The 57,671-nt window shown below is 46.0% G+C and carries 54 protein-coding genes and 1 tRNA gene (2 of these 55 cut by a window edge); 16 read left to right on the top strand and 39 right to left on the bottom strand.

Features of this window, described 5'->3' with window-relative positions; translation table 11 throughout:
- Both IRJ16_RS20360 and IRJ16_RS20355 read left to right on the top strand, forming a co-directional pair.
- On the top strand, positions 1-112 hold the final stretch of the coding sequence (locus IRJ16_RS20360) for a response regulator transcription factor (RefSeq protein WP_194113489.1). Its footprint begins 566 nt before the window's first position; the window shows 112 of its 678 coding nt (coding positions 567-678); its start codon lies off the left edge, out of view; it ends in the stop codon at positions 110-112.
- Positions 113-124: 12 nt separating this feature from the next.
- Entirely contained in the window at positions 125-1,477 is a 1,353-nt protein-coding gene (locus tag IRJ16_RS20355) for a sensor histidine kinase (RefSeq protein WP_194113488.1), read from the top strand.
- Positions 1,478-1,655: 178 nt separating this feature from the next.
- On the opposite strand, the gene uvrA is transcribed toward IRJ16_RS20355, so the two are convergent.
- Both uvrA and IRJ16_RS20345 read right to left on the bottom strand, forming a co-directional pair.
- On the bottom strand, positions 1,656-4,550 hold the full coding sequence (gene uvrA / locus IRJ16_RS20350) for an excinuclease ABC subunit UvrA (RefSeq protein ID WP_194113487.1): 2,895 nt from the start codon (positions 4,548-4,550) through the stop codon (positions 1,656-1,658).
- A 253-nt stretch (positions 4,551-4,803) separates the two neighbouring features.
- Entirely contained in the window at positions 4,804-5,970 is a 1,167-nt protein-coding gene (locus IRJ16_RS20345; RefSeq protein WP_194113486.1) for a carboxypeptidase-like regulatory domain-containing protein, read from the bottom strand.
- A gap of 388 nt (positions 5,971-6,358) precedes the next feature.
- Between IRJ16_RS20345 and IRJ16_RS20340 the strand changes: the two genes are divergently transcribed.
- The 3 genes from IRJ16_RS20340 to nth all read left to right on the top strand — a co-directional run bounded on the left by IRJ16_RS20340 (position 6,359) and on the right by nth (position 8,330).
- Positions 6,359-6,943 (top strand): RNA polymerase sigma factor, encoded by a 585-nt coding sequence (locus tag IRJ16_RS20340; RefSeq protein ID WP_194113485.1) that lies wholly within the window; start codon positions 6,359-6,361, stop codon positions 6,941-6,943.
- Positions 6,944-7,282: 339 nt separating this feature from the next.
- Positions 7,283-7,480, top strand: coding sequence for a hypothetical protein (locus IRJ16_RS20335; RefSeq protein WP_194113484.1), 198 nt, complete (start codon positions 7,283-7,285; stop codon positions 7,478-7,480).
- 157 nt (positions 7,481-7,637) lie between these two features.
- Complete coding sequence (nth, locus tag IRJ16_RS20330; protein ID WP_194113483.1) at positions 7,638-8,330, top strand: endonuclease III; 693 nt, start codon at positions 7,638-7,640, stop codon at positions 8,328-8,330.
- Positions 8,331-8,388: 58 nt separating this feature from the next.
- Here the strand turns inward: nth and IRJ16_RS20325 are convergent, their stop codons facing one another.
- From IRJ16_RS20325 to IRJ16_RS23155, 3 genes are all read right to left on the bottom strand, one after another.
- Positions 8,389-9,075: a response regulator transcription factor gene (locus tag IRJ16_RS20325; protein WP_194113482.1), complete on the bottom strand. Its 687-nt coding sequence runs from the start codon at positions 9,073-9,075 to the stop codon at positions 8,389-8,391.
- Positions 9,076-9,181: 106 nt separating this feature from the next.
- Positions 9,182-10,822, bottom strand: a complete 1,641-nt coding sequence (locus tag IRJ16_RS20320; protein WP_194113481.1) for a sensor histidine kinase — start codon at positions 10,820-10,822, stop codon at positions 9,182-9,184.
- A gap of 11 nt (positions 10,823-10,833) precedes the next feature.
- A complete protein-coding gene (locus tag IRJ16_RS23155) occupies positions 10,834-12,774 on the bottom strand; it encodes an alpha/beta hydrolase family protein (RefSeq protein WP_194113480.1) in 1,941 nt (646 codons plus the stop codon).
- Positions 12,775-12,920: 146 nt separating this feature from the next.
- On the opposite strand from IRJ16_RS23155, the gene IRJ16_RS20310 reads away from it, so the two are divergent.
- Positions 12,921-14,735 carry a tetratricopeptide repeat protein gene (locus IRJ16_RS20310; RefSeq protein ID WP_194113479.1) on the top strand — a complete coding sequence of 605 codons (1,815 nt, stop codon included), beginning with the start codon at positions 12,921-12,923 and terminating at the stop codon, positions 14,733-14,735.
- A gap of 23 nt (positions 14,736-14,758) precedes the next feature.
- A complete protein-coding gene (locus tag IRJ16_RS20305) occupies positions 14,759-15,058 on the top strand; it encodes a DUF4286 family protein (RefSeq protein ID WP_194113478.1) in 300 nt (99 codons plus the stop codon).
- 170 nt (positions 15,059-15,228) lie between these two features.
- Here the strand turns inward: IRJ16_RS20305 and IRJ16_RS20300 are convergent, their stop codons facing one another.
- The 9 genes from IRJ16_RS20300 to IRJ16_RS20260 form a co-directional block, all read right to left on the bottom strand.
- The gene (locus tag IRJ16_RS20300; protein WP_194113477.1) at positions 15,229-16,728 is read right to left on the bottom strand and encodes an NADH-quinone oxidoreductase subunit N; all 1,500 of its coding nucleotides are present in this window, start codon (positions 16,726-16,728) and stop codon (positions 15,229-15,231) included.
- A gap of 3 nt (positions 16,729-16,731) precedes the next feature.
- Positions 16,732-18,345, bottom strand: a complete 1,614-nt coding sequence (locus IRJ16_RS20295; protein WP_194113476.1) for a complex I subunit 4 family protein — start codon at positions 18,343-18,345, stop codon at positions 16,732-16,734.
- A gap of 5 nt (positions 18,346-18,350) precedes the next feature.
- Entirely contained in the window at positions 18,351-20,417 is a 2,067-nt protein-coding gene (gene nuoL, locus IRJ16_RS20290) for an NADH-quinone oxidoreductase subunit L (RefSeq protein ID WP_228080362.1), read from the bottom strand.
- Between the two features lies 1 nt (position 20,418).
- Positions 20,419-20,880, bottom strand: coding sequence for a hypothetical protein (locus tag IRJ16_RS20285; RefSeq protein ID WP_194113475.1), 462 nt, complete (start codon positions 20,878-20,880; stop codon positions 20,419-20,421).
- A gap of 1 nt (position 20,881) precedes the next feature.
- Positions 20,882-21,187 carry an NADH-quinone oxidoreductase subunit NuoK gene (gene nuoK / locus IRJ16_RS20280; RefSeq protein WP_228080360.1) on the bottom strand — a complete coding sequence of 102 codons (306 nt, stop codon included), beginning with the start codon at positions 21,185-21,187 and terminating at the stop codon, positions 20,882-20,884.
- The gene (locus IRJ16_RS20275; RefSeq protein ID WP_194113474.1) at positions 21,184-21,732 is read right to left on the bottom strand and encodes an NADH-quinone oxidoreductase subunit J family protein; all 549 of its coding nucleotides are present in this window, start codon (positions 21,730-21,732) and stop codon (positions 21,184-21,186) included. The genes nuoK and IRJ16_RS20275 overlap by 4 nt, the downstream gene beginning before the upstream one ends.
- The gene (locus IRJ16_RS20270) at positions 21,729-22,319 is read right to left on the bottom strand and encodes a NuoI/complex I 23 kDa subunit family protein (RefSeq protein ID WP_290246140.1); all 591 of its coding nucleotides are present in this window, start codon (positions 22,317-22,319) and stop codon (positions 21,729-21,731) included. The genes IRJ16_RS20275 and IRJ16_RS20270 overlap by 4 nt, the downstream gene beginning before the upstream one ends.
- 347 nt (positions 22,320-22,666) lie before the next feature.
- Complete coding sequence (nuoH, locus tag IRJ16_RS20265) at positions 22,667-23,737, bottom strand: NADH-quinone oxidoreductase subunit NuoH (protein ID WP_194113473.1); 1,071 nt, start codon at positions 23,735-23,737, stop codon at positions 22,667-22,669.
- A 100-nt stretch (positions 23,738-23,837) separates the two neighbouring features.
- Positions 23,838-25,079: a DUF3472 domain-containing protein gene (locus IRJ16_RS20260; protein WP_194113472.1), complete on the bottom strand. Its 1,242-nt coding sequence runs from the start codon at positions 25,077-25,079 to the stop codon at positions 23,838-23,840.
- Positions 25,080-25,189: 110 nt separating this feature from the next.
- On the opposite strand from IRJ16_RS20260, the gene IRJ16_RS20255 reads away from it, so the two are divergent.
- Positions 25,190-26,218 carry a phosphotransferase enzyme family protein gene (locus IRJ16_RS20255; RefSeq protein WP_194113471.1) on the top strand — a complete coding sequence of 343 codons (1,029 nt, stop codon included), beginning with the start codon at positions 25,190-25,192 and terminating at the stop codon, positions 26,216-26,218.
- Positions 26,219-26,337: 119 nt separating this feature from the next.
- Here the strand turns inward: IRJ16_RS20255 and IRJ16_RS20250 are convergent, their stop codons facing one another.
- The 6 genes from IRJ16_RS20250 to IRJ16_RS20230 all read right to left on the bottom strand — a co-directional run bounded on the left by IRJ16_RS20250 (position 26,338) and on the right by IRJ16_RS20230 (position 31,692).
- Entirely contained in the window at positions 26,338-26,943 is a 606-nt protein-coding gene (locus IRJ16_RS20250; protein WP_194113470.1) for a trimeric intracellular cation channel family protein, read from the bottom strand.
- 41 nt (positions 26,944-26,984) lie between these two features.
- Complete coding sequence (locus IRJ16_RS20245; protein WP_194113469.1) at positions 26,985-28,652, bottom strand: FAD-dependent oxidoreductase; 1,668 nt, start codon at positions 28,650-28,652, stop codon at positions 26,985-26,987.
- A 30-nt stretch (positions 28,653-28,682) separates the two neighbouring features.
- Positions 28,683-30,083, bottom strand: a complete 1,401-nt coding sequence (locus tag IRJ16_RS20240; RefSeq protein ID WP_194113468.1) for a sensor histidine kinase — start codon at positions 30,081-30,083, stop codon at positions 28,683-28,685.
- A gap of 224 nt (positions 30,084-30,307) precedes the next feature.
- Positions 30,308-30,619 (bottom strand): hypothetical protein, encoded by a 312-nt coding sequence (locus tag IRJ16_RS22995; RefSeq protein ID WP_228080358.1) that lies wholly within the window; start codon positions 30,617-30,619, stop codon positions 30,308-30,310.
- Entirely contained in the window at positions 30,616-31,035 is a 420-nt protein-coding gene (locus tag IRJ16_RS22990; protein WP_228080356.1) for an alpha/beta hydrolase-fold protein, read from the bottom strand. Before IRJ16_RS22990 ends, IRJ16_RS22995 begins: the two co-directional genes overlap by 4 nt.
- 66 nt (positions 31,036-31,101) lie before the next feature.
- The gene (locus IRJ16_RS20230) at positions 31,102-31,692 is read right to left on the bottom strand and encodes a GDSL-type esterase/lipase family protein (protein WP_194113467.1); all 591 of its coding nucleotides are present in this window, start codon (positions 31,690-31,692) and stop codon (positions 31,102-31,104) included.
- A gap of 24 nt (positions 31,693-31,716) precedes the next feature.
- On the opposite strand from IRJ16_RS20230, the gene IRJ16_RS20225 reads away from it, so the two are divergent.
- Positions 31,717-31,854 (top strand): hypothetical protein, encoded by a 138-nt coding sequence (locus IRJ16_RS20225; RefSeq protein ID WP_194113466.1) that lies wholly within the window; start codon positions 31,717-31,719, stop codon positions 31,852-31,854.
- Between the two features lie 84 nt (positions 31,855-31,938).
- Here the strand turns inward: IRJ16_RS20225 and IRJ16_RS20220 are convergent, their stop codons facing one another.
- Positions 31,939-33,210, bottom strand: a complete 1,272-nt coding sequence (locus IRJ16_RS20220; RefSeq protein ID WP_194113465.1) for a PQQ-dependent sugar dehydrogenase — start codon at positions 33,208-33,210, stop codon at positions 31,939-31,941.
- Positions 33,211-33,371: 161 nt separating this feature from the next.
- On the opposite strand from IRJ16_RS20220, the gene IRJ16_RS20215 reads away from it, so the two are divergent.
- Entirely contained in the window at positions 33,372-34,952 is a 1,581-nt protein-coding gene (locus tag IRJ16_RS20215) for an ADP-ribosylglycohydrolase family protein (protein WP_228080354.1), read from the top strand.
- Between the two features lie 295 nt (positions 34,953-35,247).
- Positions 35,248-35,979, top strand: a complete 732-nt coding sequence (locus IRJ16_RS20210; protein ID WP_194113464.1) for a DUF3667 domain-containing protein — start codon at positions 35,248-35,250, stop codon at positions 35,977-35,979.
- Positions 35,980-36,368: 389 nt separating this feature from the next.
- On the opposite strand, the gene IRJ16_RS20205 is transcribed toward IRJ16_RS20210, so the two are convergent.
- Both IRJ16_RS20205 and IRJ16_RS20200 read right to left on the bottom strand, forming a co-directional pair.
- Positions 36,369-36,947, bottom strand: coding sequence for a TetR/AcrR family transcriptional regulator (locus IRJ16_RS20205; protein ID WP_194113463.1), 579 nt, complete (start codon positions 36,945-36,947; stop codon positions 36,369-36,371).
- Between the two features lie 52 nt (positions 36,948-36,999).
- A complete protein-coding gene (locus tag IRJ16_RS20200) occupies positions 37,000-37,749 on the bottom strand; it encodes an SDR family NAD(P)-dependent oxidoreductase (protein WP_194113462.1) in 750 nt (249 codons plus the stop codon).
- A 269-nt stretch (positions 37,750-38,018) separates the two neighbouring features.
- Here IRJ16_RS20200 and IRJ16_RS20195 point away from each other — a divergent pair, with 269 nt between their 5' ends.
- Positions 38,019-39,335: a right-handed parallel beta-helix repeat-containing protein gene (locus IRJ16_RS20195; RefSeq protein ID WP_194113461.1), complete on the top strand. Its 1,317-nt coding sequence runs from the start codon at positions 38,019-38,021 to the stop codon at positions 39,333-39,335.
- A 331-nt stretch (positions 39,336-39,666) separates the two neighbouring features.
- On the opposite strand, the gene IRJ16_RS20190 is transcribed toward IRJ16_RS20195, so the two are convergent.
- From IRJ16_RS20190 to IRJ16_RS20160, 7 genes are all read right to left on the bottom strand, one after another.
- The gene (locus tag IRJ16_RS20190; protein ID WP_290246139.1) at positions 39,667-41,481 is read right to left on the bottom strand and encodes a glycoside hydrolase family 2 protein; all 1,815 of its coding nucleotides are present in this window, start codon (positions 41,479-41,481) and stop codon (positions 39,667-39,669) included.
- 336 nt (positions 41,482-41,817) lie between these two features.
- Positions 41,818-41,970: a hypothetical protein gene (locus IRJ16_RS20185; protein ID WP_194113460.1), complete on the bottom strand. Its 153-nt coding sequence runs from the start codon at positions 41,968-41,970 to the stop codon at positions 41,818-41,820.
- 42 nt (positions 41,971-42,012) lie between these two features.
- Positions 42,013-42,174, bottom strand: a complete 162-nt coding sequence (locus IRJ16_RS20180) for a hypothetical protein (RefSeq protein WP_194113458.1) — start codon at positions 42,172-42,174, stop codon at positions 42,013-42,015.
- Positions 42,175-42,210: 36 nt separating this feature from the next.
- Positions 42,211-42,396, bottom strand: coding sequence for a hypothetical protein (locus IRJ16_RS20175; protein WP_194113457.1), 186 nt, complete (start codon positions 42,394-42,396; stop codon positions 42,211-42,213).
- A 189-nt stretch (positions 42,397-42,585) separates the two neighbouring features.
- Positions 42,586-43,785 carry an MFS transporter gene (locus tag IRJ16_RS20170; RefSeq protein ID WP_228080352.1) on the bottom strand — a complete coding sequence of 400 codons (1,200 nt, stop codon included), beginning with the start codon at positions 43,783-43,785 and terminating at the stop codon, positions 42,586-42,588.
- 578 nt (positions 43,786-44,363) lie between these two features.
- Positions 44,364-44,792 carry a tail fiber domain-containing protein gene (locus tag IRJ16_RS20165; protein WP_194113454.1) on the bottom strand — a complete coding sequence of 143 codons (429 nt, stop codon included), beginning with the start codon at positions 44,790-44,792 and terminating at the stop codon, positions 44,364-44,366.
- Positions 44,793-44,882: 90 nt separating this feature from the next.
- Entirely contained in the window at positions 44,883-45,206 is a 324-nt protein-coding gene (locus tag IRJ16_RS20160; RefSeq protein ID WP_194113453.1) for a hypothetical protein, read from the bottom strand.
- 194 nt (positions 45,207-45,400) lie between these two features.
- On the opposite strand from IRJ16_RS20160, the gene IRJ16_RS20155 reads away from it, so the two are divergent.
- Positions 45,401-45,474 (top strand) — tRNA-Ala (locus IRJ16_RS20155).
- Positions 45,475-45,553: 79 nt separating this feature from the next.
- Here the strand turns inward: IRJ16_RS20155 and lpxB are convergent.
- Both lpxB and IRJ16_RS20145 read right to left on the bottom strand, forming a co-directional pair.
- Positions 45,554-46,663, bottom strand: a complete 1,110-nt coding sequence (gene lpxB, locus IRJ16_RS20150; RefSeq protein WP_194113452.1) for a lipid-A-disaccharide synthase — start codon at positions 46,661-46,663, stop codon at positions 45,554-45,556.
- 3 nt (positions 46,664-46,666) lie between these two features.
- A complete protein-coding gene (locus IRJ16_RS20145) occupies positions 46,667-46,924 on the bottom strand; it encodes a hypothetical protein (RefSeq protein ID WP_194113451.1) in 258 nt (85 codons plus the stop codon).
- 814 nt (positions 46,925-47,738) lie between these two features.
- On the opposite strand from IRJ16_RS20145, the gene IRJ16_RS20140 reads away from it, so the two are divergent.
- Together IRJ16_RS20140 and IRJ16_RS20135 are read left to right on the top strand one after the other, a co-directional pair.
- A complete protein-coding gene (locus tag IRJ16_RS20140; protein WP_194113450.1) occupies positions 47,739-47,996 on the top strand; it encodes a hypothetical protein in 258 nt (85 codons plus the stop codon).
- 49 nt (positions 47,997-48,045) lie between these two features.
- Positions 48,046-48,288 (top strand): hypothetical protein, encoded by a 243-nt coding sequence (locus IRJ16_RS20135; RefSeq protein ID WP_194113449.1) that lies wholly within the window; start codon positions 48,046-48,048, stop codon positions 48,286-48,288.
- Here IRJ16_RS20135 and IRJ16_RS20130 read toward each other — a convergent pair.
- Complete coding sequence (locus tag IRJ16_RS20130; RefSeq protein WP_194113448.1) at positions 48,285-48,812, bottom strand: adenine phosphoribosyltransferase; 528 nt, start codon at positions 48,810-48,812, stop codon at positions 48,285-48,287. The two genes, IRJ16_RS20135 and IRJ16_RS20130, sit on opposite strands and share 4 nt — an antisense overlap.
- The gene (locus IRJ16_RS20125) at positions 48,809-49,642 is read right to left on the bottom strand and encodes a helix-hairpin-helix domain-containing protein (protein WP_194113447.1); all 834 of its coding nucleotides are present in this window, start codon (positions 49,640-49,642) and stop codon (positions 48,809-48,811) included. Before IRJ16_RS20125 ends, IRJ16_RS20130 begins: the two co-directional genes overlap by 4 nt.
- A gap of 82 nt (positions 49,643-49,724) precedes the next feature.
- Between IRJ16_RS20125 and IRJ16_RS20120 the strand changes: the two genes are divergently transcribed.
- Positions 49,725-51,482: a lysophospholipid acyltransferase family protein gene (locus tag IRJ16_RS20120; protein ID WP_194113446.1), complete on the top strand. Its 1,758-nt coding sequence runs from the start codon at positions 49,725-49,727 to the stop codon at positions 51,480-51,482.
- Positions 51,483-51,735: 253 nt separating this feature from the next.
- On the opposite strand, the gene IRJ16_RS20115 is transcribed toward IRJ16_RS20120, so the two are convergent.
- From IRJ16_RS20115 to IRJ16_RS20095, 5 genes are all read right to left on the bottom strand, one after another.
- Entirely contained in the window at positions 51,736-53,256 is a 1,521-nt protein-coding gene (locus IRJ16_RS20115) for a hypothetical protein (RefSeq protein WP_194113445.1), read from the bottom strand.
- A 51-nt stretch (positions 53,257-53,307) separates the two neighbouring features.
- On the bottom strand, positions 53,308-55,989 hold the full coding sequence (locus tag IRJ16_RS20110; protein WP_290246138.1) for a TonB-dependent receptor: 2,682 nt from the start codon (positions 55,987-55,989) through the stop codon (positions 53,308-53,310).
- A gap of 228 nt (positions 55,990-56,217) precedes the next feature.
- Positions 56,218-56,721 (bottom strand): hypothetical protein, encoded by a 504-nt coding sequence (locus IRJ16_RS20105; RefSeq protein WP_194113443.1) that lies wholly within the window; start codon positions 56,719-56,721, stop codon positions 56,218-56,220.
- A gap of 6 nt (positions 56,722-56,727) precedes the next feature.
- A complete protein-coding gene (locus tag IRJ16_RS20100; protein WP_228080350.1) occupies positions 56,728-57,243 on the bottom strand; it encodes an Mpo1 family 2-hydroxy fatty acid dioxygenase in 516 nt (171 codons plus the stop codon).
- A 58-nt stretch (positions 57,244-57,301) separates the two neighbouring features.
- A protein-coding gene (locus IRJ16_RS20095; protein WP_194113442.1) for a hypothetical protein crosses the window boundary here: on the bottom strand, positions 57,302-57,671 show its 3' portion. 2 nt of this gene lie beyond the right edge of the window; 370 of the gene's 372 nt are visible here — the last part of the coding sequence; only part of the start codon is in view: it crosses the right edge, with 1 base visible at position 57,671; its stop codon occupies positions 57,302-57,304.

Raw genomic sequence — 57,671 nt, 5'->3', positions numbered from 1 at the left:
CTCGAACTTTGTGGATGTACACGTAAAGAACCTGCGTAAAAAACTATCAGTATGCGCGCCCATAGAATGGTTCGAGACGGTGCGGAGCATTGGTTATCGCATTAATATTTAAGCTCGCCCAACTATGAAACTGCGGTTTAAACTGGCCCTATATAATACCCTCACCAAGATCGCGATCATTCTTTTTACAGGTTTGATCACACTTTTTTTTATCGAGAAAATATCGGTCAACCACATTGAGGCCCGTTTAGAGAAAAGTAAAGTACGTCTGTTGAACGACCTTAGCACCGGCGAACTGAACGAATTTTTGGAATCGCAAACCCAAACACGATCTACCTACCGCGATTTTAACATTCTTAATCAGGAATATGTAACGGCCAAGCAGGTGGCATATCAACCCCACATCTCATCAGAGATAAAGTACCGCACCGACCGGCGCATTGTTGATAATGTGCCCGAGGTGTACCGTGTATTAAGCACCTATTTTGATTTTGATAATAAGACCTATCTGCTGGAGATAGGTGAAAGCATTGAATCTGTAGAGGATCTAAAAGATATCGTTAAAAAATTCACTTTGGTGATGCTGGCCGTGGCTTTAGTATTAACGCTGGTGAGCGATATGGTGTTCACCAAATACCTCCTTCAACCTTTCTACAAAATCATCGAGAAAAAACTGGTGAATGTTAACGATCCGCTCAACTTTGACCATGAACCGATCAGTACCACCACGTACGATTTTAAAATGTTGGATGATAGCATCAGTACGTTGATGAAGAAAATATCGACGCTCTTTCAGTTAGAGAAACAATTCATCGCCAACGTATCGCACGAACTGCTGACACCGATATCTATCATCAGTACTCGGTTAGAGAACCTGATGGTTAAGGAAGAGTTAAGCGAGAGTGCCGAAAATAAGATCTTTGCGTCGTTAAAAACGCTGAACAGGCTTAGATCCATCATTAATAGCCTTTTACTGATATCTAAAGTAGAGAACAACCAGTTTGCCAAAACGGATAAAATAGATATGCCCGAGCTGATGGCCGAAATTACTGAAGAGTTGGAAGATCGTTTAGAGGCCAAAAACATTACTTTTTACAACCGCATAACTTATCAATTCAGCATGACGGGTAACCGCCCGCTGCTGCATAACATGCTGTTCAATATCATTAATAACGCGATCAAATACAATCATGACAGCGGCAGTATCGTAATTACGGACGATATCAACGACGAATATTACACCCTTCAAATAGCCGACACAGGCATAGGCATGGAAGATCCCCAAATTGAAAAAGCCTTTAACCGATTTGAAAAACTACAAAGCGACGAGGCAGAAAGTTACGGGTTGGGCCTGGCCATTGTGAAGAGTATTGCCACCTTCCATCAGGTAGATGTTGGTATTAAGTCGCACAAGGGACAGGGCACTACGTTCACCCTCATTTTCAATAAAAGACAAAACTTCACTAAAACTTCATAATTGCGGGCGTACATTGCCAAGGTTTTAGTTTCGAGTTACCCCTATTAAGGGCTGTCCTTGTAAAAAAGGGCAGCCTTTTTTGTTGGGACGGTTTATTCTTGACTTAGTTATAATTGAATAAAAAGGCGATGATGCATGTACGCCACCCTCATTATCCAATGCCATCATCTCCTCGTATCTAATTGCCAAACCTTTCTTTTAAGAACTTACCTGTATAGCTATTTTCTACTTTGGCCAGATCTTCGGGCAATCCTTCAAACGTTACCGTGCCGCCTTTATCGCCGCCTTCCGGGCCGATATCGATCACCCAATCCGCACTTTTGATCACGTCCATATTATGTTCTATCACAATGATTGTATTGCCGTTATCCAGCAAGGCATCAAAAGACTTTAGCAGTTTTTTGATATCAGCAAAGTGCAAACCTGTAGTCGGTTCATCAAAAATAAATAGTGTTTTGTGGGTATTGTTACCCTTCACCAGGAACGATGCCAGTTTGATACGCTGCGCCTCGCCGCCTGATAACGTGTTTGACGATTGCCCTAATTGTACATAACCCAAGCCTACATCAACCAAAGGTTTGATCTTGTTCAGGATCTTAGGCTCCTTGCGGAAGAACTCTAAACCTTCATCGATCGTCATACTCAATACATCCGATACATTCTTTTCCATGTATTGGATATCCAAAATATGCTGCTTAAAGCGTTTACCATTGCACGATTCGCACGGCAAAAATATATCTGCCATAAACTGCATCTCTATCTTCACCTCGCCTTCGCCCTGGCAAACATCACAACGGCCGCCTTCTACATTAAAGGAAAACGCCGATGGCTTCAGTCCTGCCGCCTTGGCAGCCGGTTGGGCGGCGTACAGGTTACGTATCTCGTCCCAAGCTTTTACATAGGTGACCGGATTAGAGCGCGATGAACGGCCGATCGGGTTCTGATCAACCATTTCTACCTGTTCTATTTTATTGTAGTCGCCTTCCAGGCTATCGTAGCTACCGGTCTGCTCGCCGTTGTAGTTACCCATTATTTTTTGCAGGGCCGGAGCAAATATGCGTTTCACCAAGCTGGTCTTACCTGAGCCTGACACGCCGGTCACTACGGTCAAAACACCCAACGGGAACTTCACGTTCACGTTCTTCAAGTTATTCTCACGTGCGCCTTTCAGTTCTATAAAATCGTACCATTGGCGGCGCTGGGCCGGTATAGCGATTTGTTCTTTACCGCTAAGGTATTTACCTGTTAAACTATTATCGTCGATCAACATCTGCTCGAAAGTACCCGAAAAGCATAACTCGCCACCGTGCGTACCTGCGGCCGGGCCAATATCGATCAAGTGATCGGCAGATTGCATGATCTCTTCCTCGTGTTCCACAACCAACACCGTATTACCCACATCGCGCAGCGACTTTAATACGGTGATCAATCGCTGGGTATCGCGAGGGTGTAGACCGATGCTCGGCTCATCCAGCACGTATATCGAACCTACCAAACTACTACCCAAAGATGTAGCCAGGTTGATCCTTTGTGATTCACCGCCTGAAAGTGTGTTCGACAGACGGTTCAGCGTCAGGTAACTCAAACCTACATCGTTAAGGAACATCAAGCGGCTATCAACCTCCTGCAACAAACGTTTACCAATGGTAGCGTCATGCTCGTTCAGTTGCAGATCTCTAAAAAAGTTGAATGCGGTATCCAAAGGCATCAGCACAATGTCGGTGATACTTTTGCCGGCGATCTTCACATACGACGCATCGCCACGCAAACGGCTGCCCTTACACTCGGGACAGGTAGTTTTACCGCGATAGCGCGATAGCATAACACGATATTGTATCTTGTAGGTTTGCTCTTCCAGTTCCTTAAAAAAATCGTTAAGGCCAACAAAGTATTGGTTACCGCTCCAGATCAGTTGTTGCTGCTCCGGGGTAAGTTGATTGTATTGGCGATGGATCGGAAAATCGAATTTCAGGGCGTTCTTTACCAACTTATCGTTCCACTCGCGCATTTTTTCGCCACGCCATGGGGCTATCGCACCGTCGTAAACGCTTTTACTTTTATCGGGGATCACCAAGTCCTCATCAATACCGATCACCTTACCGTAACCTTCGCATTTCTTACAAGCCCCATAAGGGTTATTAAAGCTGAAAAAGTTTGATGATGGTTCTTCAAAACGGATGCCATCCAATTCAAATCTATCGCAAAAGAATATCTCGCTTTCGCTCTCACTATCAGGTTGCTGGTAGCGAACATAGCAATCACCTTTACCTTCAAAAAAGGCAGTCTGCGCCGAATCTGCCGCGCGGCTTAGGGTTTCCTCTTCACCATTCTTAACGATACGGTCTACAACGATACGTATCGTTGGTGCAGCCGCTTCAACCTTTTGCTTAGTAGTTTTGGCTTTGGTCTTTTTAACCTCAGTATTTGCCGCTTCAGGCTCCGCGCCCATCAGTACGTTAGCTATGCTCTCGTCTTCCAAAATGGTCTCGATACGGGCAAGCGTCCCGTTATACTCTACACGGATAAAACCCTTTTGCAACAATACCGCAAGCTCTTCTTTCAGGCTGCGGTTATTGTGCGGGTGCAGTGGACAAAGGATGGTGACCTGCGTATCGTCGGGTTGCTCGGCCACAAAGTTAACCACATCGGTAACGGTATCTTTCTTAACTATTTTGCCTGATACGGGCGATATCGTTTTACCTATCCGCGAGAAAAGCAGCTTCAAATAATCATATATCTCTGTCGAAGTACCTACGGTAGACCTTGGGTTAGATGTGATCACCTTTTGCTCGATAGCGATAGCCGGGGCAATGCCCTTGATATAATCCACATCAGGCTTATTCATACGGCCCAAAAACTGGCGCGCATAGCTGGATAAGCTCTCTACATAACGGCGCTGACCTTCGGCATAAAGCGTATCAAAAGCCAGCGAGGACTTGCCTGATCCAGACATGCCGGTGATCACCACCAGCTTGTTTTTGGGTATGGCAACATCCAGGTTTTTAAGGTTATGCACCCTTGCGCCTTTAATGATGATATGTTTTTGCGGATCTTTTTCTGCTTCTGTGCTCATTTGTCTTAGTTCATGGTTCATAGACCATAGTTGATAGCCCTTGGGAAGTTCATGGTTATTGGATCATAAATCATAGTAACAGCGTACTACACCTTATGGTTCTCTTTAAAAACCATGAACTATGAACCATCAACCATGAACTTTTTCTCCCGATCGCAAAAATCCTAAAAAATTTAGCAGTTTCCAATAGGAGCAAGCGAATTAATTATCAGCTTTTTGTAAAGGAATTGAATTGCCGGACAAGATCTATACCTTATTTCAAACTTCTGGGTAATTCGTAGTCGGCAGGCAGCTGGTCGGCAAAGCGTAATTCGCTCCAGTAGCGCTCAAATTTATTGTCCCTCATGGATAAGATGATGCCGTTACTATCAAAATAGGTTTCCTGATCGCCAAAGATGATCAGTGTAGAATTGGCATTCGCATTGGCATTGTTGTTCTTGTAGTTCACCATTAAAATATTAGGGTGATACAAGGCGAAGAAGCTCTTTTGATCGGTAGCTTTGATATATTCCTTTGCGTCCAGCTTCACTTTAGGCACGCTATAGGCAAACCTTGGCTCCTGGAACATGGTACTCCAATAGATCGCCGAATCACGCTCCTTAACATCGGTAAAATACCTGATCTTGCGTAGGATCACACTGTCGGGCGCACGGTCGGGGTTGGGTGTACGCTGCAGTTTAAAAACAGTAAAATCATTTTGCCCGACAGCATTTTCGGTACAGGCCCTCAAAAAATGCATAGCCGACCCAAGATAGGTTTTCACCCGTTTATTTTGCCATTCTGTTTGCTGCTCCGGCGTGCCTTTTATCTGCTCAAAAGCCGAGGCACCGGTGTACTGCAGTATATTATTAAGTGGGTCTTTTACAAATGAAGTAAGCAGATACTTAGTGCGGTAGCCAAGTGCCTTATTCTCAATGATCAAGAAATCCTGCGTACTGGCCGTGAGTTTCTGCTGCTCTTCATCATAATCCAGATACAATATCTCGGGGTTCAGGATCTTAGTTTGCGATGCGTTAGCAGTATTGCCTAAAAATTCCTGCATGAACATCCGTAACAGCCGTGCCCGCCTGCTATCAACCCGGGTGTTCTTTTTACCGATCTTTACCTCCCGTAACTCGGTCACTTTGGGCATTAGCTGGATATCCGGAACTTGTACTTTGTTATCCTGCACTACAACGCCCTGACTAACGGCTTCAAAACCTACGCAGCTTACAATAAGATCGTATTTGCCATTCTTTACATTACTTAGCGTAAATGTTCCGGCTGCGTCGGTCTTGGTACCTATGGATGTATTATTTAAAAACACGCTGGCATCGGCCACCGGCTTTTGGTTTACCAAACTTAACACTTTACCGCTCATGGTAGTTTGTGCCGCCAAGTTTAGCGGATAAACAAAAAGGAGTAGGAATAGGTAGCGCATAACTCAAATTTAATAAAAAGAGTAAATATTTACTTTGCCGACTTTAAAGCAAAGACAACTAAACTTCAAGATACAACGTATATCCTTAAACCAATGTGTCATCCATCTGTCGAACTAACAGAATAGTTTGTTGCAGACAAGCAGTTTTCAAAATATTGTTTTTATATTTATGGCACTATTGAAATATGATACTTTGCATTGGCAACAAAGCCATATAAAGCATCAAAAACGTAAATGTTAATTGTTTAAAATAATTTGCATTTATAATGTTTAATTATTTTATTTGGTAGTAGAAACATAAAACAAAGGAGCCCCTATAGAATAGAACTTTACTTTTTAAGAGATTTTTATTTTTCTGTTTGAAACTTAATAAAGTATTTAAAGTTCTATGGATCTTCAATTGAAAAGTGATCAGGATCTGATCCATCTTTATGTTGCCGGTGATGAGGCGGGGCTTGTGGAGCTGATAAGGCGATATCAAACCAAAATTTACACATCCATTTATCTGTTGGTGAAGGACGAAGCCCTGGCCGAAGATATCTTTCAGGACACCTTTATCAAGGTGATCAATACCCTTAAAGCTAAAAAATACAACGAGGAAGGCAAGTTTTTACCTTGGGTGAGCCGTATTGCGCATAACCTGGTGATAGACCACTTCCGTCGCGAAAAACGTACGCCGCTGGTTAGTGGAGGCGATGATTTCGACATTTTTGAGGTGTTGGGTAATTACGATGAAAGTGCCGAAGATAAACTGGTACGCGAGCAGACCCACAAAGATCTGAAAGCGCTGATACACCTGTTGCCCGAAGAGCAAAAGGAAGTGTTGATCATGCGCCACTACGGCGACCTGAGTTTTAAAGAGATAGCCGACATTACCGAGGTGAGCATTAACACCGCGCTGGGGCGTATGCGTTATGCGCTTAATAACTTGCGCAAGATGATGCAGAACAAAGAATTGAGCCTCAAAAATTAGGTTCTCCCATACGGTCACTTACTCCAAAAGAGCGACTGTTGAATTAGTACGTTATGTTTTAATGCCCCTGTATGCAGGGGCATTTTTTATTTTACAGCATTTAACTAACTGTACATCAAACAATAACACCTTAACACAGGTTAATATCACCAAATTATTACTGTAAAAAATACACTTAGCTGCAATTTTAAATTGCAGCCCCCGTTCTTAATTTCAAATAACGAACAATGGTTAACTTTAAGGAACAACAAAATTTCATTTAATTTTCATTTAACAAAATATTTAGTCGTACCTTTCGTTTAAACCATATACCGACCAATAAAAAATTATGAGCAGCTTATGGATGAAACCTCTACACAAACAATTAATGTAACCACTAACCCAAGTACCGTGAAAGAGTCAGATGTTTTAGAGTTACTGGACGCCGATGAATTGGTATTTTACCATGCGATCCGTACCGATCTGGACACCCTGCAAAGAGTGCCTCAACAGCAAACTATCGACAACATCCTGAATTTTTCTAAAGGCTTGCGTTAAGCGGTCCACCTCACAAAAACGCCTTAAGTCAGCAGCCACATTGCCCGTATCCCCTCCGTTACACGAGCCGATACTTTTGACTTAAGGTGTTTTCTTTTTTAAAATGTTCAGCGCGACTTAAGACTTGAGACTTCCTACTTAAGACTTATCTTTGCCCATGCTCAAGTCCGAACGTTACCGTTTATTTGTCGAATATTTTCAGCAACACCAGCCGAATCCCGAGACCGAACTGCACTACACCAACCCTTACGAATTATTGGTGGCGGTCATCCTGTCGGCACAATGTACCGATAAGCGGGTCAACCAGGTAACCCCAGCGCTGTTCGAGCGTTTTCCAAGTCCGGAGAGTTTGGCCTTGTCTACGCCCGAAGAAGTTTTTACTTACATCCGCAGCGTCAGTTATCCTAACAATAAGGCAAAGCACCTGGTAGGCATGGCCCAAATGCTGATCGGTGAGTTTAAAGGCGAGGTACCATCGGATATTAACCAACTTCAAAAAATGCCGGGCGTGGGCCGCAAAACCGCCAATGTGATCGCGTCTGTTGTCTATGATGCACCCGCGATGGCTGTGGATACGCACGTGTTCCGCGTAGCCAACCGTATCGGACTCACGACCAATACCGCTACCACTCCATTAGCGGTCGAGAGACAATTAGTAAAATATCTGCCCAAATATACCATCGCGGTAGCGCACCACTGGTTGATCCTGCACGGCCGGTACATCTGCGTAGCGCGAAGCCCGAAGTGTGACATTTGCCCACTGACCTATTTCTGCAAATATTACGAGAAACTTAAAACGGAAGAATTGAAGAAAGCTGAAAAGAATACTCAGCTAAACATTATAAACTAAAAATGCGGGATGATAGATCACTACCATCCCGTAAAAATCTTTCGGACTTACTTGCTTCCTACAAAGCAAACTTATACCCTATCCCCCTTACAGTTTGCAGGTACTTAGGCGAGTCAGGGTTATCCTCTATCTTTTTACGCAGGCGCACAATGTGCATATCCAGCGTGCGGGTATTCACGTCGGCATTGTAACCCCATACTTCCATCATCAGTTCTTCGCGGTTGATCACCTTGTTCTTGTTCTTTAGGAAGTAAAGTAAGATCCGGTTCTCTAAAATGGTCAGCTCTACCTTTTTGCCATCCTTGATCAAGATGTGCGTATTAGGTTGATGCTCCATATTAGCGAATTTGTACGACTCGGTCTTATCGCTGTTCAACGAGAATTTAATCTTATTATCGATCAGCGCTACCACTACGTCCATATTGTATGGCTTGGTGATATAATCGGAAACGCCAAAATTATAAGCCTCTATCTTGTCAATATCCTGAGCTTTAGCTGTTGTCATAATCACCAGCTTATCAAAACCCTGGGCGCGGATATTCTCGCAAACCTCGGCCCCAGACTTGCCCGGCAGCATCCAGTCCAGCAACACAATGTCGGGCTGTTCGGCTATGATCATTTGTTCGGCTTCGTCGCCATTGGCGGCTTCTAAAACCTTGTAACCTTCGGTTTGCAGGCGCTCGGCCACTAAAAACCTTAAGTTCTCGTCATCCTCTACCAGGGCGATCTTTATTTCTTTGTTCATTGTTTGGTTAAATATGAGACGTGAGATGTGAGATATGAGATAAAAAACAGTATTGCGTTATCGCTTCTGTCTCACATCTCACATCTCACGTCTCACATCTAAAAAATCAATTCTCATACGGCAGCGACACCACAAATTCCGAACCTTCGCTCACTTTGCTTTTTACGGTGATCTGCCCGTTCATAAAGTTAACCAGTTCTTTCACAAAAGCCAAACCAAGGCCCACGCTGCCGTTCTGATTATACTTATTCTCTATACGGTAAAACTTTTTAAATACGTTGGCTATCTCGCTTTTAGGGATGCCTATCCCTTTATCAGCGAATGAAAATACAATATTTCGCTTCTCTAACAAAATAGTTATCAAAAGTTCCTTACGGTCCGGATTAGAATACTTGTAGGCATTCTCTATCAGGTTCTGAAAAATACTCCCCAATAACACCGGGTCGGTAAAAAATGTGTTAACACCCTTGCCAGTAGTATGTTTCAGGTCAAGGTCGGGATATTTGATCTTGAAGGTATTGATATACCTGGTAACAAATTCTTCTACGTCTATTTCCTCTACCTTGATCTTGATCGATCGGTTCTCTATTTGCGTGAACGACAATAGCTTGTTCATCAGATCGTTCAGCTTATCGGCCTCTTCGTCCAATATCTTACCGTAATGTTTGCGTTGGCGTTCGGTCAGTTCGGCCTCACCGCGAATGTTGGATCCTGCTATCTTGATCACACTCACCGGCGTTTTAAACTCGTGTGTAAAGTTGTTAATGAAATCATACTGCAACTTAAACATCTTCATGTTCACAGCCAGGTTACGAAAGATCAGCCATCCTATCAGCACCAAAAAGGTGTAAATGAGTGCCACCCCGCCGGCTATCGGCATAAACTGCCGCCAAACCTCTTTTTGCAGATCGCTTTTATTGGCCCTGAAAACCAATTTATAGTCAGACAATGCACCCGGAAAAGGCGCATCGGTAAATTTTTTATCGCCGCTGTTATCCAACGGATCGTAAACCAATTGCTTTACCGCAACCTCTTTGTAAAGTTCGGGGTGGTTATTCTTTACCTGCATTTGGGTAGGATCCAAAAAAAAGGTCATCATATTTTGCGGATAGATGATGGACGCATTACCACTTTTCTGCACCTCGCGATAAGCCTTGATCTCGGCCGGGCGGGGGATATTCAGGTAGCTGATCTTGTTAGGCTTAATGTCGTAAAAGGTCTTAAACTGTTCGGTGTCGTTCGGTCCGCGGGTAGTATCAGCATTGGCCACATAGTGCTTCAGTTTATCCATCATCGGTTCCAGATCCAGGTGTTTGGCATGGTCGGGCAGCATGGTCGTGATCAGCACGTCCTCGTCCAGCGTGAACTGGTAAATACCTTCTTCCACAATACCAAGGTCACCTTTGGGGCGTGCGCTCTGGTTACCAATGCCGATCTTGTAGAACACAATGCGGGTAACGAACGGAAAATCATTAAAAACAGTGGCCGCATAACCTGCTGCCGAGGCCGAATCCATGTAACCGTTATATGATGTGATCTTAGGTATCCGCTCGTTAAACAGATCCGAATAATTGATGGTGGTTTTTTCGAGTATCTCGTTCTTTCGCGAGTAAAAATCGTTATCAACGTTAATGGATGTCGACCGATAGCCCAACACCAGCGCCACTATCAGCGTCACCGAAATGGTGAACAGGAAAACGCTGATCAGCCAAAAGTTTTTACGATAAACACTATCGGTGTTATGCATACCAAACAAACCTACGGTTTAACCCGCATATTATTGTTCAGGAATATCTCTATCTCGGCATACATATCCATCTTGGTCTCCTCGCTAAAAGTTCGCTCATTCTCTTTCAGCACAAAACTCACCTGCGTTTTTTGGCGCATCAGCAGACCGACGAATTGCCTAAGATCGGATATATTGGCTCGCGGATCGCGCCCGCCCTGAAAGATGATGAGCGGGGTTTTGATCTTTTCGGGATAAAAAGCAGGCGAGATAGCCGTGAACATGGCCGCATCTTTAACCGGATCGCCCACCATCTCATACATCATGGCTAAGCGGTTGGTCCACCAAGGCTGTACATCCTTAATATAAGTAAAATAATTGATCAGGCCCGATTGCACCACCGCACAGTTATACAGATCCGGATGCTTTGCGATGCCATTTAAGGCCGAAAAACCGCCAAAACCGCTGCCCATAATGGCTATCTTTTTAGGGTTGGCTATCTTTTTGTTGATCAGCCATTTCACCCCGTCGGTAATATCCTGCTGTATCAGCCCACCCATTTGTTTAAACCCGGCATGATAAAAGGCTTTGCCATAACCACCGCTCCCTCTAAAGTTAACCTGGAAAACGGCGTAACCACGGTTAGCCAAAAACTGCACCTCGGCGCTATAGCCCCAGCGGTTGCTATTCCCGAATGGGCCACCGTGCGGCAAAACCACAACAGGCAAATTATTGGGCGTTTTATCCTGCGGGGTGGTCAGGTAACCGTAAATAGTGGTTCCATCAGTGGCCTTGAATGATACCGGCTTCATCTCGCACAACTCCTCCGACTTAACGGCCGGGTTAGATTCACCTATTTTGGTCAGCTTTTTAGTATCCAATTCGTACAGATAGTAAGATCCCGGGTCGCGGTCGGCATAGGTCATAATGATGAACCTGCGTTCCAAACTATCCCTGTCAATAATACGGGCCTTGCTGCCTTTAAATTGCTCGTTAAGCTCGTTATAAATGGCAGCGATATCTCCGTCCAGATATTGGGTTTGTTGTTTAGATGCCTCCCACGATACCGACTCTACCTGATGCTTGCGCTTGGAGTAGCCAAAATCCATAATGTCGGCATTCTCGCTGGCAAACATTACGTTCACCTCTTTACCGTTATCGGCATTTATCTCTACCAGCGCACTTTTATCCCTGTCTACGTTAGATAATGCGTAAAAGTAGTTCTTGGTCCCCGAAAAAGCGATCGGGTCTACCCTGTTCTTAAAGTTATTTTTGATGATGGTCTTCCAGGGCAGTTCTTCCTTTCCACGGAAAAGGATGTACTCGTCAACCCCATCTGATGCCTTGGCCAATCGGATCACCCCATCCTGATCGGCGAACCAACTGTTCACCTTACCCGGATTGATAATATAGGGCTTCAGTTCACCGGTACGGATATTAAGCCTGAACACGTCAGAATTCAGCGAGTCGCGCTTGTTTGATGTGATCGTGATGATCTCTGGATAGCTGCGGTTCTTGGTCTGCACGGTCTTCACCATCGCATTATCCTGGATCAGCAGGGTGCGAACCTTCATCATAGCCACATTAAGCATATAGATCCGGATCTGATCTTGCAGTGGCTTGCCACCATCACCAGACTTTGGTTTGTCAAATTTACGGTCGATAAACTGAGTAAAGATGATATTGTTACCGTATGTCCAGGAGTAGTCGCCCACCTTGTAATCGGTAAAGCTGGTCACCATGGTATCCCTGTCCTCACCAAGTTTATGGATGAATAGGTTCTGGCGTTTTTTATATGGCTTTAAGTACGATATATACTTACCGTCGGGCGATATTTTAAAGTTGCTTTTTTCGGGTGGACGGAAAAAATCGCGCACAGGTATTTCCCTCACCGTGCCGTTGCTGCAGGCTTGTAATATCAGCGTTAATAAAACAACTAATATTATAGGTTTAAAACGGATCGGTCTGTACACTTAGTGCCCCCTTGTTTAACAGGTCAAAGTAACTATTTTGCGCAGCATCTAGACACTATGTCACTACAATTTTACCCTTAGCGGCGGCTTTGTATTATTAATGTGATGCAATAAAAACCCACAATAATTAGTTAAATTTGATAAGCATGAAATTTTGTAAAGCGCTACTTATCCTCTTATTACTAAGCACCACGCGGTTATTTGCTCAAAATACCGAGCTTGCTTTGGCCCAACAATTTAGCGCCAATGGCGAGGAACCTAAGGCTTTAGAGATATACACCCGCCTTTACAAGCAAAATGCCGAATTGTACTTCCCTAACTATATGGGTAGCCTGTTCACCTCTAAAAAATTGGACGAGGCCGAAAAGACAGCCAAGGCCATGATGAAGAAACATCCCGGCCAGGTACAGTATGCTATCTCTTTAGCTAAAGTATATAAAGAGCAAGGCAAAAAAGACAAGGCCGAAGATGTTTACGCATCGATATTAAAAGACCTGCCAAGCGACTATAACAGCATCGTTAACCTTGCTACTCAATTCTATCAGGGCGAGAACGCCGACTTGGCTATCCGCATCTTTATAAAGGGTCGTACGTTGTTAAAGAACGATCAGGCTTTTACCTTAGAGTTGATCAGCCTTTACCGTTTTAAACGAGAGAAAGCCGCCCTGATCGCTGAATACCTTAACTTTTTGCCTAAAAACCCGGTCTACATCGCATCGGCTCAAAACACCATGGGGGCGGTTTTATCCGAACCTACCGATTACGAACTATTAAGGACCGAACTATTAAAACGCATACAAGCCGACCCGCAAACAACCGTTTATGTAGAATTGCTGATATGGCAATTTATGCAGCAGAAAGAATATGACCAAGCACTTAATCAAGCACTTGCTCTTAGCCGACGCAAGAACGACGACGGCAGCAGCATCTTCGAGCTTTGCCAGACGTTGGTAAGCAACCAGGCTTATGATGAAGCTATCCGCGGCTATGAGTACCTTGTAGCCAAAGGCAACAAGGACCAGCAGATGTATGTATCATCTAAAGTAGAGCTAATCAACACCAAGAACCTTAAAGTTACCGCCGGCAAGTACACCGAGGCCGACCTGCTGGGTCTGGAAAAGGATTACCTGGACCTGTTAACAGAATTCGGCCGCTCTACCGGGACGGTCTTTGCTATGCAAAAGGTGGCCAAACTGCAAGCCTTTAAATTGCACAAACTCCCCGAAGCACAAAAAATGCTGGAAGAAGCTATTAAGCTACCTAACATGAACAGCAGCGTTTTAGCATCGTGCAAACTGGATCTTGGCGACATCTATGTCATGAGCGACCAACCCTGGGAAGCCACACTGATATACAGCCAGGTAGAAAAAAGTAACGTTGATGTAGGTACTGTGCAGGATGCTAAATTGCGCAACGCTAAGCTGGCTTACTATACAGGCGATTTCACATGGTCGCGCGGACAGTTGGACGTATTAAAAGCTGCCACCACCCAACTGATCGCTAACGACGCGCTGAACCTGTCGTTACTCATCAAGGATAACATTGAAGAGGACAGTACCGGTGCGGCTTTAAAGATCTACGCCCGTGCCGATATGTGGATCTTTAAAGAACGCCCTGATAAAGCGATACTCGCACTGGACAGCATCGGCAAGTTATACCCTGACAACGAACTGGCCGACGATATCCTGATGTCGAAAGCGCGCATCTTTATCCAAAAAAAGGAATTCGCTGCTGCAGCACCGTTGTTGCAAACCATTGTAGATAAATACAACGCCGACCTTTGGGCCGATGATGCGGTATTTATGTTGGGCGACCTGTACGAAAATCAATTGGCCGATAAAGAAAAAGCCAAAGTACTTTACCAAAAGATCATTACCGACTATCCCGGCAGCCTATGGATAAACGAGGCCCGCAAACGCTTCCGCATATTAAGGGGCGATAAATTGAACGGTCAGTCGTAATTAATTTTGGTACTTTTGTGCCGATGATAGTTTACAACGAAACTTATGTAATGGATCCGGCCATCGAACAAGAATGGCTGGACTTTATGCGCAACGACCAGATCCCGGCCATCATGAAGTATGGCTGGTTCAATACTTACAAAATACTGACCATACTTGATTCCCCTAACGAGGGTGTTACCTATTGCGTGCAATTCACCACAGATAAATTATCCAACTACGATTTTTTTAAACGTCAACACCTGCAAAATTTTCATTTAAAACACAATGCCAAGTTCGAGAACAAGTTCGTATTGTTCAATACGGTGATGCAGGAGGTGTGATGAGTTTGCAGACGCTGGAATGTTTGATATGCAGACGATCCCGTCAGATCAATAAAAACCTTATCATCCTAAGGAACGAAGGACCTTCATCATGAAGCAGGTCGGCTATGCAAGTCCGAACAGCACGACGGTGAAGGTCCTTCACTACGTTAAGGATGGCATTTCGGATTTTACAACCACTTACCCAACAGATCCGGGAATACCCCAACCAACACCAGTAAGAAAGATATCACACAAGCTGCGATCAGCAAGCTTGGGGTAGATACATGATGCTCGTGGTTGTTATCAGCCTTTTTAAGGAATAAGTATAATGGGATCTTAATATAATAGAACAAAGCAACTACGGTGGTCAACGCGCCTGTGGCCATCAGCAGCATCAACCAAACATTATGGGTCTGCTGATAAACGCTGTATGCCGCCTGGAAAACGACTACCTTACCAATAAAACCTGCTGTGACGGGTAGTCCCGTTAGCGATATCAGAATGATCACGAAACATACTGAGGCGGTAGGCATGGTAAAGCCGAGGCCTTTGTATCCATCCACATCTTCGGCGCCAGTCACGTTGGCAAAGTGCGATGCCAACATCAACGCGCCAATGTTGGCCAAAGCGTAGACCGCCAGATAAAATATCAATGCAGACACGGCCGCCTGATTGAACGACACGATAGCGATCAGCGCGAAACCCGTGTGACCGATACTGGAATAAGCCAGCATCCGCTTAATATTTTTCTGCATGACAGCCGCAAAGTTGCCCGCGATCATGGTCACGATACCAATTACGGAGAACAACAACTTAAAGTCGAACCCATGCCAGGCCGGATGCAGTACGAACGGAGCGATCAAATGCAACACCATCCCAAACGCGGCGATCTTAGGTACAGTAGAAAGGAACGCTGTGACTGGCGTAGCCGCTCCCTGGTAAACATCGGGCACCCAAAAGTGCATCGGAACAAAGGATAGTTTAAAGCCGATGCCCGCCATCACCAACATTAACGCTAAGGATACCGCCAATGGGTCGACTTTGGATAGATTCTGTAAAAACTCCGGGACCACCATATCGGTATGTCCCGTGAAGGCATACAGCAGAGATATCCCGTACAACATCACCGCCGAAGCCGCCGCCCCGAAAAGCGCATATTTTAGTCCCGCCCCGGCGCTGTTGCCCTGATCGGTCTTGTAGGCCACCATCAGGTATGATGCCAGCGAAACAAATTCTATCGACAAGTAGATCGATAACAAATTGATAGACATCACCATCAAATGCAACCCCAATATCGAAGCAATGGCAATCGCGAACAGATCCGCCAACCCTTTTTTGTGCGCCCTTAACTGTTTATCCCAGGCAAAGTAGATCAATAGCAGAATGCTCAATACATCTATCACCAGTTTAAAAACAACGGGTGTATGATGTAACAGCAACATCCCGCTGAACAGGGCCTTCACCTCGTTAGCAGGTAAATAAAGTTGGATGACATCCTGGGCGATCACCAGCAACATCCCCACTACCGAAATGATACGGCAGTACGCGCCCGCATTACGTGTGAATACCAAACCGGTGACCAGTACTACAAGGAACAATACGCCCAGATAGATCTCGGGCATAAAGAAATGCACGCTGCTCAGGGCATCGTTCAATAAGTTGGGTATGTTGGGTAGCAGATCGTGCATTATTTAATTACCTATAAATTGAGATGTAAAATGCACTATCGCCAAAACAGAATCATTCACCTTGTCAAATACCAGCCATGGCATCACGCCCAAAGCCAATGCCAGAACGGCTAACGGCAATAAGGTCAATGTCTCACGAAGGTTGATGTCCTTTAACGCCAGATGCCAGGCTTCGCCGCCTTTTAACAATTGCTTGCCAAAGAACATGCGCTGTAAGGTCCACAGGAAATAGGCCGCGCTCAACAGGATACCGACCACACCACAAACTGCCATCCATTGCGGGATCAGCCCATTAAAGGTGAATGATTTAAATGCCCCCGCCAACGAGAAAGCCTCAGCTACGAAAGCCGAGAAGCCCGGCAGACCTAATGACGCAAAGAAAGCGATCATCACATAAACCGTATACTTTGGCATCAACGTACTCAATCCGCGGAAGTTATAGATATCCCTATCATGAACACGGTTATAGATCACTCCCACCAAAAAGAACAGCATGGCCGATAAAAAGCCGTGGCTCACCATCTGCATCATGGCACCACCTAAACCTTCGGGTGTGAACGAGGCAATGCCTAATAGCACAAAACCCATGTGCGATACCGACGAGTAGGCGATCAAACGTTTCAGATCACGTTGTGCCAAAGCGTTCAGCGCTCCGTATAATATAGATATCACTCCAAGCAAGCCTATCCAATAAGCGCTGCTCAGGGCCGCATCGGGGAAGATGCCGGCACAGATCCGGATGATACCGTAACCGCCTATCTTCAACAGTACACCTGCCAGCAGGATGGATACCGGGGTCGGCGCCTCCACGTGTGCGTCGGGCAGCCAGGTGTGGAATGGAACAACAGGGACTTTGATCGCGAAAGCGATAAAGAGGATAATAAAGCCAAGCGTTCGGGCATCGATACCAAAGATCAGATATCTGTTCGCGATATCGAATACCGAACCGGGAACATAATTCGCCGGGCTCATCATCGTTACCATGTTGAAGGTGTGATTGCCCGTGGTTGGGTCGGTTACCGATAGGTAAAGACCGATCATCACTAACAGCATAAATACCGAACCAAACAGTGTATAAAGGAAGAACTTAATAGCCGCGTATTCGCGCCTTACCCCGCCCCACATGCCGATCAGGAAGTATAGCGGCAATAGCATCAACTCGTAAAACAGGTAGAACAGGAAGAAATCCAAGGCACAGAACACCCCCATCACCGCCATATCTAATACTAAGAACAGGATAAAGAAACCCTTCAGGTTACTGGTTATCTCCCACGAGGCCAACGTAGCCACTACCATTACCAGGGCACTCATCACCAATAGCGCTACAGATATACCGTCGATACCAACGTAATAATCTATCTGTAAACGGGTAGTATCTCCTAAAGCAAAGTTGATCCAAGACAGTTTTTGAACGAATTGGTATTGTCCCGCATGGTCTATACCACCAAATGCCGCTCCTGTTTGAAAGTTAAGATAGATGTACACCGCCACCGCTAACTGGATCAGCGCGGCACCTAAGGTCAAATATTTATAGCTATTTCTCCACGCCGATGGGATGGCCCAGATCAGCAAGGCGAACAGCACGGGGATGAAGATCAATATGGATAATGCGTTCATCAAGTTCAGATCAAAATTTTATAAATAAAAAACGCCAGCAGTACGGCCATCATGCTGAACAGATAGTATTGCACCCTGCCATTCTGGAAACCGCGCACAAAATTACTGATAGCCACGGTGGTTGCCGCAAGGGTGTGCAAAAACCCATCGACGATGTATTTGTCCAGCCATTTGGTAATGGATGCCAGCGTTAACACGATGTTTTGCAACAGGCCAACAAAACCGTCGATCACGGTCTTATCTATCCAGAACAACGCACCACTTAACGATAGCGTCCCCTTCACAATAGCGTTATTATAGAAGCTATCGATAAACCACTCGTTATAAGATAGCTTGAACAGGAAAGTATCCTGCGGGAATAGTTTACGGTTTGGCGATACATAAATATTGTAAGCCCAGTAGATAATGCCGATGCTCACCAAAGTAATGCCGACAGGAATAATGGTATGCAACAGATCGGCCTCACCGCCATGTTCGGCCAGAGTAAGCCCTTTAACCACCCAGGCACTCTCGTAACTGAAAGGGTTAAAAGAGAAAATCGGGAAGAAACAACTCAAAGCCAAAAATGCCAGCGGGATCTTATAAGCCAAACCACCATCCGTAAAGTGCGGGTGGATATGCGGGTTAGCCTTCTCCGGCTCAAATTCGCCAAAGAATACTTTAAATATCAGTCGCGAGATATAGAACGCCGTCAGCATACTGCTGATGATGCTGAATACCGGTATAAGGTACCAAATACCGCCATGATGCCCCGCCCACTCGAAAGACTGGATCAGGATACCATCCTTAGATAAGAAGCCCGAGGTCAACGGCAGACCGATCAGCGCGCAAGCTGCAATAACGCAAACCACAAAGGTGAACGGTAGTTTTTTGCGCAAGCCACCCATGTACAGGATATTTTGTGGGTCGATATCCAGCTGGTGCTCGTCTTTAAGGTGTTGCATCTCGTGGATGATGATACCTGCTGACAGGAACAGCAGACACTTGAAGAACGCGTGCGTAACCAAATGGAACAGCGACGAAGCGTAAGCACCAATGCCCATCGCCATCACCATAAAGCCTAATTGCGATATGGTGGAATACGCCAGCACCCGTTTCAGGTCGTTCTGTGTTAAGGCAATGGTAGCTGCCATAAAAGCGGTGAAGCAACCGATCACTGCCAATACCATCAGCTGAGTTTCCGAGAATAGCGGGAAGAATCTGCCTAACAAGAATACCCCTGCGGCCACCATGGTAGCTGCATGGATCAATGCCGATACTGATGTCGGCCCTTCCATCGCATCGGGCAGCCAGGTGTGCAGCGGGAATTGCGCCGACTTAGCCGCTACCGCCATAAATATACCGATACACGCTACCCATTGCCAAACGGCGGGCATGCTAATGCCCATAGCAGTTACCCAAGCTCCGTCCTGAATGGTAGCTTGTGATATCAAACCATGCTGACCGAACAACGCATCAATATCAAAAGTACCGAACTGCGCAAAAAGGGTCACGATAGCAGCCAGCAGACCGATATCGCCAATGCGGTTCATAATGAAGGCCTTCTTGTTAGCTAAAACCGCCTTATCGCGCGTGTTCCAGAAACCGATCAACAGGTATGAGGAGAACCCGACCAATTCCCAAAAAGCATAGACCAATATCAAGTTATCCGCCACTACCAAAGCCAGCATGCTAAAGCAGAACAGGCTTAAATAAGTAAAGTATCGCCCAAAATGCGGGTCGCCTTTCATATAGGCCATTCCGTAGATGTGCACTGGTAAGGCGATCACACTCACCAACAGTAACAACAGCACCGACAGGTTATTCAGCAACAAACCCACATATACCTTGGTAGCCCCGATCGTAAACCAAACCTGCTGCTGATGGATGTAAGATTCACTATCCCAAACCCTAGCAAACACGTTAACGGCGCAAACGGTGCTCACCAAAATGGCCAGCGTAGATACCCAACCCGCCACAGCACTCTTCTTATTCAACGCCAGCGCGTTAAAAACAAAAGCAGCAAGCGGCATCAGCACGGCAATTAGTGTGCAGATGATCACCTCGTGGTTATATGTTAGTTGAGTTGGCAATTTATTTCTTAGTTATAATATTGACCGACGCTTTCTTCCCATCTCCCATTTCAAACATCACCGACCTGATATTTTCGCTCTTGATATGGAACAGGGTCAAAGCCTCGCCCCTGTCTTTCGCTACAGGCTTACCATCGATCGAATAGCTGATCTGTTTATCCGAATTTTTATTTGCAGACAGGTAATTCACATAGTCCGGACTAAATGCTCCGATCCTCTTTTTATACGTAGTTACCGCGAATTTATGGGTAAATACCAGCATCACGTCAGAATCACCAACTGCAAAGCTTTTGGTATTTGGATAGCCAAGATTAATGGTCTCCTCAACTTGCCCAGCAGGTATGGCTTCCACCGCGGCAAGATCGGCCTTTACGCTGTCGACGTAATACACCAGACCTTTAGTTTGCGCCTTAACAAAAACAGGCGCCACCATCATCAGCAATATAACCACCACTCCCCTCATCTCAGTCTTTCAATTGGTTAATACTGTCCGGTTCGATGGTCTTGTACTTACGGTACACGTTCAGGATAATGGCCAGGGCTACGGCGGTAGTCGCGGCGGCTAATACGATGGCGAATAGCGCGAAGGTCTGCCCGTTATTGTTCAGTTTATCATAACGGCCAAAGGCTACCAGGTTAAGGATGGCGGCGTTCAGGATCAGTTCGATACCGATCAGTACCTGTATGGCATTCTTTTTAGCGACCACCATATACAGACCAATGCTGAACAAGGCCGCGCTGGTGATCAGGAAGTGAGTTAACGATATCATGCGCCACTCTCCTTTCTGGACAGGTGCGCCGCGCCTACCAATACCATCATCAGCAGGATAGATACCGCCTCAAAGGGCAGCAGATAGCGCGTCATCAGGTTAATGCCTAAATTATTGGTGGTTGTATCGGTCGCTTTAAAAGTATTACCGTTGGCTACGGAATTGGCTATCCATTCCAACTGATCAGGCATAACTTTAAATATCATGCTCACCAACACGCCAAAGAACAGTAATGCCAATATCGCCGAAGGCAAATTGTTAAAGCCGATAAAGGCTTGACCTTTTTCCTGTAATCGGCCTAAGGTCTCTTTGTTAGATAACATAAAGGCGAATAAGATCAACACCAATATTCCGCCCACATAGATCACTATCTGGGTAATGGCCACAAAATCGGCAAGGGCAAAAACGTACAATCCTGCCAAGCCGAATAGCGTCACAAAGAACATAAATACCGACCGCACCAGATTACCGGTACTCGCCACGAATAGTGCGGACACCAGCGTAAGAGCCGCCATCACGTAGAACAGGATAACCGTCAAACTCATGCCTGCCCTCCCTTCGCCTGCATGGCTGCTGCTTTGGCCGCGGCTTTTTCGGCTTGTTGTTTTTCGAACAGCTCGCGTTTCTCCTGAGCATCTTCGGGTGACATATCTGCGAACTCGTACACCAAGTCGCTCAGTTCAAATACGGTTTTATCATATTGATTGGTCATCACGATACACTCCGTTGGGCACACAATAGTACACAGACCGCAGTACATGCACTTGGCCATGTCGATATCAAATTGGGCAGCGTATAAACGCTTCACCGTACCGTCTGATGTTTGGCCGATGGCCTCGGTAGCTTTGATGCTCTCAATAGTGATACAATCTACCGGGCAAACCTTGGCGCACAGGTCGCATACGATGCAATCGTCCATCTCCACATCCAACTGGTAACGCCCCACCTCGGGTACAGGTAATTCCTGAGCCGGATACTGAATGGTGTTGGTCCCTTCAGACAGCTTAGTAAAGTAATTATCGGACGATACACGCTGCATCTCCCGCTTTTTATTAGGCGCAAAAAAGTGCTTTAGGGTTAATGTTAACCCTTTCCAAGCTGTTGTAAAACCTTTTAATAGTGTTGATCCCACAGATTCTTTTTTGATCTCACCGATTTCTTCTCTTGATCTTACCGATGCTCTTATAAAACACTTTAACTTCGACTTCCTCCTCCCCTCTTTCCGCTTTAGCGAAGAGAGGGTGCCCGAGCGAAGCAACGGGCGGGTGAGTCGATCGCCGGCTTTGCATAACCGCTCTGCTAACCCGTCTACTCACCCCGACGACGCTTCGCTGGTCGTTGCCCTCTCTTCGCTGCGCGGAAAGAGGGCGGGAAGCGTTGCTGCTTTCTATTTTATCATTTGCACATCTGCATATTCGCACATCTGCACATCTTCTTCTACTTCCGGACTTTCGGACTTCCCGTCTTCCGGACTCTCCCCTACATCACAAACACCCTCCACAAGCCCGATATCACCATACAGGCAAAGGCTAATGGAGTTAACACTTTCCAGCAGAGGTTCATCAGTTGGTCTACCCTGAAACGGGGCAGCGTCCACCTGATCCACATCTGCACAAATATCAGTAATAAGGCCTTGCTTAATGTCCAAAGTATGCCCCAGGCCCAGTTAGTGGTCCAATCGGCCAGTTTTACGGGGCCAATGTTAGGCAGCGGAGTATTCCATCCGCCTAAAAATACCACTACGGCAACCATGCTCACTAAGAACATCATGCTGTATTCGGCCAAAAATACAAAGGCGAACCTTAAGCCTGTGTACTCGGTATGGAAACCTGCTACCAGTTCCGACTCCGCTTCGGGGATATCGAACGGGGCGCGATTACTCTCGGCAAGTCCGGCAATAAAATAGATCCCGAAAGCGATGATCAGGTGCGGCGCGCGGAAGATGTTCCAGCTAAGCAGGCCACCTATTGTTGACACATCCCAAAAGCCTAAAAACTTGGTCGGTTCGCTTGACAGGATACCTTGCTGGTAAGCGATGGTTTGCATGTCCAGCGATTGGGCTATCATTACTGCCGATATCAGTGCGAAGCCGGCCGGGATCTCGTAAGAGATGATCTGAGCCGCCGAACGCATAGCACCCAAGATTGAATATTTATTGTTAGATCCCCAGCCCGCCATTAGGATGCCAAGGGTCTCGATAGAGATAATGCCTAACAGGTAATATAAACCTAAGTCTAAGCGGGTCGGGATAAGTCCGGGTCCCCAGGGTAAGGCTGCGAAGCCTACGTAAACCGCCACAAAGATGATGACCGGGGCAGCAACGAACAGCCATTTATCGGCCGCGGCTGGTGTGATCAGTTCTTTATGCAGTAGCTTTAAAATATCAGCTATGGTTTGCAATGTACCATATTTGCCCACCTCCATCGGACCAAGACGATCCTGCATCAGCGCGGACACTTTGCGCTCGGCATACACCGCGAACAGGGTAAACCCGGCAGCGAAAGCGAACAGCCCTAAGGCAACAGCAAAGTATAAGAGGTAGCTATCCAATTAACGAATTTATTTGGACGCAAACTTAATAAATTTTCAGTGAGCACTAAGCAGTGATCTGCGAATAGTTGACCTATTTGGTAGATAATGAACTTAAAAATTATTCGACGGGTAATGACTTGATATGGATGGCCGGTCTTTGGCCTTTAGCATCGCGGGTGAATTGCTCACCGCTTGACGTAAAGATATTAAAAAATCCGCAATTCTGCAAATAAAATCTGCCGTCTTTAACACCACCCTGATAGTCTTTACGGAACTTGCCGCGGGCTGTTGCATCAAAGGTGTAGACGGCCTTGGTCAGCTCCTGCCAATTGCCTTTGGTATCGGCAGCCCACTGGTTACCGTACAATGCCATGCGGGCAATATCGCCGCCATCGGGATGAAAATTCTCCAGAAAAGAATACAGGCTGGTGAGATACGTATTGGTCTGCGGCCGAGAGAAGCTGGCGATGAGATACCACTTACCTGCCGCGATATCTTTAAAGTAAGCCGTATAGGTAGTCGACCTTCCGCCGTTATCCGGCTCGGCCCCAAGTAAAAAGGCGTAGGTTTTACCCGTCTGCCAGTTAAAGCGTTTGTAGCTTTGTCCGCCGGCACCTTCGTTACCGAACTCGCCTGTGTGTACATCCTTGCCTTTCATCATCAGGCGTATCTTCATGCTGTCGGGTATCGCCTTGGCATCGTCGGTCTTGAACGGGCTCCAGACTGAGAACAGCACCCGGCGTTCGGTCGGGCTGTTCACCTGCATGCCAAAATAGCCCTCGCCAAAACCATCGGCCATAAAATACGAGCCGATCACATCGTTACCCTTAGGCACGGTTATCTCGTTGTAGAACCATCGTACGTCCTTCTTCATGGCCTCGGGCACCGGGAACCGCAAATGCACTGATGGTCCACGACGACCGAAATGGAAGGAACTGCCTTGCTTAACGTACTCCACATCATCGTCGGCTTTATCTCCGCTTACGATCAGATCCGTCACCTCGGCAAATACATCGCTTGCTTTGCTGATGCCTTGCAGATCCACTTTTACATAACCAGCTTTACGGATGGTGACTTTCCCTATGTTGATGGTATCGAAAGTTGTGTTTCCGATCGTCCTGTTGAACGAGGCACCGCCTATGCTAACTTTAATGTTGCTTTCGCTTTTAGCGACTTTCAATCTCAACGCCAGTGTAAGAGTTTGCGGCTGCGATATGCGGAAGTAGATACTCGCCGGATTCTTACTATCGCTCCATTTGATCAGCCCCTCATCAGTGATCTTGGCCGGAGGTTTAATCCAGGCATTACCGCCCAACGGGATGATCGCTTTCCAAGACTGGGCATCGGCACAGACAGTCATCAACAATAAAGCAATAAGACAATAGCAAAACCTGTTCCTCATAATTTGATCGGATAGATGGCTTAAAGGTAAACTTTTTGCATTTTGGCCAAAAATAAATTCCCACCGATATGACCGACAACATCCTTACCGCCTATGGTTTAGATCCCGCCCAATGCCGGGTGGATGCGTTCGGTTCAGGTTTGATCAATGACACATGGAATGTGACCAATGGCGCTGATGCCTACATCCTGCAAAGCATTAATACTAATATCTTCAAGTCGCCACGGGCGATAGCGGATAATTTGAATTTGCTGGATGCTTATTTGAAGCAGCAGCATCCGGGATATATCTTCCCAGCGCCCCTGCCAACTTTATCGGGGGAATATTTAGTGGTTGACGATGGCAAACACTACCGCTTGCTACCTTTCGTTAAAAATTCGCATACCATCGACGTGGTGACGACAGCTGATCAGGCTTATGAGGCGGCTAAACAATTCGGGAGATTCTCCAAGATGCTGAATGGTTTCGACGCGTCGCAACTGCAATACACGCTGCCCGATTTCCATAACCTGGATCTAAGGGTACAGCAATTTGAGCAAGCTTTAGGTACAGCTGATAGCAATAGGTTAAGATCGGCCGAAAAAGAAGTAGCTGTCGCCAGATCATATAGTTCGATAGCGGATACCTACCGGGATATCGTCAATAACAAAACTATCCCGCTTAGGGTCATCCATCACGATACCAAGATCAGCAATGTACTTTTTGACAATGCCGATAAAGGCATTTGCGTGATAGATCTGGACACGGTGATGCCCGGCTATTTTATTAGCGATGTTGGCGATATGATGCGCACCTACCTCTCTCCTGCTAATGAGGAGGAACAGGATCTGGATAAGATCAATATCCGCGTGGAAAATATCCGCGCCATAGCCGATGGTTACCTGAGCGAAATGGGCGATGTGCTGACCCCGGCCGAACGCGAACTTTTCTTTTACTCGGGCAAATTCATGATCTGGATGCAAGCACTCCGTTTCCTGACCGATCATTTGAATGGCGACATTTATTATCATACCAAATACCCGGGGCATAATTTGGCAAGGGCGCAAAATCAATTGCTGTTGTTGGAGCGGTTTGTTGCGATGGAGAAGGGACTTTAGATCGAAGCTAAGCCTTTGTGTCCTTCGTGCTTCTTTTCTATGTGTCCTTTGTGGTTTCATATTCAACCACAAAGAACACATAGGTTTTCATAAAGACCACAAAGATTATAGAAGGGTCTTTACTCCTTCACTGCCGGCAATTGCCAATTCATCCTGACGGCGATCAGGCGGATAGCCACGATCACCACGATAGCAATAATATCTGCCGGCTGATCGGGGATAAAGCTATCGCACACAAAATAAGCCGTTCCGCCGGCTATGCAAGCCGTGGCGTATATCTCGCGGGTGTGGAACAACGCGGGGATCTGGTTCAGCAATACATCACGCACTACGCCGCCAAAGCAGGCCGTCATGGTACCAAGCGCCACACAAATGCCGGGATGCAGGCCAACGCTTATCCCTTTTTGTATGCCGATGACCGTGAACAAGCCGATGCCCACCGTATCAGCCAGAAAAAGGGTGTATTTAAGATTTTTCAGCAAACGATTAAAGGCTAAGGCTATAAGCGTAGCGGCAAGGATAGTGATCGGCGTGGTCATATCCCGCATCCAGGTTACAGGGGTATTGCCGATCAATACATCGCGGATGGTACCGCCGCCAATAGCCGTCACAAAGGCCAGACTAAGCACGCCGAACAGGTCCAGCTTTTTTTGCATAGCCGAAAATGCGCCCGATATAGCGAAGGCCGCCGTACCCAATACCTCGATGACGAACAGGAATGACAAATTGCTTTAGTTATAATTCGATTTTAAATTAATGACCTACCCTACTTCACCTCCGCCAAATACTTGTGCACAAAACTGATCGCCATAGATCCTTCACCTACGGCAGATGCTACCCGGTTCATAGCGCCTGAACGAACATCGCCCGCGGCGAAGACGCCGGGGCAACTGGTCTCTAACAAGTATGGGTCGCGTTTTTGCTTCCATATCTTAGGGAAATCGCTATTGGCTTTCAGGTCGCGGCCGGTCTCTATAAAACCTTTGTTGTCTTTAATAATGTCCAGCCCTATCCAATCGGTAAATGGTTTGGCACCGATAAAGATGTACAACGCGTCGGCCTGCACGTTCTCAACGGCGCGGGTGTCGATATTGCAAATGTCCAGGCGTTCCAGTTTCTCGGTGCCATGGGCGGCTACTATCTCCGACTTTGGCTTCAGGTGAATATTGCTTGTGCCCTCTATCTGATCGATCAGGTATGCCGACATGGTAGCCGTCAGGTCCTCTTTGCGCACCAGGATGTAAACGTTCTTAGCAAATTTGGACAGGTACATGGCGGCTTGCCCGGCGGAGTTACCACCGCCAACAATATACACTTCTTTATCCTTGCAGGCGGCTGCCTCGGTCATAGCGGCGCCGTAATAAACACCCGCGCCTGTAAGGTTGCCAACTCCTTCTGTGTCCAGTTTGCGGTAGTCTACCCCTGTTGTAATGACCACACTGCGGGTGATCACATCCTCGGCATCATCCATCACGATGCGTTTGTAGCCGTCCTTCTGTTCGATAGCCCGTACCGATCGAGGCGAAAGGAATTCTGTACCCAGCCTTGCCGCCTGCGTCATTGCCCGGCGGGTAAGATCAGCACCACTTAAACCTGTCGGGAAGCCAAGATAATTTTCTATGCGCGAACTTGTCCCGGCTTGTCCGCCCGGTGCGCGGCGCTCGATCAGCAAGGTCTTTAACCCTTCCGACGAACCGTAAACACCCGCCGCCAACCCGGCCGGACCAGCGCCAATAATGACCACATCATAAACTTCCTGACGCTCTATCTGCGGGTTAAGCCCAATGCGCGATGCTATCTCTACAATGCCCGGCTTCACCACGTGGCTGCCGTCCTCAAAAAACACTACCGGCAGGTCGGTCTCCTCTAATTTATTATGCTGTAACAATTTCTCGCCGTCCCTGTCGGCTTGTATATCCAGCCATTGGTAAGGCACCAGGTTACCGGCTAAAAAGTCCTTTATCTCGTGCGATGAGCGCGAATACTGGTGACCGATCACCTTGATACCTTTAAAAACAGGCTGATAATCACACTGCCAGTCATCCAGCAGGTCATCTATAATAGGGAACAATTTTTCTTCGGGTGGATCCCATGGTTTGATCAGGTAGTAATCCAGCTTTACAGCATTGATGGCCTTGATAGCCGCATCCTTATCCGAATAGGCTGTCAGCAAGGCCCGTTTAGCATCCGGGAATATCTGCATTGCCCTGGCTAAAAAGTCAACGCCCTCCATTTCGGGCATGCGTTGGTCGGATACGAACAAAGCTATGGTCTCACTTTTATTATTCAATTCCAGCAAGCTGTCTAAAGCTTCCTGCACAACGGTAGTGCTCAGTACCTTATAACGATCGCGATAGCGGCTTTTCAGGTCGCGGGTGATGGCCCTTAACACCTGGGCATCATCGTCAATACAAAATATGATAGGTAAACTCATTAAGTTAAATGTTATCGTTCAAATAGGTAATTATCCGTTAAAAGGGAACTCGACAATAAAAGAGGTCTTGCCCGGTTCGGAGTTGACCTTTATTGCGCCCTTATGTTGTTTTACAATGCGGGTCACTACGTCCAACCCAAGTCCGGTGCCTTTACCCACGCCTTTTGTAGTAAAGAAGGGGTCGAAGATGCGGGTCTTCACATCCTCGGGTATACCCGGGCCATTATCGGTGATGGTCACTTTAACGCATTCGTTAGCGCGGCCGGTGCTTATCTGCAATACGCCTTTGCCGTTGGCATCCATGGCATCCAGCGCGTTATCGATCAGGTTGGTCCAAACCTGGTTCAACTCGCCGATCATGGCGTTGACAGGCGGCAGCGTGGTATCGAACTGCTCATCGATCTGCACGTTCCCATGCTTTACTTTATGGGCCAGCATAGTAAGCGTGTTGCGGATACCGTCATGAATATCCGCATACTGCTTGCCATGGCCCTGATCCATGTGAGTGAAGTTTTTGACAGCGCCAACCAAACTGGCTATTCGCCGGGATGCTTCATCAATATCGATCACGATCTTTTCGGTCACCAGGTTATTGTTGATCCAGCCGAACACAGGCGATATCGCCTCGGCCTGGATATGGTTCTTAAAGTCTTCCACATCGCTTGCATCAAAACCAAAATCCACCAAATTCTCGGCTATCTCCTGGGCGTTCTCTACGCCGTAGTCATCCAGTACGTCCAGCACGTCATCTTCCAGGCTCGATCGTTCCATCATGCTTAGCGGCGGCTTTTCGTCCTTGCAGATCACCGCGAACAATTTGTCGCTCACGTAAGTGACATCGGCAACGCTCAGCTTCATTTCCATCACCCTTTTAAAAACATCGGGTGCCAGTTTCAAGTGCTGCATTAAGGACGAAGAACTACGCACCACAGCAGCGGCAGGGTTATTCAACTCGTGCGCCAGACCTGCCGATAATTTACCCAAGGCCATCATCTTCTCGTTCTGCTGTTGAAAGGCCGTATAATCGCGGATGCGGGTAGCCATGATATGTACCAACGCCTGGGTAAGCTCAAATTGGGTGCGGATCATCTCCTCGGCTTGGGCAAACGGGAAAAGCAGATAGGTGCTATCTACAACCGCTTCGGCAAAGCCATTGGTGATCGTACCGCGAGAGTATGGCAGATATCCGGTAATAGACTGCGGCTCGAAAACCGCTACCTCCAACATCTCGCCTCCCTGGGCTACGCATAAGCGGATAGCACCCTCGAGCAGGATGTAGGTCCCCGCGATCGGCTCGCCGTGGCCAAAAATGCGCGTGCCTGCCGAAACCTGCAACTGCTCGCTATGATCTAACAGCCATTGCAACTGCTCGGTGGGGACGTTCTTAATGGTTTCGATGCTTTGCAGCCGGTCGACAGTTACTTTTTCCATAGTAGGTGATGTAGTGCCTAAATTTAGGACTAAAATTTGAATGTTAGTATTGGCTTCTGCGGTTTACAAGCGGCAAACCGCTTTGAGTGATAAGGCCGGGGTAGCGCGTCTATAGCATGCCAAATGCATTGGCCACCTTACGCAAAGTCAAACCGCTGTCGGGGGAGAAAAAACGAACCCTCGCTACGCGTTAGGCGCAGTTGTAAAAGTTCAACCAATGATCTTCACAAATACAATTGCACCATTTTACGCCAGCTTTTAGGCGAGTGGGCGTAGCCGGTCCATTTGTGAAACTGGTGCTGCATACCTTTCCAGCCCAATATTTCGCTGAACTCGTAATTGTCCTGGAAAAAGGGATCGGTCTCGCCAATGGTCATCACAATATCCATTTGTCTGATCTGATCAAGATGCTGCCCGTCGGCTATGTTGGCCATGTATTGGCGGGGCATGTTAAAGTAGACCTCATCATTATGGAAGCCGTCGAGCAGGTCGCGGAAGTAAAGGACCGGTCGGGTGAGGTCAAAACGGCCACTCATCGATACCAGTTTTTGAATAGGTGCGGATATTTCAGCGCGATGTTGGTAGCATGATAAGCGCCCAGACTGCATCCGGCAACGATAATATCGCGGATGGCGTTCATGTGGTGCATTAGCGGCAGTACCTCGTGCAGAATGTATCGCTCATATTGCAGGTGCCGTTGCATACGCCCGGACGGATGTGCCCATTGGTTATAAAAACTTTCGGCATCTATGCTATCAACGCAAAATAATTGCAACTCGCCGTTATCAATACGGTCAGTAAGAGCGTGGACGATACCCCAATTTTCGTAATCATAAAAACGCCCCATGCGCGGCGGGAAAAACAGCACCGGCCGACCAGCGTGACCAAAAACCAGCAGCTCCATATCCCGACCAAGATGGTCGCTGTACCACCGGTGGTATTCCCTATTCATTTGTACGGCCAATTATGTTGGAAAGATCCGTTTTGCAGATCAACTGTCCGTTAAAATACGGTTAATTTAATCATTTACAGCCTTGCGGACAGCATTAGCCCAAAGTGCATAGCCTTTTGGGCTAAGATGGAGTTTATCCTCTGCGTAAAAGGAGGCTTCCGGCTGTCCGCTCCTATCCAGCATCAGTTCAAAAATATTGATAAAGTGCCAGTTAGGGTGATACTGATCTATTTCTGCCGCTATTATCCTATTAGTATATTTAAACTGCTCTATAATATGCCAACGGCTGGGGCTTGGTTTTAGGGAGATGAAATAACAAGGGATATTGCCGAACCGTTTTTTCACGCGGACGGTCAGTTGTTGAAAAAACAAAAAGAGTTCCTCAGGGTGGCGGCCGTCGCTTAAGTCGTTGTCGCCGGCGTAAATGATGAGGCGTTTGGGTTGATAGCCTGCCATCACGCGGTCAAAGAACCAGGCACAGGCGGCAAGCGTAGATCCGCCGAAACCCAAGTTTACGGGTACGAGTCCCGCAAAGTCGTCGTTAAGACTGGTCCACAAACGCACCGAAGAACTGCCGTAAAATAGCGTCTCCGGCTTGTAGGTCAATTCGGCCCGTTTTTCTTCCAGCCCTTTTATTTCATCTTCGTACCAAAACATCGGTATCAAACCTAAGTAAATGATATGAAATTATCGTTAATGGTTTTTGCCCCGGCTTATTTGCTCACCTCCGCTTTCCTGAATTCGATGATCTGTTTAATAAAACCGACCGGCAATGGTTTGTTACCAGACGCCGGTGTATCCGACTTGGTGATCTTGTAGTTTGAGCTCAGTAGCTTCCAAAAGAGGAGAACAAAAAAAGCCGCCCGCATCAGCAGACGGCTTTCCAAAATATTGATACAGATCTTACTCTTTATCTATCCTATACAACCTGCCGCCATCGGTAACGGCATACAGGACGTTATTAGGCGCTTGGGTAATATCGCGGAAACGCTGGTTCTCGCTGCGGAATAATCTTTCTTCGCCAACCACTTTATTGTTCTGTATCACTAAACGGGCCACATGCTGGCCAGCCAATGCGCAAACAAAAAGGTTGTTCTCCCACTCCGGCACGCGGTTACCTTTGTAAAAGCTCATACCGCTGGGGGCAATAATAGGGTCCCAATAGTAGGCAGGTTGTTCCATACCGGCTTGCTGGGTTTTGCCCTCGCCCACTTTTTGGCCGTTGTATTCCATCCCGTAGCCGATGGTCGGCCAGCCGTAGTTGGCCCCGGCTTTGATCAGGTTAATTTCGTCACCGCCGCGGGGGCCGTGTTCGCCTTCCCAAAGGTCGCCGGTGGTCGGGTGGATCGCTAAACCTTGCACGTTGCGGTGACCGATGCTATACAATTCGGCACGCGCGCCTGTCCCGCTAAAACTTGGGTTACCCGGTGCGGCCTGCCCGTTGGTATTAATGCGGATCACCTTACCCAAAGCAGACAATACCGACTGTGCTTGCGGGCGGGTGGCCATATCTGACCGTTCGCCCGTGCTGATGATCAGGTTGCCTGTTCTGTCAAAAACCAACCTGCCGCCATAATGTAGCGTGCCATTGTAATTTGGCGTTGCCCGGTAGATCACGGTCACGTTCTCCAAAGCAGCATCATTAGCGGATAATTTCCCCTTGGCTATAGAGGTAGTTGTACCACCCGTACCGTTCTCAGAGAATGCCCAATAAACCATCCTATCTGTGGCGAAAGACGGGCTTAGGCACACACCTAACAAACCACCTTGTCCACCCGAATTAACAGCAGGCACGCCGCTGATCGGCGAACCGACCGTCCCGGTAGCGGTCACGATGCGCATATTGCCGCCCTTCTCGGTCACCAATAAGCGGCCGTCGGGCAAGACAGCCACGCCCCAGGGACTGCTTAAAGACGAGGTTACTACCGTAGCTTTAACCGCGGTAGTGGTCTTCACACTACCTATGCGGGTCTGGCCCGTAAAGGCCGGTGTGTAAGTGGAATTGGCGGGCGATGTCTCTACCGGCGGTCCGGTCTCTATCGGTGGGTTGGTTACCGGCGGGTTCACCACGGGCGGGTTGGTGCCCGGTGGGTTTTCCTGCACCGGGTCATTTTTGCTGCAGGCGCTTAAAATGGCTGTACAGCCGGCTATAAATAGTAATGCGTGCTTTTTCATAATTACAGATGTTAAATATAATTGGCGTACAGGTATTTGCACAAATATCCCGCCATAAATGTTATAACGCTTAACCATGAATAAAATGTTTTACGTTTATTCCTAAAAGCAGTACTTTCTTATCGGCAAATATCTATTTTGGTCGTAACCAATATATACTTATGAAAATGCCCATCCATTTGATCGGCCGCTATGCCGTTAAAACGTTCTTGTTGTTCGTATGCGTTTTGGCTGTTAGTAGCGTTGCATCGGCACAAACTAAAGCCAAAGCAGCAACGCTAACTATTAGCAAAGCTACCCTGCAAAATAAGATCAAAGGCGGTTGGGCGGGGCAAACCATCGGCGTAACCTTTGGCGGCCCGACCGAATTTAGATACAACGGCACTTTTATACAGGATTACCAAAAGATAGCCTGGTACAATGGCTACCTGAAAAAGACCATGACCGAATGGCCCGACCTGTACGATGATATTTATATGGACCTCACTTTTGTGGACATTTTGGAACGAGTAGGCATGGATGCTCCGGTAGATTCGTTCGCTAACGCCTTCGCCCATGCTAAGTATAATCTGTGGCATGCTAACCAGGCGGCGCGTTATAACATCCTGAAAGGGCTAAAAGCACCGGCTACCGGCCATTGGTTAAATAACCCGCATGCCGATGATATCGACTTTCAGATAGAGGCTGATTTTTCGGGATTGATGGCACCAGCCATGCCTAACACCGCCATAAATATCGGCGATAAGATAGGTCACATTATGAACTACGGCGATGGTTGGTATGGCGGCGTTTTCATTGGTGCTATGTATAGTCAGGCGTTTACGTCACACGATCTCAATTACATCGTAGAAAGTTCATTGAAAGCTATCCCGCAGCAAAGCCAGTTTTACCGTTGCATTGCCGATGTGGTTAAATGGCATAAACTGTACCCTGCGGATTGGAAACGCTGCTGGTTTGAGTTGCAACGCACCTGGGCCGAAGAGCATGGCTGCCCTGAAGGCGTGTTGGCACAATTGGATATTGACGCTAAGTTGAATGCCGCCTATGTGACCATGGGCCTGCTTTACGGCAATGGCGACTTTACCAAAACCATGGAGATAGCCACGCGCACAGGTCAGGATTCGGATTGTAATCCGTCATCGGCAGGCGGAATTTTAGGGGTAGTTTTAGGCTATGATAAGATACCGGCTTATTGGAAACAAGGCTTAAAAGAGGTAGAGGACATGGACTTTAAATACACTACGATGTCGTTAAATAAAGTCTACAGCATCAGTATGAAACATGCGTTGCACACCATCAAGGCTAACGGCGGCAAAGTAGATGGCGATAAGGTGACCATTAAATTGCAAACCCCGGCAAGGGTACGTTTAGAGCAAAGTTTTCAAGGGATGACGGCCGTTGAAAAACAACCTGTAAAGAACGAGAGCAAAACGGCCAACACCATACAGTTCACCTTCACCGGAGCGGGTTTTGTTGTACGCGGGGCGGGCGAAAAAAGACGTGGTGACATCCCCGATGGTGTGATCAAAGCCGAAATTTACCTCGATGGCGAAAAGATAGAGACCGCTGATCTGCCTACATCATTTACCACGCGCAGGTATGACCTGTTCTGGAAATATCAGTTACCCAACAAACAACACACCGTAAAGATCGTGATCCTAAACCCCGACCCCAATTATGAGTTGCGGATATGGGATAATTTGGTTTATACGGATAAGATCCCCGCCCGTGCAAGTTTGTGACCATATCCGTTAACTTAAGTAATTTGTCATTCGGGAGCGTAGCGAAGGATCCGTAACGTAGCAGAGCGGACCTGCTTATCCACCGTGCAATTCTTTAAGATCCTTCACGTTGTTCCAGGATGACAAATTGTTCGGAAAAAGCTTAAGTTAACGGATATGGTCACAGACTTGTACGGGCAAAAGGATCTCTTTGGATTATTTGCGCCATATCGTTAACGATCCATATTTTATTTCGATCTTAGTGCCATCGGCCTGCTTTGATCGGTAGGTCATTTATTCACCTTACCCTAAGATCGTGACAGAAACTATTCCTCTTTGCAAAAACTGCGAAACATCAATAACCGGTAAATATTGTTCGAACTGTGGCCAGGCAGTAGTGCTGAAACGAGTGGATGGCCATTATGTGTCGCACGAGATACAACACCTGCTGCATCTGGAAAAAGGGATATTATATACCGTTTGGGAACTATTGGTCCGCCCGGGGCGCAACGTTAAAGAGTTTATTACCGATAACCGCAGCCGCCTGGTAAAGCCCATTATCTTTATCATCATTACATCGTTAGTTTATTCTACCATTAGTCATTTTTTTCACGTCGGCGAGGGGTATGTAAGCTACCAAGGGCAAGCCACCTCTTCTGCCGCTAAAATGTTTGCCTGGGTAGAAGGGCATTACGGATACTCAAATATTATGATGGGTATTTTTATAGCGTTGTGGTTACAACTGTTCTTTAGGCGGAGCGGTTATAATTTTTTTGAGATACTCATCTTATTATGCTTTGCAATGGGGATGGGCATGCTGATCTTTGCGCTATTTGTAATTGCCGAGGCTTTGCTAAAAATACCTGCCATGCAAATAGCGGCCGTTATTGGCATCGCTTACTGTACATGGGCCATTGGGCAATTTTTTAACGCCAAAAAGATTTCCGCTTACTTGAAAGCTTTTTTTGCCTACTTATTAGGGATGGTGACTTTTTCGGCGGTGATATTATTGTTAGGCGCGCTGGTTGATGTGTTGATCAAACATTGATACCCACACGAAGCTGCCACAGAATTGTACTGGGCAAAAGTATCACACTGAGCATGTCGGAGTGCGACGTGCGCGGGCCATGGCCGACCTGCATAGCGACCACTTGCATAGCGTTCAAGCCCACCCCACCATGGTTCGACGCGGTACGTACGACAAGTAGGTAGAAAACGTTTTAACGTCTCGCTTCCCCGCTTGAGCGGGGTCAGGGGTGTGTCCTTCACTTGCAAGGTTTGCGAAAAGGACACACCCCTATGAAAGTTTCTGCTTGATGTTCGTTCAGTGCTTCCCCGCTCAAGCGGGGAGACTTGGGCTTGTCATCTCACCTTAAAGTTTCAACGGATCTAATAACTCACCATGACATGTCATGGTTAAGAACGAAGGACCTTCGTCTACAACACCATCATCGCCATCTCTACGATCTGTTCAAAGTAACTACGCTCGGTAGTTGACCGGGCCGATACTTGCAGGCCTTTTACCGTGTTGTTAAGGAAACGGGTCAGGGCCAGCGGGTCTTTATCATTGGCGATCTGGCCGTTCTCCTGCCCCTGGCGGATCACTTTCAGGAAGGCTTGTTCCAACTGGTTCTCGGTATCGCAGACCAATTGGTTAACCTGTTTATCGTGACTGGCCAGTTCTATACCGGCGTTAACCATAAAGCAGCCTTTGCGTTGCTCGTCGTTCAGCAGGTCGTTCACAACCAGATCCAATAGGTCGCGTATTGCCTGGCGCGATGATGGGGCCGAACTGGTGAGGGCGCATAACTGGCTTCCGTATCCCTGGCGGTAACTGTCCAACGCTTTAAGGTATAGCTGGTGCTTATCGCCAAAGGTATCGTACAAGCTGGAACGGCTGATGCCAAGGCCATCCACCAGATCCTGCATGGAGGTGCCATTGTAGCCTTTGTCCCAAAAAAGGCATACTGCCTTTTTTAAAACCTCGTTCTCGTCAAAATCCTTTGTTCTGGCCATAAATGGGTAAAGCCCGCTTTAGGCGGGCAATTTAATGTTTTTAACCGACATCTTAACGATGACCGCCGCTGGCTATCAGTATCTCGCCGGTTAACCAGGCCGAATCGTTAGAGGCCAGGAACACCGCTATCGGCGCAATATCATCTGGCTGACCGATACGGCCAAGCGGAACTTGGGTCTCTATCTGTTTTTGAAAATCGCTGCCAATGAAACCGGCAGTGTGCGTACCTTCGGTCTCGACCATGCCTGGGTTGATGGCATTTACACGGATGCCTTTGGGGCCTAACTCTTTAGACAATACTTCGGTGATAGCATCTACCGCTGCTTTACTTGCTGTGTAAACCGCGCTGCCCGGAGGCGTGATCTTAGTAACGGTAGAACTGATGTTGATGATACTCCCGCCCCTATCGCCAAAGCTTTTAACCGCGCCCTGGGTAGTCAGTAGCAAGCCTAACACGTTGGTGTTGAACTGACGGTTAAAATGCTCCTCATTAATAACTTCTATCGCGCCAAATTCATACACACCGGCGTTGTTCACCAACACATCCACCTCGCCAAAGGCTGCAGTGGTCTCGGCAAATAAACGGTCAACATCGGCTGTTTTAGAAACGTCGGCCTGTACGGCAACGGCCTTGCCACCGGCTGCAACAATATCAGCCACCACTTTATCAGCACCTGCTTTTGACGATGCGTAATTAACTACTACCGAAGCACCTTCGACAGCCAAACTTTTTGCAATGGCGGCACCAATACCTTTTGATGCACCTGTAACTACCGCTACTTTATCTTGTAATTTTTTCATTTTTTTTGACGTTCATGTTTATAACAGAATGAACGTTCCAAATATAGATACAAATCGGAACAAACGTTCCGTTATTGTATTTTATGAGGTTGGGGTGACGGAAGTGGAATTGATATATCTTTGCCTGAGCACGTGCGCAAATTTCTTTGTGCACTCTGCGAATAATATTAAGTATCTTGATGTAAACGAAGGAGTTTAACCGGAATAGACGAAGAGGTAGCATTCAATTTTCTTCGCGAGAGAGCAGACGGGCGGATAATATTTTGATAATGAAAAAGAAAAACCCAAACACCAGCAGCCTTACCAGACTTGTGTTATTGTTTCCATTAATATTTCTACAGTCGATCGCTTATAGCAAAAGTGTTAACATAAAAGATTTTGGAGCAATTGGCAACGGGACGCACGATGATACCCGCGCCTTTGTGCGAGCTATCAACACAGGTAATATCATTTACATACCAAAGGGTGTTTATAAGATAATTGGGCAGGTAAAGTTCAGCGGCATCAGTAACAAAACTATAATTGCCCAAAACGCGATCATAAAAAACTTTAGCGATACCAAGGGGTTACTGGCTTTTATTAACGGCCAAAATATCAGCATTAATGGTGGGACATGGGGTCGCAATAAAATGCCCGTTGAAGAAAGTAAAAACGCCGAGGACCACGTATTTACTTTCGTAAACATAAAAAATTTAAAAGTTCAAAGCGTAACTATTAAAGGGTCGGGGCAAATGGGCATAAGCATGATAGCGGTGACAAATGCTGCTATTAAGAATAATCATATATCAGATTGTTTCCGTGACGGCATTTACGCCCACTATTCAGCAAAGCTTATTTACTCGGGTAATCACTTAGAAAATATAAAGGACGATGCGATGTCCATTCATGATTATGGCATAAACGAACAGAAAACAGTTCTACAAAACCAAGGATATGCCCAGGCGGGCCATGCCACTATCACCGGTAATACCGTTAAAAATGCGTACCAGGGCTTCTCTTCTATCGGTTGCGCTGATGTGGTAATAAGCTATAATAAGATCACTAATACTGTTAATTCTGGCATTGCTGTCTTTAATTCTGAAAAGCTATTTCCCGGAGGTACCGCACGTGTAAATAAGGTTTCGATCTTATACAATCAATTGTCTTATAATGGAGGGAAACAAACTATATTAAAAAAGACCTTTATCAATAACGGGCAGTTGACCAGCGGTCGATCCGCTATTTTTGTTGGTGTTAACGATAAAGACGATCTGATCAACAATCCCGATACCCGGCTTAGGAACATAAAGATCGAGAACAATATAATACATAGCTCTTATGTAAATGGGTGCTATGTGGCGCAGGTAGATGGTCTTTCGTTAATTAATAACTCGTTTACAAATTGCGATATCGATAGGAGTAACTATAGTGGCAGGATCGTAGAAGTTAGCAACTGTACCCAAACAACTATCCGCCGAAATAAAATTATTGACAACCGTAAGACTGTTTTACATGACGCCGGTTACGATATTATAAATGTTAAAGGTAATATCAGCGGGTGGACCGTGAGAGGACATATCGATAAGGTAGAGGGCTATATACGATGATGGTATTTTAGCTTGACACTAAAATACCATCGGCAATGCAATAGAATTAAATTTTTTTGCGAGATGTTTAACTAACTTTTCGTGTAAAGCTGCGTCATGGACGGGCAAAAAAAAAGCCGCTGAATGATCGTTCACGATTTTGATCGGGACAAAATTCGCCGTGAACAGTATACAAAACACTAATAAACAATTAGTTACATCAATAAACAGCCTAAAAATTCACCAAAACCTTGTTCACGATAAAGTTTTTCACTACTGACTATCAATTAGTTACATTTGTCGCCTACCTCATGTTCACGCGTGAACATGAACGCTGTGAGCGTACGGACCGCTATTTATCGTTTAACGCCTTACCAGACTGGATGACCGCCTGATTGACCTGACGAACCTTCTCTACATCCATTTTCTCGAACGCGCGATCGTAAGTGAGCAGGCCGTTTATCTCGTGCTCTACATCGGTGGTTTGGGTGTACACGGCTACGCTCAGGCCGTGGTACTTCATCAGTTGCTCTACCTGATCCATCAGTAATACATAGCGATCGCTCAGGGCAGTTTTGGTAGGCTCGTAACCGTAGGCATTATTCTCTACCGGCCACATGTGCCCCCGCACGAAAAGGCCTATGCCACCGTACTCACCCAAAGATGCAGCACGCTTACCATCCGGCTTTGATGCATCGTTGGGGCCTATGTAAATATGCGTATCCACATAGTCGCCGTTGCCGGGATCCCCGAGCGCCTTTTGGTAGCCGGGATTGTTGTTAAAGCCTGAGTTACCGTTCACCAGTCTGGTGGGGTCGTATTTTTTCACCCAGTCGGTGATCTCTTTCACGTCGAACGCGCCCCAGTTCTCGTTAAAGGGCACCCAAGTAGTAATGCAGGGCGAATTGTAGTTATCGTCCATCACCGCCTTCAGCTCCTTGCGGAACACGGTACGTACTTTAGCGGTATCCTGGTTCTGGTACCAAATGGCCGGCATATCCTGCCAGATCATAATGCCCAGTTTATCGGCCCAGTAGTAAAAGCGCTTAGGCTCGGTCTTCATGTGTTTGCGGATCATGTTAAAACCGGCCCGTTTGGTAAATTCTACGTCGAATTTCAAGCCCGCGTCTGTCGGTGCGGTCAGGATGCCATCGGGCCAGTAGCCCTGATCCAGCAAACCTACCTGCATCAGAAATTTGCCGTTTAGCAACGGCCGGACCACGCCGTTGACTTTACCCAAGCCAACTTCGCGCATGCCGAAGTAGCTGGTCACCTCGTCAGTCACCGCGCCGCTATTATCGCGTAATGACAGTTTCAGATCATACAGGAACGGCGCATCCGGAGACCACAGTTTGGCATCTTTAATTGGGATATAGAATTCGGTACTGGCATTGCCTGTTACTTCTGATACGCTCTTTTTTCCGTCCAGTACCTTGGCAATGACCTGACCACCGGCGGCTTTGACCGTAACCTTTAAACGGCTGTTGGGTACATCAGGCGTTAAGCGGATGTTTTCGATATAGGTCTTGCTCACCGGCTCCAGCCAAACTGATTGCCAAATGCCTGATGTGTAGGTATAATCTCCACGCGGACCATTCTTACCCGACGGTGCGCGACCATCGTTAGGGTCGTAAGCGGCAACCACCAATGTATTAGCACCCGGCTTTAACAATGAGCTGATATTGAAACTGAAGCCATCGTATCCACCGGCATGTTTGCCTGCTTTTTGGCCGTTCACAAATACGGTAGCATCATGATCCACAGCATCAAAGTGGATGATCACGTCCTTATCCTTCCATCCCGACGGCACCTCGAAAGTGCGACGGTACCACATATTGATCTCCTGCTTACGCTCGATACCCGATATCACCGACTCGGGACAGTAAGGTACGAGTATCTTATCGGAGCCCGATAATTCGGCCGGTTTGGCTGGATCCATTGCGCTTGCTACGTCCTTCCCTCCCATGTAGTCCCATTTGCCATTTAGGTTAAGCCAATCCTTACGCACCAATTGCGGGCGCGGGTATTCGGGGAATGGCAGGGAAGCCTTCATGGCCTGGTCGGTCCACTGGGTGGGGAGTTTGGGTATTTGGGCGTTAACGGTCGTTGCAGACAGGATTGTTAAAGCGGTCAAAAGGATCGAAAGCAGTGGTATGAATCTTTTCACGATGATGTAGTGGGTTTAATGACAGCCGGGGCCCGGTTAAAGATAATTATAATTGTGGTATTGGTAAATGGCCGGTGAGGCTACTAATATCAGAACAGCACATAGATGCTACGAACCGTTCAACATAAACCCGATCGGAACGGAAAGCCCGTAAACGGAGCATAGCGCAGTGCGGACTTGCAGTGTAGAGCGGGGCTGCCGGTAGCGATGGAAACAGGGGCGTTCATTTACTTATCTTGAACTCACCACAAAATAAATAAGGCCCTCTTTAACAGAAGGCCTTACCGATTTTTCAATAGGTAGTAGTAAATGTATTTACAGGTAGATGTATGTGGATCAGGCGGCAAGCAGGTGTTGCTCACCTACCTTACGTATGGCAGGGTTGTTAGCGCGGAAGGCTTTCAGGTCTTCCCTTAAAATTTCCATTAATATGGCATCGAACTTTGCAACTAATTTGCTTGGGGCCGGTTTTCTGTTTGCGCTTTTCATAGGTAAATGTGTGTTAATAGTTTTGTGTTGAAAAATGTATAATTAGGCAGCTTTTAAGCTTGGGGTTAATTTGTTTTGGATAGCACTAACCAAATTGGCTTTGGTGTTGCGGTTGGCTGATAGGTCGGTCAGCAATAGTTTGCGTAACTCTTTATCAAAGCGGTTAAGTAATTTATCTACGGTCGATGTGGTTGGCGTTTTCATAGTGGTAATGTCTTTGTTGAATGTATGTTGTGTTAACTACTCGTCTTCTTTCTCTTTGTCAATGTGGTCGGTCTCAGTGAGGTTGTCCTTGCGGCGCTTGGCCTCTTCATGCTGGCGTTCCAATTGCTCTCTGTCGCGGGCATCAGAAGCCTCCAACGGATGAGCGGGGTCTTCCCATTCTTTTTCTTCCTCGGGATCTGTATGGTTGTTAGCGACTATCATTTTTCAGTATTTTATTGCTGATGTGGTAAACTATATACCATATCAGTGCCAAACTTTGAGTTTTTGATAAAAAATTGTCATTTACGTGTCTTGCAAAAATAAAAAACAGCGTGTTGAGGCTGTTTTGTATACTGCGGATGACACAAGGCTTACAATAAAATATACACTGTGTTTTATTTATCGGTCAACTCACCCTACAGTTTGCCTGTGCAGCCGCATGGTCTTGCGACTGGCCAGGTGCACCAGCAAAGCGGCAGTAGATAAACATAGCCCGATAATACATACGCCCGCCCATTGGTAATGCTCCCAAGCGAGGGTAGCCAAAAATGTCCCTGCCGAACCGCCAACAAAGTAAGTGGTCATATAAACTGTGTTGACCCTATTGCGTGCAGCCGGGTTTAACGAGAATATAATAGCCTGATTGGTGATGTGTGTGGCCTGCACGCCAACATCCATCAAAACAACGCCGATGCCTAATAATATGAGGCTGTTGCCCGAGATGGCAAACAAGCCGAAAGAGGCTATTAATAATATGATAGTAAAGGCTGATAGCTTATAGGCATCCATCTTATCGGTCAGCCGGCCCATCATGCCTGCAGCGACTGCCCCCAGCACACCCAATATGCCGAAGCCGCCGGCTACATCGGCCCCTAAATTGAAGTTAGTTTTCAGTAGGAACACCAGCGTGGTCCAAAACGCGCTGAAACAGGCAAAACATAAGGCTCCGCGTAATGAGGCTACCCGTAAGGCAGGTTCCTTGCGGACCAATTCTATCAACGACAGCATCAGATCTTTATATTTACCGGTATAGTCGGCCTCTACCTTTGGTAATACAAAATAGATCAGCAGCCAAATGATCAACATCATACCGGCGGCGGCATAGAACATAGCCCTCCAGCCAAAATGCTCGCCTACAAAACCGCTGACCGTGCGCGATGCCAGGATGCCGACCAACAAGCCGCTCATTACAAAACCTATCTTTTTACCGCGTTCGTGCGGTTCGGCCAAATGAGCCGCCATAGGGATGAGCAATTGCGGGATGACCGACGTGATACCTACAAACAAACTGGCCACTAACAGTACATAAATATTGGATGCAGATGCTGCTACCAGTAACGAAATGATCACAAATACTAGATCTGTAAGCATTAATTGTCTCCGCTCGAACATATCGCCCAGCGGGACGATCAATAATAGCCCTAAAGCGTAACCGATCTGCGTAAAAACGGCAACCTGACCTACTTTCGCACTATTTATACCGAAAGAAATGGCAATATCGCCCAGCAAAGGCTGATTATAGTAGATATTTGCTACTACAATGGCTGTTATAAGGGTCATTATCCATAAAATAGCCGAGGTGAGCGGCACTTTCACTGTCGAATTAGACATATTCTTGATATTTCTCTAAATTTTTGATGATTTTACCCAAAAATTTCACCAAAAAGTACTCTAACAATATATTTACCACTGCATAAATGCATTTAAGTGCATTTACAAATGCGTTTTCGAGTAGTTTTTACAACTATTTTAAAACTTTTAGTAATTTTTTAATGTTTTGTTAATAAATGTTTTTACATTTGTTCCATCACATCGCAATGATGGATAAAAAAAGTAGTTTTTTGAACGGTTTTTGTTTTTTGATACAACAATGACAAACTTTTTAAAGAAAAATTGAAAAAAGTTTAACAGATATCAAAACAAAGTGTTACTTTTACACCGTTTTAAGAAACACACATTAAAACGTCTTCTCATAATTTAGGTTTATAATTGGTTAGTAAAGGCCCCTGCCCATCAGGGGCTTTACTTTTTTATAAACTTTCGGTTTTTCACGGCCGGCAAAAGTACAAATGCAACGCAATATCAGATCTGTATCCTGGTAAAGTTTAGGTAACGATATTGGTATCAAAAAAAAAGCGACGCGCCTTTTCGGGCCACGTCGCTCTTCTCACATCTAAGGTTCAACTCTTTTACTTTTTCTTTAAAGCTTCTACCTCTTGTTTCAATTTTTCTATCTCGGCCTGCTGCTCTTTGATAGCGCCAACCAATAGCGGCACTAATTTTTGCAGATCAACCTCGTGCGTAGTAATTGCCTTTTGCTGGTTTTTACCAATGGTTTGCCAGCTGTTCTGAGTTTTTATAGCCCATGGTGTAACCTGCTCGGCATCGCTGGCAATAAAGCCATATTGTTTACCCTCGGGCAGGTTCAATTTTTTATTATCGCTTTTATTATACTCGTAGGTCACCGGCTCTAAACGGGTAATGAAACTTAACGAGTTGGTAACCGGGGCAGCGTTCTTTTTAATGTCGGCATCGTTAACCTGTTGCGCTTTAGCGGTAAATACAGTGGCCGATAATATAATAGCAAATGCTGATGCAAATTTGAATGCAGTTTTCATGATAATGATCTTAATGTTTAATTTAAAAATGTAGTCAATAGCCCAACGCAACATCGCGGGCAGGCATGCTTAACAGACAGATACGGTAAATTAAACCAGATCGGGAGGTGGCGTAGGGACAGGCGGTACCCAAGCCAGGTGGGCCGTGCACCGTTCGTCGGGGTAAATTATATGATGCTCCTGTACAAAAACAGCCGGGATAGGCAGGTCGAGGTCTGACGACCATAACACCTTGAGGCGGTTCTCTTTGGTTTCGGCGCGCTCGTTGGTGTTCTCGTCCTCGTTAGCCTGCTGTTGCTCGGTTTGGCTGATGTTTTTGTGGGTCAAAAACTTTAACACAGATATACCAGTGCTCTCCAATATGCAGAACAGACAAACAAAAACGAAACAATATTTTACCCAGTTAAGCGGCATTGTTAATAATTACTATGCAAACATAACAAAGTACATTAAACTCCTAAAGGTTTTATTCAAAAACCGACGGGCTGGTCAGGGTGATAAACCGGTGGCTTATACGTCTCAAAAGCAAATTTTAAACCTGCGATAAGAATTTCAAACTAAATTGGGAAAGTAGCAACAAAGATATATATTTGCACTCCCAACAAAACGGGGGATTAGCTCAGCTGGCTAGAGCGCTTGCATGGCATGCAAGAGGTCATCGGTTCGACTCCGATATTCTCCACAAGAAAAAGCCGCTTACGAAATTCGTAAAGCGGCTTTTTTGTTTAGTATCGTTTTAGAGGTATACGAAGTTCCGCGGATCACTTATTCAAATAGCTCACGATCAAACCCGCCGTCTTTGCCGATGCACCCGGCTCACCCATCCGCAGGTCTAATGCATCGTAGTTATTTAACATCGCTGTGCGATAGTCGAAATCATGCAGCAAACGCTCCAGTTCGGCCGATATCATTTCGGGGTTGCAATCTTGTTGTATCAATTCTTTTACCACTGGTGCATCCATGATCAGATTGACCAGCGATATGTATTTTATCTTGATCAGCATCCTGGCAATGCCGATAGTGATAGCGCCGCCTTTATATACTACCACTTGCGGCACGTTGAATAAAGCTGTCTCTAACATGGCCGTGCCTGATGCTACTACTGCGGCTTCGGCGTTACTCAACAGATCGTAAGTACCATTAAATATAATGGGGATCTGCTGTCCTTGCAGGTATTGATCGTAGTATGCCGCGTCAAAAGATGGCGCGCCGGCTATTACAAATTGATATTGAGGGAATTTGTGCGATACTGCAATCATATCCGGCAGTAAACGGCTTATCTCTTGCTTACGGCTACCGGGTAGTAAGGCCACGATCGATCTATCAGTCAGATCGTGTTTGGCGAGGAAGCGAGGGTCGGCTTTAAAAGCCGATACCGCATCTAAAAGAGGATTGCCCACATAATCTACATCCATTCCCCAACCCTTGTAAAACTCCACCTCGAAGGGCAGTATGCAGAACAGATGGTCGACCACGCGCTTGATCTTGAGGACCCGCTTTTGGTTCCATGCCCAAACTTTGGGGGAGATGTAATAGCAGGTTTTAAAACCTTGGCCTTTGGCATATTCGGCAATTTTGAGGTTAAAGCCGGGGAAGTCGATCAAAACCACAACATCAGGTTGCCAGGCGCTGATGTCGGCTTTGCATTGCTTCATGTTCTGCAGGATGGTGCGTAAGTTCAGTACCACTTCTACAAAACCCATGAAGGCCATATCGGCATAATGCTTTACCAGCGTTCCGCCTTGCGCAGCCATCAGGTCGCCGCCGAAGAAACGGAACTCCGCTTGCGGATCGCGTTCTTTCAACGCCTTCATTAAGTTGGCGCCATGCAGATCGCCCGAGGCCTCGCCCGCTACCAGATAATACTTCATCGCCTACCTGAACCTGAAAAAGTAAACCACTACCATAAACACAAAACTGATCAGCATAACTCCTTGCGCCGTGCGATCCTGCCCTTTACCGGCAAAATAACGCATCAGCCCCAAGTTAAGGGCCACGGTGATAAAATACGGCATGCCGCGTTGGATCAGTTTCCAGCCGTCCTGAATGATGAACTCGAAAAGGACCGCCGCTAAGGCCGGCAATATCAACCCTAAAAGAATGCCTGTGGCAATGGTATTTTTGTTAAGCATGATCAGGGGTGCAAGTTCGGAAAGATCTGGTAGGTTTCAATGGACAGTTTTCGGAACGGGCCGAATACCCGAACCACTTTATTCTTAATATGAGTGATTATTTATGATTGTTATGTGGAAATCTGACGGATAGCGCATCTTTAAGTTACAACTAAAGCAACATGAGAAAGGCCTTATTTATATTGTCGACGGTACTTATATCAATTTCGGCTCAAGCGCAAAAACCGATGGCGGTTAACGGGAAAAAAGATTCGCTTGATATTGCTTACAAGCATAATTCATCAAAGCAACTATTTAACTTTCTTAACACTTGGCATAAGCATGTTAAACCAGTGTCAGACTCCGAGGTAGCAAAACAACCGGATACCGTAAAGAATGCTTATGCTGCCGCTACCACATATTACATCAACTTCTACAAAAGCCGATCGTTATTTGCCAAACTGAAACGTATGCCGAGATTTTTTGTGTATCCAGATACCGTAAAAGTTCAATTTATACAGAGATTGGTTTACTCTGAGGCAGAGATCGACTCTTTTATAGCTAAGCGTATGATAAAATATCGGGTGCCCGACTCGATAAGAAAGACCGCTCTCAACCGAGTCGACGGAAAATTATCGACAAGAATCTTAACACTTATGGACCGTATAATATGATTGATCCAGTTGAACCTAAAGAGCAATATTTGATCATAAGAAACTTTCGGTTATCAGTTCCGAAACACATAAAGCGGAGTCTGTATTTAACAAATGAATATAATACCACTTTAACAAGTTTTTTAAAAAACGATCATGTTCCATTTGCGAACAATGGAATTATGGATCCTTCAATAGCAGCGGATGAAAGCCTGAATCGTCAAAAATTTCTGGAAAAATATATCAAGATCAAACACGGTCACTGGGGTGGTTCGTGGCTGTTAAGGTCATCACCAACGATCAATGGTATTATCTTCGATGAAAATTTCACCTATGCAAAGATCCTGTACCGATCCGGCTATTCAGGTGGAGAAGCATTAATGAAAAAGACAGACGGCAAATGGGAATTTGTATCTAAAATTAATATGTGGATCGAATAAAAACACCTTTTACAAAACCTTACACCCCATTTTTGCGTAGAAATAAGTGATGGAGACGCTAAAATTAAATCGCGACCTGATAACGATCTGGTCGTTGGCGCTGGTGAGCATTGGGGCTGTAGTAACAACAAGGCATGTGATCTTGATGCTGCCACTATTGGTGTATATGCTGTACAAAAGCACACGCGGTATTATTACTTACCGCGGCACTTTCCTGATGGTACCGTTTTGCATTATGCTGATGTCGGCCTTTGCGGGGATATATCTGGTGGTGTTACGCTCGATCAGTTAATAATCGGCCAGTACCCATATCTTATCGCTGATCGGTGCTATTTTCTGGCGGCCGTTCAAAAATCCAAGTGCTACTACAAAGCTAAAACCGGCTACTACCCCACCCATTTCCTGTATCAATTCGCTTGCGGCGGTAACTGTCCCGCCTGTGGCTAACAGGTCATCATGGATCAGTACATGCTGTCCGGGTTCAAAAGCGTCGGTATGCATTTCTATAGTAGCGGTGCCGTACTCTAACTCGTAGACTTTCTTTTTACGTTCGTAAGGTAACTTGCCTGCTTTGCGCACCGGCACAAAGGGTACACCCAAACGTTGCGCTAACGATAGCCCGAACAAAAACCCGCGGCTCTCTACCCCTGCTACCACGTCAACTTTGGTATCGCCTAACTGTGCTATGAATGCGTCGAGGATACCGTCGCACAGTGCGGGATCTTTCAATATAGGGGTGATATCTTTAAAGATGATGCCCGGCTTCGGGAAGTCGGGGATATCGCGGATGGCGGTCTTGATCTGTTGTGCTATCATTTAAAAACAATGTAGGGTGCAATTTTACGCAAAATTTCCAGGTCAAGGATCGGGATATTTTCCAGGTCGGCCAGTTCTTTGTAGTCGCCGTGCTGATTACGGTATTCTACAATGGCATTCTTTTGCTTGTAGGTAAGGTAGGGGAACACCATTAAGTTATTGGTGGTCGCTTTATTAATATCGATCTTATTGACCTTGCGTTTATCTATCCTGATATTGGGCGCAACGTCTTTGTAAGTGAACTCGTCTAACCCAAATATTTCTTTCAGTTGTTCCTTTTTATGAAAGCCACCCAGTCTGTCGCGATAGCGGATAATGGCGGCGGCAAAGCCTTTACCAATGCCTTTCAGCTGCATTAATTGGGTCTCGTTAGCGGTGTTGATATCGACTATAGCATCAGTCCGCTCTTTGTAATTTTCCCCGGGCAGGTTGATGAAGGGTTTTAACCGGGCGTAGTCAAGGCTATCTATGGTGTAGATCCTCTTCACATCGGCTTTGCTGTAAAACTTGCCGCCTTTAGCTTCGTAATTTTTGATAGCGCTGATCTGTCCTTCGTTCAGGCCGAGCTTTAACCAAAGACTGTCCGGCAAATGATTGGGGTCGAATTTAAATAACGTAGCTTGATCAGACTTTGCACTATCCCTATTCCGGGCGTACAACTTTTCAATGGCGGCATCTAAGCCTTTAGTGTTCAGTGGCTGATAAGGGTAAAACTTTTCGTACGCATAGGGCGCTATCAATGCTAAAACGATCAATACCAAAAGTACTACCACGCCGTTCCATTCTTTGCGTGTGAGCGACAAGTAATTTTTGACTTGGTCTTGCATCATACAGGCTTATCTGCCGTTAAAATAGAGAAAAATTGAGGATATTTACCTCACCAAACGAAAGTACATACTACTACCTAAATTTATGAAGGTCATCACTACCGAAGAATTTGCCAAGGCCACCAAACTGGACAAATTAAAAATGCCCGGACTTGCCGCATGGCTGATGGAACTAATGAAGATCAATCAGGTAAATGAGGTGTTTGCACAGGCACAGCCTAAACAAGGACCGGAGTTTGCCAAAGCCGTGTTAGACGCGATAGGCATAACTGTAGAGTTTGATGAGCGCGAGTTAAAGAATATCCCTAAAGAAGGTGCGTTCATAGCCATTGCAAACCATCCGTATGGCGGGGTAGAGGGCATGGTGCTGTTAAATTTACTATGCTCGGTAAGACCCGATGCTAAACTGATGGCCAATTTTTTACTAAAAAAGATCCCCAATCTGAGCGATTCCTTTATAGCCGTAAATCCTTTTGAGAATATCGACCATTCATCCAGCATCAGCGGGTTAAAAAACACGCTTGGTTTGTTAGCCGACGGCACCCCTATCGGCATCTTCCCGGCGGGCGAGGTATCTACCTTTAAAATAGAACAACAACAGGTGACCGACCGCAAGTGGCACCCGGTAGTAGGCAAGATCATCAGCAAGGCTAAAGTGCCGGTGGTGCCTATCTATTTCCATGGAAACAATGGTTTGTTATTTAATTTACTTAGTGTCATCCACCCTACCCTGCGGACTGTAAAGCTACCATCAGAATTATTTAACAAGCAAGGGCAGACCATTAAAGTGCGCATCGGCAAACCTATTAACGTGGCCGACGTACCCGACAATAACAACGCCACCAAGCTGCTCAATTATCTAAGGGCAAAAACGTATGCCTTAGGCACAGGTTTAGAAGAAGAGAAAAAACTATTTAACCCGCGCAATCTGTTCAAGATAAAAAAGGATGTAGAACAGATACCTGCCGAAACTGCACAAAGCATTCTTGAAAAAGAAGTTGCCGGGTTACGCGAGAACTACCTCACCTGGACCGAAAAGAATTACGAGGTGTTCATCGCCCCAACATCGGCCATACCTAACATCATCCGCGAGATAGGCCGCCTGCGCGAGATCACCTTTCGCGAGGTTGGCGAGGGCACCAATAAAAGCATCGATCTGGATGAGTACGATATCTACTACCATCACCTGTTCATTTGGGATACTGAAGCTAACCTGATAGTAGGCGCCTACCGTTTAGGACTGGGCGACGAGATATTTTACAGTCGCGGCAAAAAAGGATTTTACACCGCCGAGGTATTTAAGATCAAAGGGCAATTTACTCCCGTGCTAAAAAAGAGTATCGAATTGGGCCGCTCATTCATTCGTGCCGAATATCAGGGTAAGGCGCTGCCGCTATTCCTTCTTTGGAAAGGGGTGTTGAAATACTTATTGGATAACCCTCGTTACCGTTATCTGATCGGGCCGGTAAGCATCAGCAATAGTTTTTCTAAATTTTCAAAATCGCTGATGGTAGACTATATCACCAAAAACCATTTTGATCATGACATGGCTCAGTACGTGCGCCCGCGTAAAAAATTCAAAGTCGATTTCTCTAAGATCGATACTGAACTGTTGCTGACCGGCACCGCCGATTCGCTTAAAGGGCTGGACAATATCATATCCGAGGTAGAGACCCGCAACATGAAGGTACCGGTATTGCTTCGCCAATACATCGCCCTTAATGCCAAGATCATTTGCTTTAACATCGACCCTAAATTTTCGGATTCGTTAGATGGGTTCCTAGTGTTGGACCTGCACGATGTTCCGCAAGATATGCTGGAGAAATTAGGGAAGAATTTGTAGGAGAGGAGTCCGGAGACCATGAAAAATTGTCATTGAGAGGAGCGGAAGGAAGTGGCATTGCGTTGGGGCAGCGTGGCGATCTCATAGGCAGGTCCTCGTTGCTTGTCCTATGACATCGCCGCGTCGCTCGCCGTCCCTCAGCCCCACTTCTTCGCTCCTCGCTATGACAAGAAAAATAAAAACTTCAAAAAAGGTCCGCAAGCTTATCGCTTGCGGACCTTTTTTATATAGCGTCTTTTTACGGATCTGCTAATTATCTTACAACACCAGGAGTTGTGTAGGCAATATTTTGAGGGTCGTAAGAAGCCCAACCTGATGACCAATCAGTAGTACCAAATGCACCGCGGAAAGCAACTTGCTCAAAGAAAGCGTCGGCATATTTACCTGTCCAGGTAGCACCTGCAGCAGCTACTGAATTAGCAGCTAAAATAAAGTTAGGAGTACCGAACAAAGCGTTACCTGAAGCTTTAAAGTCTGAACCGTATTTGAAAGGAGCAACATAAAGATCGGTACCGGTCTTAGCAGCGTCGATAGTGTTGTCAGCAGTTAATTGAGCTTGAATAGAAGCTATACCTGCAAAGATCTTAGCCAAAACACCTGCTGTACCTTTTAATTGGTTGCTTTTTGAGTTAGAACCGAAGATGATGTTGTTTTTAACAACTGAACGGCTGTTAACATAGTTATCAGAAGTTGCACCTGCAGTTACTACAGTACCGTCGTCAAAATAAACACCCTCAGTGTAGTTAGTGAATACCGAGTTGCTGATGCTGATAGCCGAGTTACGACGGATCTGAGCAGCGTGCTGGAAGTTAGCATTGATACCTGATTGGCTGCCACCCGCTGCAATAGCAGCTAAAGTAGTACCGTTAAACGCAGGACCAACGATAGTCATGTTAGCGAATACTGCGCTGGTTTGCGGCGTGTTGTTAGTACCGGTAGCATCGTTGTCAGACTCGAAACCGTTAGAACCAGATACGTCGGCAATAACCTGAGCGCGTTGAGCTAAACCAAATTGTACTTTACCAGAGAAACCGAAGTCGGTATCAAAGTCGTCATCTACAGAACCGATAGCTAATAAGTGTTTAGCGTTAACAGTACCACCGAACCACTCGAAAGCGTCGTCACCTGAACGGTAAACCTCAACGTAATCGATAGTTGTAGCTGAACCTACACCACCTAAAGTAAGACCATTGATCTCGCTATCTGGTGAGAATGGGATACCTGCGTACTCGATACGTACATATTTTAAAGTACCTGAGTTGTCAGCAGCAACATTACCACCGTATTGGATGTACTTATCGTTAGCGCCACCGTTAGTTGGGATCAAACCACCTTCGATTGTAGCGAAACCACCTGCAGGATTGACAGGAGCCCTACCCAAAAGGATAACACCACCCCAATCACCAGCTGAACGGCCACCAGCCGCAACGTTAGATGTAAACACGATAGGCTTATCGGCTGTACCGGTTGCGTTTACCTGAGAACCGCGGGTTACTATCAGCGTGCCTTTGGTAGCTTTATCACCTTTAATGATGGTACCGGCCTCGATAGTTAAGGTAGCGCCGTTGGTTACGTAAACAAAGCCTTTTAATAGATAGATCTTGCTTGCAGACCAGGTAGTGTTGGCAGAAATATCGCCGCTTACTTCAACAACGTTAGTGTTGTTTGTTGGAGGGTTAGTACCCGGGTCCGGATTAGGGTTGTCATTCTTGCTGCTGCAAGATGCGAACAACATGCCCGCTGCTAACATTACTAATAGAGAATACTTTTTCATGATCCTAATTTGTTTTTCTTGTTGTTGTGTTCTTTATAAATAGACTATAGTTTACTTGAAGTTGTAGGCGAACGACAGTGAGATAGACTGACCTAACCTGTAGCGGTTATATACATCGCCATAAGTTGCCTGGTTGTAAGTATCTTTTGGATTTTTAAAGAAGAATTTGGTTTGCTGGTTAAGCAGATCGGTAGCGTTAAGCTTAAACTCGCCACGGCTTTTAAATGCACGCAGGCCAAGTTGCAGATCTACAACATCACGGGCGTTCTCATATACCGATGGGAACATACTGCCACCTGCTCTGAAGATGCGTTCGCCAACACGATTGTAAAGCAGGTTTACGCTAACACGGTTATTAAATGCGGTTTGCATGATACCACCATTGATCACGTAAGGCGCCTGACCAACCATTGGGCGTTTGCCGCCCGGCTCTGACAAGGTTAACTGTGGATCCTCTACCTCAGACTTAACAATAGCCAAGTTGGTGTACCAGGTAGTGTTCTTCAGCTTTGGAGAGATAAAATCCAATGTCTTCCTGAACTCAAATTCTACACCGAAGTTGTTTGCTTTAGCAGTGTTGAAGTAAGTGATATTTGGGGTAGACAATTTATCATCGAAATAAGACTCGATCGCGTTAGAGAAGTTTTTGTAAAAACCCGATACCGAGATGATCTGACCAGCCGATGGGTAAAACTCATAACGAATATCCGCATTATGGATCTGCGTACGTTTTAAGTTAAGGTTACCTTGCACGGTAGCCAGCAATTCGTAATCATAATAGGTAGATGGTGCCAATTCACGTAACTCAGGACGGGCAACGGTGCGCGAATAAGATAACCTTAAGTTGGCTTTAGGCGTTACGCTGTAAATAAAGTTAGCTGACGGCAAAATGTCCAGATTGTCAAGCTTTGCTTTATTGTTAGCTGAGGTGGTAAGATCAAGATCAAATTTCTCTACACGTACACCCCAAACTAAACGGGCTTTCTTTGACAGGGCGTTATCCAACATTACATAACCGGCGTTGGTTAACGAGTTAGCTACGTAAGGGTCATCCGGTAACGTGATGTCTTGCAGATTGTAAAAATTTTGGTTGATAAAGTCGGTACCAAATATCTCGTTGATCGGGCGGGTCCTTAATTCTTCCGCACCCGGGACAGCCGGATTGATAACCATACCAATAAACCTTGGCACGAACTTACGATCACGGTATTGAGTTGAAAAGCCTGTTTTAAAGGTGGCTTTCTCTTTTAATACCGTTAACGGCAGGTTGTAATCTACCTGGCCACCGTAGATGTTCTCGTTCAGATTAGCAAAGTAACGCGCGTTCTGACGGCCTGCTGTGTTAAGATCCGCGTAATAGTCACCATTGGTATAAGAATAATTCAACTTACGCTGATCCGGCTGATTATTGATGATGTTAGCGTAGCTGGCGTTCCAGGTAAGTTTGGAGTTACGTTCGCCAAAGCTATGGTCGCCTTGTACCGTAGTTTTGAACAAACCTTTTTGGATAAGATCGAACGCGTAAAACTTATTCAGGTAACCGGTAGCAACGTTAGTACCTGTACGGTACATGTACATATCGTCGAAATTACGGTTGTAGATATTTTTGAACGTGATACGGTTTTTTCCGTAGCTGTAAGCAAAGTTGGCTAAAGCACCTACACTGGTAGAGAACTTGTACTTCAGATCATCATAGTTATATTGATGATAAAAAACTTTACCGTCATTGATGTTCTGCATCTGGTTGCGGTAAGTTAAGGCAGCAATAACACCTAAACGGTTATTGTTCTTAAAGTCCTTTACCCTACCTACCGATACTTGGTAGTTAGTATTCAAGAAGGCATTATTATCACGCACGGTAAGATCAGGGTTAAACCTGTTCAATGCCACATTTTGACGGGCCTGGCTCATACCGGCATCGATAGTAGCTTTAGACGGGAAGTATCTTGATAACTGACGTGAGCCATTATCGAACGCTAAATAATCAGTTGTATTACGATAGCCGCTTTGGAAGATTTTGAATGTTGTGTTGGTATTGTAACCGTAACCAATGTTCAGGGTAACAAAGTTCTCGTCAGGGATATCTTTAGTAACGATCTGTACCGATCCGCCTGCAAAGTCGCCTGCCAGGTTTGGTGTAGCGGTTTTGCTGATGATCATATTATCGATCAGGTTAGCCGGAACGATATCGAAAGAGAATGCTTTACGGTTAGGCTCGGTGCTTGGTAAAGCCGAACCATCTAACGACGCATTGTTATAACGATCGCTTAAACCACGGATAACAACAAATTTGTTGTCCTGCACGGTAGCACCACTCACACGGCGCAAAACCTCTGATGCACTTTTATCCGGTGATCTTTTAATAGATTCGGATGTGATACCATCGGTAACAGCCGCGCTATTTTTCTGCTGAGCGTATAAAGAGTTAACCGATTCTTGCTTGTAAGTACCTTTTACAGTTACAGTGTTCAGGGTTTTTGCAGGTACCGCATCTAACACCACGTTAAGCGTGGTAGCAGCGCCGGCCTTAACCTCTACATCGCTGATCTGCTTGCTGGTGTAGCCAATGTACTTAACAGTAATAGAATAATGACCGGGAGCAACATTGGCCAGGCTATAAACGCCATCAATGTTGGCAGCAGCGCCTTTGGCGGTACCATCGATCAATACGGTAGCACCGATCAATACCTCGGCAGTTTTGCCATCAGATATTTTACCGGTGATCTTGCCCACATTTTGGGCGAACGTTGCACTTGATATTATTAAAAGTGATAGGGAAAGTAAAACGGAACAGAGCCTTTTCATTTGTCGAAATTTCTTTCTACAAAGGTTCAGCTATAATGTTAGCCCAATGTTAAGGCATGGTTATATTATCAAACGATGGCTTAACGCTAATTAAAGGTTGTGGTAAAATTGCCTGATAGTTAAATAGCAATGATCAGGTATTCTCCAGTAATGCAATTACTGCCAAAATATCAGTCCCCAAAATGCAGCAAGATAAAGAAGCATAAAGCAAAAATCTAAAAAATTAGCAGAACGTTCATCCCATAGATCAGTCCCCCCTTTTCCCGGAATGACAAATTCCTGGTGCTGAATATTCAAACTTATTACTCTAAAGACCTGAAAAAGCAATAGTAGCGGAGCTGTGTTACGGATAAGTCTTATGCTTTCGATCTCGGATAGCCTTAAAAAGATGCTGCCTTTCAAAATATAATATCCCGCAAATTGTATCGCAGCAAAACTCAACCAGATCAGATAAACCGTTAAGTTACGTAGAGGGAGGTAATACAGGAATATCAGAAACACCTGCGTTCCCACCGCATAAAAGATTATTAATTCAGACTGATCACTGTCACTGTATTTAATCCATTTGAAGTAAACAAATACAGACAGCGACAAATAAGCTAAGGCAACGCAGATCTGCCATATCGTTAACTTCTGGAAAACAAATATTGGTTGCTTCAACGTCTCTTAATACTTCAAGTTCATTTTCTTTAATAAGAAATGCAGCAACCAGATGGGGCCGATGAGCAAAAACTTAACATCATCAAGGAATGATGGCTTCTTACCCTCGATCTTATGGCCGATAAATTGACCTACCCCGGCCAATACGAATATAATTAAGCTGGATTGCCATAGCTGCGGACCACCGGTCTGTCCCCATTTCTCTAACAAAGTAACAAAGTAGCACAGGAACATGGTTACCATCAGCATAAAGTACGATAGTATAGGCGACAGCTTGTAATAGTAGTAAATAGAGAACGCGATCAAGAAAGATGCCCAGTTGAACGTACCATTGTACTGTCCCAAAAACTTAAGGTGCGGGAACGGTATCGCCCAAACCAAACCGATCAAACTCATCATGATCAACGGTACGCATATCCAATGGATCAGTTTATTGGTAGGATCTTGGTGATGCTCGGAGTATTTATCGAATAGGATGTCGACTTTCCTTTTAGGTTTTATTTCGATGGGCTGCTTTTCCAAGATTGGTTGTCGTTGTTATACCGCAAAGATAAGCATATCACCGCAAACGCCTACCCTCTTATTGCCGGCGTTCCATTCTGTGCGACTTTAATCCCAGCGAATCTGCCCTTGCTTTAAGTTTGAGAACTGCCGGCGAGTTTTCGTTTTTCTCTGATACTTTCATCGCTACGTATCCTTTATATTGAGGATCGAATATTTTGCCGGGATAAGCGATCAAGCCGATCAGGCCATCTTTACGGGCATCAAACACCTCTTTAGAAACAAGCACACCATCAATAGCATGCCGCATGACCATAGCGGTATCTCCTTTAGCTGCAGCAGCAGCCTTCCGTAAGCTATCCGTTGTTTGTGCTGATGCTGTCGACAGGACTAAAGATGAGACGATAGCGATCGTTGCTGATACTGTTTTAAAGTGAGTTAACTTTTTC

The sequence above is a fragment of the Mucilaginibacter myungsuensis genome (assembly GCF_015222005.1).
Classification (GTDB): Bacteria; Bacteroidota; Bacteroidia; order Sphingobacteriales; family Sphingobacteriaceae; genus Mucilaginibacter; species Mucilaginibacter myungsuensis.
This window is presented reverse-complemented; position numbering and strand designations above follow the sequence as displayed.

Excerpts from the sequence above, each read along its gene's own strand:
- IRJ16_RS20355 (WP_194113488.1), top strand. The coding sequence starts at position 125 with ATGAAACTGCGGTTTAAACTGGCCCTATATAATACCCTCACCAAGATC.
- uvrA (WP_194113487.1), bottom strand. The coding sequence starts at position 4,550 with ATGAGCACAGAAGCAGAAAAAGATCCGCAAAAACATATCATCATTAAA.
- IRJ16_RS20345 (WP_194113486.1), bottom strand. The coding sequence starts at position 5,970 with ATGCGCTACCTATTCCTACTCCTTTTTGTTTATCCGCTAAACTTGGCG.
- IRJ16_RS20340 (WP_194113485.1), top strand. The coding sequence starts at position 6,359 with ATGGATCTTCAATTGAAAAGTGATCAGGATCTGATCCATCTTTATGTT.
- IRJ16_RS20335 (WP_194113484.1), top strand. The coding sequence starts at position 7,283 with ATGGATGAAACCTCTACACAAACAATTAATGTAACCACTAACCCAAGT.
- nth (WP_194113483.1), top strand. The coding sequence starts at position 7,638 with ATGCTCAAGTCCGAACGTTACCGTTTATTTGTCGAATATTTTCAGCAA.
- IRJ16_RS20325 (WP_194113482.1), bottom strand. The coding sequence starts at position 9,075 with ATGAACAAAGAAATAAAGATCGCCCTGGTAGAGGATGACGAGAACTTA.
- IRJ16_RS20320 (WP_194113481.1), bottom strand. The coding sequence starts at position 10,822 with ATGCATAACACCGATAGTGTTTATCGTAAAAACTTTTGGCTGATCAGC.
- IRJ16_RS20310 (WP_194113479.1), top strand. The coding sequence starts at position 12,921 with ATGAAATTTTGTAAAGCGCTACTTATCCTCTTATTACTAAGCACCACG.
- IRJ16_RS20305 (WP_194113478.1), top strand. The coding sequence starts at position 14,759 with ATGATAGTTTACAACGAAACTTATGTAATGGATCCGGCCATCGAACAA.
- IRJ16_RS20300 (WP_194113477.1), bottom strand. The coding sequence starts at position 16,728 with ATGCACGATCTGCTACCCAACATACCCAACTTATTGAACGATGCCCTG.
- IRJ16_RS20295 (WP_194113476.1), bottom strand. The coding sequence starts at position 18,345 with ATGAACGCATTATCCATATTGATCTTCATCCCCGTGCTGTTCGCCTTG.
- IRJ16_RS20285 (WP_194113475.1), bottom strand. The coding sequence starts at position 20,880 with ATGAGGGGAGTGGTGGTTATATTGCTGATGATGGTGGCGCCTGTTTTT.
- nuoK (WP_228080360.1), bottom strand. The coding sequence starts at position 21,187 with ATGATATCGTTAACTCACTTCCTGATCACCAGCGCGGCCTTGTTCAGC.
- IRJ16_RS20275 (WP_194113474.1), bottom strand. The coding sequence starts at position 21,732 with ATGAGTTTGACGGTTATCCTGTTCTACGTGATGGCGGCTCTTACGCTG.
- IRJ16_RS20260 (WP_194113472.1), bottom strand. The coding sequence starts at position 25,079 with ATGACTGTCTGTGCCGATGCCCAGTCTTGGAAAGCGATCATCCCGTTG.
- IRJ16_RS20255 (WP_194113471.1), top strand. The coding sequence starts at position 25,190 with ATGACCGACAACATCCTTACCGCCTATGGTTTAGATCCCGCCCAATGC.
- IRJ16_RS20245 (WP_194113469.1), bottom strand. The coding sequence starts at position 28,652 with ATGAGTTTACCTATCATATTTTGTATTGACGATGATGCCCAGGTGTTA.
- IRJ16_RS20240 (WP_194113468.1), bottom strand. The coding sequence starts at position 30,083 with ATGGAAAAAGTAACTGTCGACCGGCTGCAAAGCATCGAAACCATTAAG.
- IRJ16_RS22995 (WP_228080358.1), bottom strand. The coding sequence starts at position 30,619 with ATGAGTGGCCGTTTTGACCTCACCCGACCGGTCCTTTACTTCCGCGAC.
- IRJ16_RS22990 (WP_228080356.1), bottom strand. The coding sequence starts at position 31,035 with ATGAATAGGGAATACCACCGGTGGTACAGCGACCATCTTGGTCGGGAT.
- IRJ16_RS20230 (WP_194113467.1), bottom strand. The coding sequence starts at position 31,692 with ATGTTTTGGTACGAAGATGAAATAAAAGGGCTGGAAGAAAAACGGGCC.
- IRJ16_RS20225 (WP_194113466.1), top strand. The coding sequence starts at position 31,717 with ATGAAATTATCGTTAATGGTTTTTGCCCCGGCTTATTTGCTCACCTCC.
- IRJ16_RS20220 (WP_194113465.1), bottom strand. The coding sequence starts at position 33,210 with ATGAAAAAGCACGCATTACTATTTATAGCCGGCTGTACAGCCATTTTA.
- IRJ16_RS20215 (WP_228080354.1), top strand. The coding sequence starts at position 33,372 with ATGAAAATGCCCATCCATTTGATCGGCCGCTATGCCGTTAAAACGTTC.
- IRJ16_RS20205 (WP_194113463.1), bottom strand. The coding sequence starts at position 36,947 with ATGGCCAGAACAAAGGATTTTGACGAGAACGAGGTTTTAAAAAAGGCA.
- IRJ16_RS20200 (WP_194113462.1), bottom strand. The coding sequence starts at position 37,749 with ATGAAAAAATTACAAGATAAAGTAGCGGTAGTTACAGGTGCATCAAAA.
- IRJ16_RS20195 (WP_194113461.1), top strand. The coding sequence starts at position 38,019 with ATGAAAAAGAAAAACCCAAACACCAGCAGCCTTACCAGACTTGTGTTA.
- IRJ16_RS20185 (WP_194113460.1), bottom strand. The coding sequence starts at position 41,970 with ATGAAAAGCGCAAACAGAAAACCGGCCCCAAGCAAATTAGTTGCAAAG.
- IRJ16_RS20180 (WP_194113458.1), bottom strand. The coding sequence starts at position 42,174 with ATGAAAACGCCAACCACATCGACCGTAGATAAATTACTTAACCGCTTT.
- IRJ16_RS20175 (WP_194113457.1), bottom strand. The coding sequence starts at position 42,396 with ATGATAGTCGCTAACAACCATACAGATCCCGAGGAAGAAAAAGAATGG.
- IRJ16_RS20170 (WP_228080352.1), bottom strand. The coding sequence starts at position 43,785 with ATGTCTAATTCGACAGTGAAAGTGCCGCTCACCTCGGCTATTTTATGG.
- IRJ16_RS20165 (WP_194113454.1), bottom strand. The coding sequence starts at position 44,792 with ATGAAAACTGCATTCAAATTTGCATCAGCATTTGCTATTATATTATCG.
- IRJ16_RS20160 (WP_194113453.1), bottom strand. The coding sequence starts at position 45,206 with ATGCCGCTTAACTGGGTAAAATATTGTTTCGTTTTTGTTTGTCTGTTC.
- lpxB (WP_194113452.1), bottom strand. The coding sequence starts at position 46,663 with ATGAAGTATTATCTGGTAGCGGGCGAGGCCTCGGGCGATCTGCATGGC.
- IRJ16_RS20145 (WP_194113451.1), bottom strand. The coding sequence starts at position 46,924 with ATGCTTAACAAAAATACCATTGCCACAGGCATTCTTTTAGGGTTGATA.
- IRJ16_RS20140 (WP_194113450.1), top strand. The coding sequence starts at position 47,739 with ATGGATCCTTCAATAGCAGCGGATGAAAGCCTGAATCGTCAAAAATTT.
- IRJ16_RS20135 (WP_194113449.1), top strand. The coding sequence starts at position 48,046 with ATGGAGACGCTAAAATTAAATCGCGACCTGATAACGATCTGGTCGTTG.
- IRJ16_RS20130 (WP_194113448.1), bottom strand. The coding sequence starts at position 48,812 with ATGATAGCACAACAGATCAAGACCGCCATCCGCGATATCCCCGACTTC.
- IRJ16_RS20125 (WP_194113447.1), bottom strand. The coding sequence starts at position 49,642 with ATGATGCAAGACCAAGTCAAAAATTACTTGTCGCTCACACGCAAAGAA.
- IRJ16_RS20120 (WP_194113446.1), top strand. The coding sequence starts at position 49,725 with ATGAAGGTCATCACTACCGAAGAATTTGCCAAGGCCACCAAACTGGAC.
- IRJ16_RS20115 (WP_194113445.1), bottom strand. The coding sequence starts at position 53,256 with ATGAAAAAGTATTCTCTATTAGTAATGTTAGCAGCGGGCATGTTGTTC.